Annotated in this window: 48 protein-coding genes (1 of these 48 running past the window's edge); 40 read left to right on the top strand and 8 right to left on the bottom strand. The window is 36.6% G+C overall.

Annotated elements, in window-relative coordinates:
- Window positions 1–117 precede the first annotated feature (117 nt).
- From TE34_RS13810 to spo0A, 5 genes are all read left to right on the top strand, one after another.
- The gene (locus tag TE34_RS13810) at window positions 118–1,335 is read left to right on the top strand and encodes an ISL3 family transposase (RefSeq protein ID WP_047983024.1); all 1,218 of its coding nucleotides are present in this window, start codon (window positions 118–120) and stop codon (window positions 1,333–1,335) included.
- Between the two features lie 67 nt (window positions 1,336–1,402).
- On the top strand, window positions 1,403–1,852 hold the full coding sequence (gene ahrC, locus TE34_RS13805) for a transcriptional regulator AhrC/ArgR (RefSeq protein ID WP_047985398.1): 450 nt from the start codon (window positions 1,403–1,405) through the stop codon (window positions 1,850–1,852).
- 20 nt (window positions 1,853–1,872) lie between these two features.
- Window positions 1,873–3,588 (top strand): DNA repair protein RecN, encoded by a 1,716-nt coding sequence (gene recN, locus TE34_RS13800; protein WP_047985397.1) that lies wholly within the window; start codon window positions 1,873–1,875, stop codon window positions 3,586–3,588.
- Window positions 3,589–3,772: 184 nt separating this feature from the next.
- Entirely contained in the window at window positions 3,773–5,065 is a 1,293-nt protein-coding gene (gene spoIVB / locus TE34_RS13795; RefSeq protein ID WP_047985396.1) for a SpoIVB peptidase, read from the top strand.
- A 260-nt stretch (window positions 5,066–5,325) separates the two neighbouring features.
- Complete coding sequence (spo0A, locus tag TE34_RS13790) at window positions 5,326–6,108, top strand: sporulation transcription factor Spo0A (RefSeq protein ID WP_047985395.1); 783 nt, start codon at window positions 5,326–5,328, stop codon at window positions 6,106–6,108.
- A gap of 49 nt (window positions 6,109–6,157) precedes the next feature.
- On the opposite strand, the gene TE34_RS13785 is transcribed toward spo0A, so the two are convergent.
- Window positions 6,158–7,513: an aspartate kinase gene (locus tag TE34_RS13785; protein WP_047985394.1), complete on the bottom strand. Its 1,356-nt coding sequence runs from the start codon at window positions 7,511–7,513 to the stop codon at window positions 6,158–6,160.
- 30 nt (window positions 7,514–7,543) lie between these two features.
- Complete coding sequence (locus TE34_RS13780; protein WP_047985393.1) at window positions 7,544–7,786, bottom strand: DUF2627 domain-containing protein; 243 nt, start codon at window positions 7,784–7,786, stop codon at window positions 7,544–7,546.
- A gap of 372 nt (window positions 7,787–8,158) precedes the next feature.
- Between TE34_RS13780 and bcd the strand changes: the two genes are divergently transcribed.
- The 7 genes from bcd (at window position 8,159) to TE34_RS13745 (ending at window position 15,638) form a co-directional block, all read left to right on the top strand.
- Window positions 8,159–9,256: a branched-chain amino acid dehydrogenase gene (gene bcd / locus TE34_RS13775; protein WP_047985392.1), complete on the top strand. Its 1,098-nt coding sequence runs from the start codon at window positions 8,159–8,161 to the stop codon at window positions 9,254–9,256.
- A gap of 14 nt (window positions 9,257–9,270) precedes the next feature.
- Entirely contained in the window at window positions 9,271–10,692 is a 1,422-nt protein-coding gene (lpdA, locus tag TE34_RS13770) for a dihydrolipoyl dehydrogenase (RefSeq protein WP_047985391.1), read from the top strand.
- Window positions 10,693–10,726: 34 nt separating this feature from the next.
- Window positions 10,727–11,722 carry a thiamine pyrophosphate-dependent dehydrogenase E1 component subunit alpha gene (locus TE34_RS13765; protein WP_047985390.1) on the top strand — a complete coding sequence of 332 codons (996 nt, stop codon included), beginning with the start codon at window positions 10,727–10,729 and terminating at the stop codon, window positions 11,720–11,722.
- Between the two features lie 13 nt (window positions 11,723–11,735).
- Window positions 11,736–12,719 (top strand): alpha-ketoacid dehydrogenase subunit beta, encoded by a 984-nt coding sequence (locus TE34_RS13760; RefSeq protein ID WP_047985389.1) that lies wholly within the window; start codon window positions 11,736–11,738, stop codon window positions 12,717–12,719.
- Window positions 12,720–12,737: 18 nt separating this feature from the next.
- Window positions 12,738–14,000: a dihydrolipoamide acetyltransferase family protein gene (locus tag TE34_RS13755; protein ID WP_047985388.1), complete on the top strand. Its 1,263-nt coding sequence runs from the start codon at window positions 12,738–12,740 to the stop codon at window positions 13,998–14,000.
- An 87-nt stretch (window positions 14,001–14,087) separates the two neighbouring features.
- The gene (locus tag TE34_RS13750) at window positions 14,088–14,519 is read left to right on the top strand and encodes a BrxA/BrxB family bacilliredoxin (RefSeq protein WP_047985387.1); all 432 of its coding nucleotides are present in this window, start codon (window positions 14,088–14,090) and stop codon (window positions 14,517–14,519) included.
- 138 nt (window positions 14,520–14,657) lie between these two features.
- Entirely contained in the window at window positions 14,658–15,638 is a 981-nt protein-coding gene (locus TE34_RS13745; protein ID WP_047985386.1) for an aromatic acid exporter family protein, read from the top strand.
- A 43-nt stretch (window positions 15,639–15,681) separates the two neighbouring features.
- On the opposite strand, the gene prli42 is transcribed toward TE34_RS13745, so the two are convergent.
- Window positions 15,682–15,825: a stressosome-associated protein Prli42 gene (gene prli42 / locus TE34_RS21060; RefSeq protein WP_157037633.1), complete on the bottom strand. Its 144-nt coding sequence runs from the start codon at window positions 15,823–15,825 to the stop codon at window positions 15,682–15,684.
- A gap of 167 nt (window positions 15,826–15,992) precedes the next feature.
- On the opposite strand from prli42, the gene TE34_RS13740 reads away from it, so the two are divergent.
- The 5 genes from TE34_RS13740 to TE34_RS13720 all read left to right on the top strand — a co-directional run bounded on the left by TE34_RS13740 (window position 15,993) and on the right by TE34_RS13720 (window position 22,628).
- Window positions 15,993–17,642 carry an acyl-CoA mutase large subunit family protein gene (locus tag TE34_RS13740; protein WP_047985385.1) on the top strand — a complete coding sequence of 550 codons (1,650 nt, stop codon included), beginning with the start codon at window positions 15,993–15,995 and terminating at the stop codon, window positions 17,640–17,642.
- A gap of 23 nt (window positions 17,643–17,665) precedes the next feature.
- Entirely contained in the window at window positions 17,666–18,484 is an 819-nt protein-coding gene (gene mce / locus TE34_RS13735; RefSeq protein WP_047985384.1) for a methylmalonyl-CoA epimerase, read from the top strand.
- Window positions 18,484–20,037, top strand: a complete 1,554-nt coding sequence (locus TE34_RS13730; RefSeq protein ID WP_201777700.1) for an acyl-CoA carboxylase subunit beta — start codon at window positions 18,484–18,486, stop codon at window positions 20,035–20,037. The genes mce and TE34_RS13730 overlap by 1 nt, the downstream gene beginning before the upstream one ends.
- A 20-nt stretch (window positions 20,038–20,057) precedes the next feature.
- Entirely contained in the window at window positions 20,058–21,176 is a 1,119-nt protein-coding gene (locus TE34_RS13725) for a M20/M25/M40 family metallo-hydrolase (RefSeq protein WP_047985382.1), read from the top strand.
- A 216-nt stretch (window positions 21,177–21,392) separates the two neighbouring features.
- Window positions 21,393–22,628 (top strand): DNA polymerase IV, encoded by a 1,236-nt coding sequence (locus TE34_RS13720; RefSeq protein ID WP_047985381.1) that lies wholly within the window; start codon window positions 21,393–21,395, stop codon window positions 22,626–22,628.
- Between the two features lie 61 nt (window positions 22,629–22,689).
- Here TE34_RS13720 and TE34_RS13715 read toward each other — a convergent pair whose 3' ends face one another.
- Genes TE34_RS13715 through TE34_RS13700 form a run of 4 tightly spaced genes read right to left on the bottom strand, consistent with a single transcriptional unit; the run spans window position 22,690 to window position 26,794 of the window.
- Window positions 22,690–24,051, bottom strand: coding sequence for an aldehyde dehydrogenase (locus TE34_RS13715; RefSeq protein ID WP_157037636.1), 1,362 nt, complete (start codon window positions 24,049–24,051; stop codon window positions 22,690–22,692).
- Between the two features lie 21 nt (window positions 24,052–24,072).
- Entirely contained in the window at window positions 24,073–24,996 is a 924-nt protein-coding gene (rnz, locus tag TE34_RS13710) for a ribonuclease Z (RefSeq protein ID WP_047985379.1), read from the bottom strand.
- Between the two features lie 10 nt (window positions 24,997–25,006).
- Window positions 25,007–26,023, bottom strand: coding sequence for an NADPH dehydrogenase NamA (gene namA / locus TE34_RS13705; RefSeq protein WP_047985378.1), 1,017 nt, complete (start codon window positions 26,021–26,023; stop codon window positions 25,007–25,009).
- Window positions 26,024–26,038: 15 nt separating this feature from the next.
- The gene (locus tag TE34_RS13700; protein ID WP_330218316.1) at window positions 26,039–26,794 is read right to left on the bottom strand and encodes a glycerophosphodiester phosphodiesterase; all 756 of its coding nucleotides are present in this window, start codon (window positions 26,792–26,794) and stop codon (window positions 26,039–26,041) included.
- A gap of 194 nt (window positions 26,795–26,988) precedes the next feature.
- Here TE34_RS13700 and TE34_RS13695 point away from each other — a divergent pair, with 194 nt between their 5' ends.
- The 6 genes from TE34_RS13695 to TE34_RS13670 all read left to right on the top strand — a co-directional run bounded on the left by TE34_RS13695 (window position 26,989) and on the right by TE34_RS13670 (window position 30,719).
- Window positions 26,989–27,948: an MBL fold metallo-hydrolase gene (locus TE34_RS13695; protein WP_047985376.1), complete on the top strand. Its 960-nt coding sequence runs from the start codon at window positions 26,989–26,991 to the stop codon at window positions 27,946–27,948.
- Window positions 27,938–28,732 (top strand): SDR family NAD(P)-dependent oxidoreductase, encoded by a 795-nt coding sequence (locus TE34_RS13690; RefSeq protein WP_064971734.1) that lies wholly within the window; start codon window positions 27,938–27,940, stop codon window positions 28,730–28,732. The genes TE34_RS13695 and TE34_RS13690 overlap by 11 nt, the downstream gene beginning before the upstream one ends.
- A 19-nt stretch (window positions 28,733–28,751) precedes the next feature.
- Window positions 28,752–29,072: an iron-sulfur cluster biosynthesis family protein gene (locus TE34_RS13685; protein ID WP_047985375.1), complete on the top strand. Its 321-nt coding sequence runs from the start codon at window positions 28,752–28,754 to the stop codon at window positions 29,070–29,072.
- A 92-nt stretch (window positions 29,073–29,164) separates the two neighbouring features.
- Window positions 29,165–29,722 carry a hypothetical protein gene (locus tag TE34_RS13680; RefSeq protein ID WP_047985374.1) on the top strand — a complete coding sequence of 186 codons (558 nt, stop codon included), beginning with the start codon at window positions 29,165–29,167 and terminating at the stop codon, window positions 29,720–29,722.
- A gap of 24 nt (window positions 29,723–29,746) precedes the next feature.
- Window positions 29,747–30,130 carry a hypothetical protein gene (locus TE34_RS13675; RefSeq protein WP_047985373.1) on the top strand — a complete coding sequence of 128 codons (384 nt, stop codon included), beginning with the start codon at window positions 29,747–29,749 and terminating at the stop codon, window positions 30,128–30,130.
- A gap of 46 nt (window positions 30,131–30,176) precedes the next feature.
- Window positions 30,177–30,719: a GNAT family N-acetyltransferase gene (locus TE34_RS13670; RefSeq protein WP_047985372.1), complete on the top strand. Its 543-nt coding sequence runs from the start codon at window positions 30,177–30,179 to the stop codon at window positions 30,717–30,719.
- Window positions 30,720–30,782: 63 nt separating this feature from the next.
- On the opposite strand, the gene TE34_RS13665 is transcribed toward TE34_RS13670, so the two are convergent.
- A complete protein-coding gene (locus tag TE34_RS13665) occupies window positions 30,783–31,694 on the bottom strand; it encodes an aldo/keto reductase (RefSeq protein ID WP_047985371.1) in 912 nt (303 codons plus the stop codon).
- Window positions 31,695–31,813: 119 nt separating this feature from the next.
- Here TE34_RS13665 and TE34_RS13660 point away from each other — a divergent pair, with 119 nt between their 5' ends.
- From TE34_RS13660 to lysA, 17 genes are all read left to right on the top strand, one after another.
- A complete protein-coding gene (locus TE34_RS13660; protein ID WP_047985370.1) occupies window positions 31,814–32,359 on the top strand; it encodes an NUDIX domain-containing protein in 546 nt (181 codons plus the stop codon).
- A complete protein-coding gene (locus TE34_RS13655) occupies window positions 32,360–33,529 on the top strand; it encodes an endonuclease Q family protein (RefSeq protein WP_047985369.1) in 1,170 nt (389 codons plus the stop codon). It begins immediately after the preceding gene.
- Window positions 33,530–33,630: 101 nt separating this feature from the next.
- Window positions 33,631–34,278 carry a stage II sporulation protein M gene (gene spoIIM / locus TE34_RS13650; RefSeq protein ID WP_047985368.1) on the top strand — a complete coding sequence of 216 codons (648 nt, stop codon included), beginning with the start codon at window positions 33,631–33,633 and terminating at the stop codon, window positions 34,276–34,278.
- 88 nt (window positions 34,279–34,366) lie between these two features.
- Window positions 34,367–34,825, top strand: a complete 459-nt coding sequence (gene fur / locus TE34_RS13645; protein WP_047985367.1) for a ferric iron uptake transcriptional regulator — start codon at window positions 34,367–34,369, stop codon at window positions 34,823–34,825.
- A 174-nt stretch (window positions 34,826–34,999) separates the two neighbouring features.
- Window positions 35,000–35,206, top strand: coding sequence for a YqzK family protein (locus TE34_RS13640; RefSeq protein ID WP_047985366.1), 207 nt, complete (start codon window positions 35,000–35,002; stop codon window positions 35,204–35,206).
- A 3-nt stretch (window positions 35,207–35,209) separates the two neighbouring features.
- Window positions 35,210–36,100 (top strand): site-specific tyrosine recombinase XerD, encoded by an 891-nt coding sequence (xerD, locus tag TE34_RS13635; RefSeq protein WP_047985365.1) that lies wholly within the window; start codon window positions 35,210–35,212, stop codon window positions 36,098–36,100.
- 97 nt (window positions 36,101–36,197) lie between these two features.
- Window positions 36,198–37,373, top strand: coding sequence for a phosphopentomutase (gene deoB, locus TE34_RS13630; protein WP_047985364.1), 1,176 nt, complete (start codon window positions 36,198–36,200; stop codon window positions 37,371–37,373).
- A 15-nt stretch (window positions 37,374–37,388) separates the two neighbouring features.
- Window positions 37,389–38,210 carry a purine-nucleoside phosphorylase gene (locus TE34_RS13625; protein ID WP_047985363.1) on the top strand — a complete coding sequence of 274 codons (822 nt, stop codon included), beginning with the start codon at window positions 37,389–37,391 and terminating at the stop codon, window positions 38,208–38,210.
- Window positions 38,211–38,227: 17 nt separating this feature from the next.
- Entirely contained in the window at window positions 38,228–39,532 is a 1,305-nt protein-coding gene (locus tag TE34_RS13620; protein WP_047985362.1) for a pyrimidine-nucleoside phosphorylase, read from the top strand.
- A gap of 131 nt (window positions 39,533–39,663) precedes the next feature.
- On the top strand, window positions 39,664–40,845 hold the full coding sequence (locus tag TE34_RS13615; protein WP_047985361.1) for a D-alanyl-D-alanine carboxypeptidase family protein: 1,182 nt from the start codon (window positions 39,664–39,666) through the stop codon (window positions 40,843–40,845).
- 103 nt (window positions 40,846–40,948) lie between these two features.
- Window positions 40,949–41,302: an anti-sigma F factor antagonist gene (spoIIAA, locus tag TE34_RS13610; RefSeq protein WP_047985360.1), complete on the top strand. Its 354-nt coding sequence runs from the start codon at window positions 40,949–40,951 to the stop codon at window positions 41,300–41,302.
- Window positions 41,299–41,742: an anti-sigma F factor gene (gene spoIIAB / locus TE34_RS13605; RefSeq protein WP_047985359.1), complete on the top strand. Its 444-nt coding sequence runs from the start codon at window positions 41,299–41,301 to the stop codon at window positions 41,740–41,742. The genes spoIIAA and spoIIAB overlap by 4 nt, the downstream gene beginning before the upstream one ends.
- 11 nt (window positions 41,743–41,753) lie before the next feature.
- The gene (gene sigF / locus TE34_RS13600) at window positions 41,754–42,506 is read left to right on the top strand and encodes an RNA polymerase sporulation sigma factor SigF (protein WP_047985358.1); all 753 of its coding nucleotides are present in this window, start codon (window positions 41,754–41,756) and stop codon (window positions 42,504–42,506) included.
- Between the two features lie 199 nt (window positions 42,507–42,705).
- A complete protein-coding gene (locus TE34_RS13595) occupies window positions 42,706–43,326 on the top strand; it encodes a stage V sporulation protein AA (protein WP_047985357.1) in 621 nt (206 codons plus the stop codon).
- Entirely contained in the window at window positions 43,304–43,732 is a 429-nt protein-coding gene (locus TE34_RS13590; protein WP_047985356.1) for a stage V sporulation protein AB, read from the top strand. Before TE34_RS13595 ends, TE34_RS13590 begins: the two co-directional genes overlap by 23 nt.
- Window positions 43,733–43,748: 16 nt before the next feature.
- Window positions 43,749–45,215 (top strand): spore germination protein, encoded by a 1,467-nt coding sequence (locus tag TE34_RS13585; protein WP_157037632.1) that lies wholly within the window; start codon window positions 43,749–43,751, stop codon window positions 45,213–45,215.
- Between the two features lie 131 nt (window positions 45,216–45,346).
- Window positions 45,347–46,465 carry the 5' portion of a diaminopimelate decarboxylase gene (lysA, locus tag TE34_RS13580; protein WP_047985354.1) on the top strand. Its footprint extends 189 nt past the window's final position, so only the first 1,119 of its 1,308 coding nucleotides appear in the window; the start codon lies at window positions 45,347–45,349; its stop codon lies off the right edge, out of view.

Below are 46,465 nucleotides of genomic sequence, written 5' to 3'. Positions count from 1 at the left end.
GGCTCTATAATATTTGTTGGGGTTTCAATAAAATTCAGAAAAAAAGTACACGCACCCCAAACATTCTTTTATACTTGAATTGACGAGAAACAAGATAAAGAATGGGGATGCGTGTAAATGGATTTTATCATGAATATGCCAGGATTAAAAGACTGTAACGTAACAAATTTAGTAGAGCGAGATGGGAAGGTAGAAGTTTATGTGGAAATGGAGCGTAAGCCACATAGTTGTCCGCGATGTGGAGAGGAAACCGAACGCATACATGACTATCGATACCAAAAAGTAAAACATCTGAAATGGTTCGAAAGAATGACTCAACTATGGTATAAGCGCAGACGTTATAGTTGCCCTTCCTGTGGAAAACGATTTTCTGAAGAAAACGGCTTCGTAGAACGATATCAACGCACTTCCGTGGAATGGAATCAAGCGGTCTCTATCCGATCCATCAAAGCAAAAACTTTTAAAGAGGTAGGAGAAACATATGGCTCCTCGGCAACAACCATTGTTAGACGTTTTGACCAATTAGCGGAAACGGAGATTAAAGAGGTAAACTCACTTCCTTCCGTCATAGCGATTGACGAATATAAAGGTGATACAAAAGAGGGTAAATATCAGTTAATTATTGCGGATGGTATCACGAAACAACCATTAGATATTCTCCCAAATCGCTATAAAAAAACCATTAAACAGTATCTCCAAAAACATGGGGCAAAAGTAGAAGTTGTCATTATGGACATGAGTCCAGCTTTCAAGGCAGCTGTTCAGAACGCATTAGGTAAACCTATTATTGTAGCTGACCGTTTTCACTTTTGTCGCTATATCTACTGGGGATTAGACCGCGTGAGAAGACGAGTTCAAAAAGACTTTCATGACTATGATCGTAAGAAATGTAAGCGAATGAAGTATGTATTTCATAAAGCAAAGGGCCGTTTAAAAGATGATGAGCAGTGGCACTTAGAAAGATACTTAAGTATGTCAGATGAACTGAAAGTAGCGTATGAATTAAAGGAAGCTTATCGAGAATGGTTTGAGGAAGCGAAGCTTATGGGGAAAGAACACATCTCCCTAGTGAAAGAAAACCTACAGTCTTTCTATAAAAAGGTAATCGACGCGGAGATACCTGAAATGATAAGTGCCATTAAAACCTTTCAAAACTGGCAGATAGAAATACTGAATAGCTTTGCATACGACTATTCTAACGGTTTTTTGGAAGGTATAAATAATACTACTAAAGTGATAAAGAGAAATGCATATGGATTTAGAAGTTTTAAGCGATTTAGAGCGAAAATCTTATTGGCAAGACAGTATAAAGATGTTGGTGTGCATATAGGATGAGGTGGCGACTAATGTCACCACCCCAACATTTGACGTAGAACCTTTTTATTAAATATGGGGGTGCAAGATGAGTAAGATTCAAAGACACATAAAGATTAGAGAATTAATTACAGAGAATGATATTGACACACAGGATGAACTGGTTGATCGTTTAAAATCTTTAGGTTATAACGTGACACAAGCAACAGTTTCAAGAGATATTAAAGAATTACATCTCGTTAAAGTTCCATCAAGAGGCGGCAAATATAAGTATAGTTTACCTGCTGATCAACGGTTTAATCCTCACGATAAATTAAAACGATTAATTATGGATGCATTTGTTAAGATTGACCATACAAGCCACTTTATCGTATTAAAAACATTACCAGGTAATGCTCATGCAGTAGGTGTGCTAATTGATAATCTTGATTGGAACGAAATAATGGGTACAATTTGCGGGGATGATACCTGTCTAATTATTTGTCGTTCAGAGGAAGATACCATTGCTATCAAGGATCGTTTTATTAATATGCTCTAGTTCGAGAATGGGGTGATTATATGTTAACTGAATTATCTATCCGTAATTTTGCGATAATAGACCAAATTACTTTAACGTTTAAAGAGGGATTAACAGTCTTGTCTGGGGAAACAGGTGCCGGTAAATCTATTATTATTGATGCTATTCAATTACTTGCTGGCGGACGAGCTTCTGTTGATTTCGTTAGACATGGAGAGGATAAGGCTGAGATTGAAGGTTTGTTCTCCATTGATTCAAAATCGCATGCAATCTATACGGTTGGTAAACAATTTGGTGTAGATATTCAAGATAATGATGTCGTTCTGCAACGTGTTATTACGTCATCTGGTAAAAGTATCTGCAGAGTTAACGGTAAATTAGTAACACTTGCAATATTAAAAGAATTCGGAAGAACGTTAATAGATATCCATAGTCAGCATGAAACCCAGTCGTTAATGGTCCCAGAAAACCATATAGAGCTGCTGGACTTATATAATCCTGATCATATTGTGCAAGTTAAAGAAGAGTATTTATCATTATACAACAAACTTGAGGCGTTAAAGAAACGTTACAAAGAACTTAGTGAAAATGAACAAGAAATGGCCCAAAGACTTGATCTACTCGAATTCCAACTAAGAGAACTTGAAAAAGCAAATCTCCAACCAGATGAAGATATTGAATTAGAAAAAGAACGAAACCAATTAGTAAATTATGAAAAGATCTACAAGGGTGTTATAGAGGCATACAATGCCTTATATGGAGAACAAAGAGGTCTTGAATGGCTGAGTTTAGCCCAAAGATCATTAGATGAAATTAATCATTATGATGATTTCATTGCTAAAAAGTCGGAGTCCCTATCTAACCATTATTACATGATGGAAGACTTAACTTACGAATTGAGTAACTTTATGGAGTCATTGGAGTATGACCCTGATCGTCTGAACGAAATAGAAGGCAGACTTTCTGAAATAAGTCGTCTGAAGAAAAAGTATGGGTCCACAGTTAGTGAGATTATTGAATACATGGGTTCAATTGAAGAAGAAATTGAACAAATTAAAAATAAAGATTCTCATTTGCAGAAATTAACAACTGAAATGGAAGAAATAGAGAAGGATGCTTTTATTGAAGCGAAACAACTTCATGAGCTTCGCAAAAGAGCAGCCAATCATATAGTTTTGGAAGTTCAAGAAGAATTAAAGGATCTGTATTTAGAAAAAGCTGCATTTAATGTGCAATTTACACCTGATAATGTAATCGACAGTGCATTGTTACATAAAAATGGTTTTGACCAGGTGCGCTTTCTAATTTCAACTAATGCTGGTGAGCCATTAAAGGAAATAAATAAAGTAGCTTCAGGTGGAGAGCTTTCAAGAATCATGTTAGTTTTAAAGAAACTATTTGCTAAGCATCAAGGTGTAACGAGTGTGATCTTTGATGAAGTTGATACAGGAGTAAGTGGACGAGTTGCTCAAGCGATCGCAGAGAAAATCTTTCAAATTTCTAATGATTCACAGGTCTTATGTATTTCACATTTACCCCAAGTTGCAGCGATGGCAGATACGCATTTGTTTATAGAGAAAAATGAAATGCAAAATCGGACCGTTACGAATGTAAAAGAGTTGAGTAAAATGGAGAAAATTAATGAACTAACTAGAATGATGACTGGTACTAAAGTTACTGACACTGCAAGAGAACATGCAAAAGAATTACATGAATTAGCACATAACTATAAAAAATCAATACTTGTGAAAAGCTAATATTGAATCGTGTTACTGTCCTGTTGAGTATAATCAATGGGCAGTTTTTTTTACATAAATTGTAAAGGAAAAGATAAGCAGGTTTTCTTAACTTTTCCCAGTTTAAAAAACGCCATTAAAGGTCAAATTAGAAGTACAGATATAAAATATGGTATGGGTTTAGGAACAAGGAGAGTGGACATACGTGAAGCATAAAGACAAAATTCGTATCATTTCAGGAGTATTACTACTACTCGCATTGCTAATTGTTCCTTTTACGCCCCCTATACAAAATTATTTTGCCATTCCCAATAAAATAATAACGTTTCAAAATCAGTTCCCCTTAGAAGTTCCTAGCCTAGGTAAAGCCGTTCAAGTTCATGCATCAGTTGATGATTATCCAGAAGGAGAAGCAATTAATGCATCTACTATGCCATTCAATGAACCTGGTGACAGTCAATTATTTTACTCTGTTGCTGGTTTACCAATTAAGAAAGTCGATGTCTCGGTCTTAAAAGATGTCAAGGTTATCCCAGGTGGCCAGTCGATAGGAGTGCAGCTTCAAACACTTGGAGTTTTGGTTGTCGGTCATCATTTAGTAAATGGAGATAATGCAACAAAGTCTCCCGGTGAAGAAGCTGAAATTAAAGTTGGCGATGTTATTATGGAAATAAATGGGCAAAAGATTGAAGAAATGAGAGATGTAAAACCGCTTGTAGAAGAGTCTGGTAAGAAATCTAAGCCCCTAAACGTAAAGGTGAAAAGAGGAAAAGAAACCTTTACTACTGAATTAACACCAGTCTTAGATAAAAAAGAAAATGAGTATAGGATCGGCTTGTATATCCGTGACTCTGCAGCGGGTATTGGGACCATGACATTCTTTGAGCCCAAATCTAAAAAATATGGTGCATTAGGACACGTAATATCGGACATGGACACAAAAAAACCAATTGAAATCCACGAAGGTACTATTGTAAAATCCACGGTTACTTCCATTCAAAAAGGTAACAATGGAACTCCTGGTGAAAAGCAAGCAAAATTTTCTATCAAAGAAAATAAAATAGGAACAATCACTAAAAATAGTCCCTTTGGTATATTTGGTGAACTTGATAACTCCATTAGTAATGGAAAATATGATAAGCCAATGCCGATTGCGTTATCTCATGAAGTAAAAGAAGGTCCTGCAAAGATCTTAACGGTTATTGATGGTGAGAAAGTAGAGGAATTTGATGTTGAGGTTGTAAGTAGCGTTCCACAGAAGTCTCCTGCCACTAAAGGAATGGTTATTCAAATTACAGATTCGAAATTATTAGAAGCAACAGGTGGCATCGTACAGGGGATGAGTGGAAGCCCAATTATACAGAATGGGAAAGTTATTGGGGCAGTAACACATGTATTCGTTAATGACCCTACAAGTGGATATGGAGTTCATATCGAATGGATGCTTCAAGATGCTGGAGTAGATATTTACAAAAAGGAAGAGAAAAAAGCAAGTTAATAATGAATGGTAATGGGTCTGTGTGAATGCACGGGCTCTTTTCCATTTCAACTAATTATGAATAGATTAAAGATTTTTCGACAAACGACCTATTCTGATGTCGTATCTAATCGAATCATATCGAAAACTAAAGAAAAACAAAGCAAATCAAAGAAAATATAAAAAAACACAAAGTTTTTTTGAAAAATAAAAGGATATTTTGAACTTTTGTCGAATACATAGAGTGGACATATACGAAATACCTTAAAGGAGGAACATTTGTGGACAAGATTTCAGTTTGCTTAGTTGATGACAACAGAGATTTAATTAACTTAATGGAAGATTTTTTTGAGGAACAACCTGATATAGAGGTTGTTGGAACTGCTTACAACGGTAAAGATTGCCTGACACTAGTAGAAGAAAAGAAGCCTGATGTTTTAGTGTTAGATATTATTATGCCTCATGTTGATGGGCTAGCCGTTTTAAATATGCTCAGAGAAAAGGGAAGAGCTAGTAATGATCCGCATGTTATCATGTTAACAGCGTTTGGACAAGAAGAAGTTATGAAAAAAGCAGTTGACTTAGGGGCATCATATTTCATATTAAAACCATTTGATTTAGAAAATCTTGCAGATCAAATACGCCAAGTGAATGGGCGTGCAGTTCATTCCAATCGAACAAATATTGGTATGAAAAAAGAAAGAAAGAAGAAAGATTTGGAAGCGAGTATTACTAATATTATTCATGAGATAGGAGTACCAGCTCATATCAAGGGGTATATGTATTTAAGAGAAGCGATTACAATGGTTTACAATGATATTGAATTACTTGGTTCGATTACTAAAGTGTTGTACCCAGATATAGCAAAGAAATTCAACACTACTTCCTCACGTGTAGAACGTGCAATTCGTCATGCAATTGAAGTAGCTTGGAGTCGAGGGAATATTGATTCTATATCAGCCTTGTTCGGCTATACAGTGAGTATTTCAAAAGCTAAACCAACAAATTCAGAGTTTATTGCGATGGTGGCAGACCGTCTTCGATTAGAACATAAAGCTAGCTAAAAATAAAAAAATTACTGTATGCCAAATATACAGTAATTTTTTTTGTTTTTTATTCCTCATCTTCAAAAAACACACGATAAAGTGATTGTATCGCTCTGTCTAGGTCGTTAGCTTCGATTCCGAACATCATCGATACATCGGAAGACCCTTGATTAATCATTTTAATATTAACATTGGCTGAAGTGAGAGCTGATGTTGCTTTTTGAGCAATTCCGACTGTATTCATGATACCCTCTCCTACAATCATGATGAGAGCTAAACCATGTTTTAAAGTGACTGTATCAGGGTCTAATTCATTCTTAATCCTTTCCAATACTCTACTTTCATTCTCAGGAGTAAATTGTCTTTCCCGTATGATAACAGATAAATCATCGATTCCTGATGGAGTATGTTCAAATGAGATGGACTCATCTTCAAGAATTTCAAAGAGCCTACGTCCAAAACCTAATTCACGGTTCATTAAATACTTGCTAATGTATAAGGTACTGAATCCAGTGTCACTTGCAATCCCAACAACACATTTATTTTTGTGTTCCTTTTTAGAGACTACGTAAGTACCAGGTAGTTCTGGGTTGTTTGTGTTTTTAATACAAACAGGAATCTCCCGCTTAACAGCAGGGATCAGTGCTTCATCATGAAAAACAGAAAATCCAGCATAGGATAATTCTCGCATTTCTTTATAAGTAAGTGTTGTTATTTCTTTAGGATTCGGTACAATATTAGGGTTAACGGTGTATACAGAATCTACATCTGTAAAGTTTTCGTACAGTTCTGCTTGAACGCCTGCGGCAATAATAGACCCCGTTATATCTGAACCACCTCGGGAAAATGTTACCAATTTCCCCTCCAATGTAAAACCGAAAAAGCCTGGGATTACTAATATTCCTTCACGTTCCCTAAGGGTATAAATTAAATCGAAACTTTCCGGTAGAATTTGTGCTTTACCTGGTTCATCCGAGACAAAGATACTTGCTTCCTTGGGATTAACATAATAGGCCTCTAATCCAAGACTGGTTAAATAAGCACTTATAATCTTTGCAGAGCTATCTTCACCAATCGATTTTAGTGAATCAATTTTCATAGTTGTAGATTGTTCACTATATAGGATAGATAATATTGTTCTTCGAATATCTTCAATTAATGCATCTGGTAAATGTAATTGAATAATGATTTCATTAAAACGATCTAATATTTGTTCAAGAACTTCTTCATAATTATTGTGATATCGATATGCTTCTTCTAATGATATAAGCATGTCGGTTATTTTGATATCGTTTTTATGTCGTTTACCGGGTGCAGATACGATGATAAATTTACGTTTCGTATCTCTTTGAATAATTTCCCCGACTTTCATTATTTGTTTTGCATTAGCAACAGAACTTCCCCCAAACTTTGCTACTTTCATGAACAACACTCTCCACCCAGTTGTAAGTTATTAGTTCTTCTTTTGTTTCTTTTCATTTTTTTCTAATTGTTTCTTGCGATCCCGATATATGATAAAACCACCTAAAAATGCTAGTCCAGCTATAAATAGAATTAATCCAACAGAAAATTGGATTCCAGCATGGAAGAATATTGGATGGAACTCATCAAATAATGTATCCCTCATTAGTTTTATACCAAATGCTGCAATAACGCCGGGAATAAATATAATTAATACTGCTACTAGTCTAATCATTTTAACTCCTTTAATAACATTTCATGGTTAGTATTAATATAGGTCAATAGTATAACAAATAATGAAAAATAGATAAAAAATTTTGATTTGCCATATTTAAAAATCTACCGTATGATAGAAAAGTAGACTACTTTGTGACGAAAATAATATCAAGAAATGCCTAACTTTTTTAAATATTCCAAAAAAATATTTTTATGGATAAAAATTAAAGCGCTTACATTTATGGGGTTTGATGATTTTATATTATAATGGGTAAGTAAGACAGAAAAGATATTATTTTTGCTCAGCCATTTAGCGTCAAGAAATACATAGTAGTTGTTAATAGCTCGTACTAATAGTAGACTATAATTAGAATTATGAGGAGGATATGATATGGAAATTTTTAAAGACATGGAAGTATACGATTATGAGCAACTTGTTTTTTGCCAAGATAAGAATTCAGGATTAAAAGCAATTATTGCCATTCATGATACTACTTTAGGTCCAGCTTTAGGTGGTACTAGAATGTGGACATATGATTCAGAAGAAGAAGCTATTATTGACGCTATGCGATTAGCTAGGGGAATGACATATAAAAATGCTGCTGCAGGTCTAAATCTTGGTGGTGGGAAAACGGTTATAATTGGTGATCCAAGAAAAGATAAGAATCCTGAAATGTTCCGTGCATTTGGAAGATATATTCAAGGATTAAATGGCAGATACATAACTGCAGAAGATGTAGGAACAACAGTTGAAGATATGGACTTAATTCATATGGAAACGGATTTTGTTACAGGGATTTCCCCAGAATTTGGATCTTCAGGCGATCCATCACCAGTCACAGCTTATGGTGTATACAAAGGAATGAAAGCTGCAGCTTTAGAAGCCTTTGGTGATGACTCGTTAGAGGGTAAAACTGTAGCAGTCCAAGGTGTAGGAAGTGTTGCTTTTACTTTATGTGAATACTTACATAAAGAAGGCGCGAATTTGATTGTGACTGATATTAATCAAGCTGCTGTAAACCGTGCAGTAGAAGCTTTTGGAGCGACAGCCGTTGATCCAAACGATATCTATGATGTTGATTGTGATATTTATGCTCCATGTGCACTAGGTGCAACAATTAACGACGACACACTTTCGCGATTAAAAGCAAAGGTTATTGCTGGTTCTGCAAATAACCAATTAAAAAATACAGAACACGGTGACATTTTATTCGAAAAAGGAATGGTTTACGCACCAGATTATGTTATAAACGCAGGTGGAGTAATTAATGTTGCAGACGAATTAAATGGTTATAATCAATCAAGAGCAATGAAAAAAGTAGAAGGAATTTATGATAGTTTAGTGAAGGTATTTGAAATTTCTAGAAGAGACAACATACCAACTTATTTAGCTGCAGATAGAATGGCGGAGGAACGAATCGAGTCTGCAAGAAAATCAAGAGGTCAATTCTTATTAAATGGTCTTCACACATTAAGTAGAAGAAAATAAAGGGGGAGGCTATTATGGCTGAGGAGTATGATTTAGTAGTACTTGGAGGCGGAACAGGTGGATATGTGGCTGCAATTCGTGCCTCTCAACTTGGTATGAAGGTTGCCGTTGTTGAAAAAGGCGAGCTAGGTGGTACTTGTTTACATCGGGGTTGTATTCCATCGAAGGCGTTATTACGTAGTGCTGAAGTGTATAGACAAACAAATGGTGCAGAAGATTATGGTATTACTACAGGAAAAGTTGAGCTGCATTTTGATCGTGTTCAAGAAAGGAAAGGGGACATTATAAATACGCTTCATAAAGGTGTTCAAGCTTTAATGAAGAAGGGAAAAATTGATGTTTTCGAAGGGTTTGGAAGGATTTTAGGACCGAGTATTTTTTCTCCACTACCTGGTACTATTTCGATAGAATATGCAAATGGTGAAGAAAATACAATGATTGTTCCGAAATATGTCTTAATAGCAACTGGGTCTTCACCGAGAACTTTACCTGGATTAGAAATTGATGGTACGTATGTTATGAGCTCTGATGAGGCGCTACAAATGGAAAGTTTACCTGAATCAATTTTAATCGTAGGTGGAGGAGTTATTGGAATTGAATGGGCTTCGATGTTAGCGGACTTTGGGGTTAAAGTAACTGTGATTGAATATTTAGACCAAATCTTGCCAACGGAAGATGCTGATATAGCTAATGAAGTCGAAAAACAATTGAAACGTAAGGGTGTAACTTTTGTAAAAGGTGCGAAAGTATTACCCGAGACACTCCATAAGGAGAATAAAGTAACAATAGAAGTTGAAATTAATGAAACTAAGGAAACATATCAAGCAGATAAACTCTTAGTCTCAGTAGGACGTCAAGCTAATACTACGAATATAGGTCTAGAAAATACAGATATCGTTGTAGATAAAGGATCTATCCAAACATCTAAATTCTATCAAACAAAAGAATCACATATTTATGCTATTGGGGATGTTATCGGAGGCATGCAGTTGGCCCATGTTGCATCACATGAAGGCATTATAGCGGTAGAACATATGGCAGGGAAAGATCCGGAAAGCATAAATTATGATAACATTCCCGCATGTATCTATTCGAATCCTGAAGCTGCTAGTGTAGGTTTGACAGAAAAACAAGCTAAAGAACAAGGTTTTGACATTAAGGTAGGAAAATTCCCGTTCAAGGCAATAGGAAAAGCTTTAGTTTATGGAGAGTCAGAAGGATTTGTCAAAATTATTATGAACAAAGAAAATGAAGATCTTCTTGGTGTACATATGGTTGGACCACATGTGACAGATATGATCTCAGAGGCAGGTCTTGCGAAAGTGCTAGATGCTACTCCGTGGGAGATATCCCAGACTGTTCACCCACATCCAACACTTTCAGAGATAATGGGTGAAGCAGCACTCGCAGTAGAAGGTTTACAAATTCATGGATAAATTAAGGTTAATTAGTTAAAGGGAGGGACTCTATATGACTGGAAATCGTCACGAGGAGCTTGGCTTATCGAATAATCAAGTACTAGAAATGTACAAAACAATGCTATTAGCTAGAAAGCTAGATGAAAGAATGTGGTTACTAAATCGAGCAGGGAAGATACCTTTTGTTATTTCTTGTCAAGGACAGGAAGCTGCTCAGGTAGGTGCTGCATTTGCTCTAGATCGTAATGAAGATTATGTGGCACCGTATTATCGCGATATGGGTGTTGTACTAGCATTTGGTATGACTGCTAAAGAGCTAATGTTATCAGCATTTGCTAAAGCAGAGGATCCTAATTCAGGTGGGAGACAAATGCCTAGTCACTTTGGACAAAAGAAAAATCGAATTCTTACTGGATCATCACCTGTTACCACACAAGTACCACATGCTGTTGGTGTTGCACTTGCTGCAAAAATGGAAAACAAAAACTTGGTTTCTTTTGTCACACTAGGTGAAGGTTCTTCTAACCAAGGTGACTTTCATGAAGGGTTAAACTTTGCTGGTGTCCATAAATTACCTGTTATTACAATGGTTGAAAATAATAAATACGCTATTTCTGTACCTGCAGAAAAACAATTAGGTAACCAAAAAGTTTCAGATAGGGCACTCGGTTACGGTATGCCAGGCTTCACTGTAGATGGTAATGACCCATTAGAAATTTACAGGGTAGTAAAAGAAGCCCGTGATCGTGCACTGAACGGAGAAGGTCCAACACTTATTGAGGCGGTATCTTACCGATTGACCGCTCACTCGAGTGATGATGATGATCGTTCATATCGCGATCGTGAAGAAGTAGAAGAAGCGAAGAAACTTGATTCTATTTTCACATTTGCTGAGTACTTAAAGAATGCAAACATCCTCACGGAAGACTTGGAAACGGAAATTACAAATGAAATTAATATTCTTGTTAATGAAGCAACTGACTACGCAGAAAATGCACCTTACGCTGAACCTGAAGATGCATTAAAGTATGTTTATGAAGAAAAGTAGGGAGGGATAATCTATGCCAGTTATGTCTTATATACAAGCTGTCACGTCTGCTCTACGTGAAGAAATGCAACGTGATGAGAAAGTATTTGTATTAGGGGAAGACGTTGGAAGAAAAGGTGGCGTTTTTAAAGCAACCGAAGGGTTATATAATGAATTTGGGGAATATCGTGTACTTGATACACCACTAGCCGAATCGGCAATTGCTGGAGTGGGAATTGGTGCTGCGATGTATGGAATGCGTCCGGTTGCAGAAATGCAGTTTGCGGATTTCATTATGCCTGCTGTAAACCAAATTATTTCTGAAGCGGCTAGAATTAGATATCGTTCAAACAACGACTGGGATTGTCCAATTGTTATCCGGGCACCTTATGGTGGAGGTGTACACGGCGCACTATACCATTCACAGTCAGTAGAGGCTATTTTTGCTAACCAGCCAGGATTGAAGATAGTTATGCCTTCTACACCTTACGATGTAAAAGGATTATTGAAAGCAGCTATTAGGGATAATGATCCGGTTCTATTCTTTGAACATAAGCGTGCTTATCGCTTACTTAAAGGTGAAGTACCTGAAGAAGATTATGTACTACCAATTGGCAAAGCAGATGTAAAGCGAGAAGGTTCAGATATAACGGTAATTACGTATGGATTATGTGTTCACTTTGCTCTACAAGCTGCAGAAAAGCTTGCTGAAGAGGGTATTGATGCTCATATTCTCGACTTACGTACGATTTACCCATTAGATAAAGAAGCTATTATTGAGGCAGCCAAAAAGACGGGTAAAGTTCTATTAGTAACAGAAGATAATAAAGAAGGTAGTATTATTGGTGAAGTTGCAGCTATTATAGCAGAAAACTGTCTATTTGATTTAGATGCACCAGTACAGCGATTAGCTGGTCCAGATGTGCCGTCAATGCCATACGCACCAACAATGGAAAAATTCTTTATGATGAATCCTGATAAAATCGAAAAAGCAATGCGCGAATTAGCGGAATTTTAATAGATAGGAGGGAGAGCTATGGCGACAGAGAAAATCACAATGCCCCAATTAGGGGAAAGTGTGACAGAAGGAACGATTAGTACTTGGCTTGTGAAAGTTGGGGATCATGTAAATAAATACGACCCGTTAGCTGAAGTAATGACGGATAAAGTAAATGCTGAAGTACCTTCTTCTTTTACTGGTACAATTAAGGAAATTGTAACTGCAGAAGGAGAAACGGTGGCAGTAGGTGAACTTATCTGCTATATCGAAACAGAAGCTGGTGGAACAGTTGAAGCTTCGGCTGCCAAGGGTGAAGAGAAAAAAGAGACTGTAACTGCACAAAATGAAACAACAGATCAGTCTATGAAAAACCGTTACTCACCTGCTGTATTTAAACTTGCTCAGGAGAATAATATTAACTTAAATCAAGTAAACGGAACTGGGCGTGGAGGAAGAATTACTAGAAAAGATATTGAAAAAATCATCTCCACTGGTCAAACTCCAACATTGAGTGAGTCTGCTACTCCAGCAATTACTGTGGAAAAAGAGTCTAGCAACAATACACCTGGACCATCTACACCTCAGCCAACGAGTCAAGTAGGTGATATTGAAATTCCTGTAACTGGTGTTAGAAAGATTATTGCACAAAATATGGTACGTTCCAAAACGGAAATACCTCATGCATGGATGATGGTTGAGGTCGATGTGACTAATCTAGTTAATTACAGAAATAAAATTAAGAATGATTTCAAGCAAAATGAAGGCTATAACCTGACTTACTTTTCATTTTTTGTTAAAGCTGTTGCTCAGGCACTAAAGAAATTCCCACAGTTGAATAGCACTTGGGCTGGGGATAAGATCATTCAACGTAAGGATATTAATTTATCGATAGCAGTTGCTAAGGATCAAGAATTATTTGTCCCAGTCATTAAGAATGCGGATGAAAAGAGTATAAAAGGGATAGCTAGAGAGATAAATGATCTTGCTCAAAAAGCACGAAATAATAAGTTAACAACAAATGATATGCAAGGTGGTACTTTTACGGTAAACAACACTGGATCCTTTGGTTCAGTTCAGTCGATGGGGGTAATTAATCACCCACAAGCGGCCATACTACAAATTGAATCTATCGTTAAAAAACCGGTTATTATTGATAATATGTTTGCTGCTCGAGATATGGTAAATCTATGTTTATCACTCGACCACCGTATATTAGATGGTCTAATCTGTGGCCAATTCTTAGCATATGTAAAAGAAACATTGGAAACTATGAATGAAAATACTGTTCAAGTGTACTAATCCCAAGCGTTATAGTTTGAATTCTACCTGTAATATTGATAACCTATATGTTAGGTAAGACTAAACTTAACACAAGGGGTGGCAAATATGGATTTTAACCTATTTATGAATGATATCGTTGATGCTGCACGTAAAGATATAACGGAAGCTGGATTTGAAGAAGCTCGCACTCCAGAAGAAGTAGATGCAGCTTTATCTAAAGAAGGTACAACACTAGTTATGATCAACTCAACTTGTGGTTGTGCTGGTGGGGTAGCACGTCCAGCCGCAGCGAATGCCATACATTATGACAAGCGTCCTGATCATTTAGTTACAGTGTTTGCTGGTCAAGATCGTGAAGCAACGGAGAAAGCACGTACATATTTCGAAGGATATCCTCCTTCATCTCCATCTTTTGCATTTTTAAAGGATGGTAAAATTGTTACGATGTTAGAGCGTCATGACATTGAAGGTCATAGTGCAATGGAAGTGATGACGAAGCTTCAGGAAGTTTTTGAAAAACATTGTGAAGAAGTGTAAGCTATAACCAAATAAGGCTGTCTCTATTTGAGGTCAGCCTTATTTCTTATACATTAAAGGCTACTAATAAAACGATAGTATCAAACGACGTACTGTTTTTTGGAATATGTAAAAGGGCAACTTGAAGGAGAAGACAAGGTGAAAATTGGGTATCGAACTGTAAAAACTGCAATAGGTACACCTATTGCAATCATAATAGCCCAGTACTTAGGTCTATCCAATTTTACATCAGCAGGGATTTTAACCATACTGACTATTAAACCGTCACGAAAGCAATCGGTCATAAGCGCATGGCACCGTTTACTAGCTTGTATTGTTGCAAGTGTTTTTGCGTTTGTTTTTTTTGAATTTGTAGGATACCATCCGGTTGTTTTAGCCATCATGCTTATCTTTTTTATTCCGGTAACGGTATTACTAAAAGTTACGCCTGGCATAGCAACTAGTTCGGTTATCATTCTTAATCTTTATAGTGCGGGAGATATACCTATACAATTCCTGCTAGAACAATTTGTCTTAATCTTTGTGGGGATTGGTACAGGTCTATTAGTTAATTTATATATGCCGGGATATGACCGTAAGTTAAAGCAAATTCAAAAGAAACTTGAGGATAATTTCCAACTCATATTGACGGAAATAGCTCTGTATATTCGTGATAAAAATACCGTTTGGAATGGTAAGGAATTACGGGAATCGGATGAATTATTACACATAGCTACAGATCTAGTAGAGATTGATAAGGAAAATCATTTGTTAAGGTCAGAACACACGTATTACGACTATTTTTATATGCGTCAAAAGCAATTGGATTTACTTAGAAAAATGCTTCCTCTTGTTACAAAACTTCCAAATCAAGATGAGATATCACTAAAAATTGCAAATTTCTTTGATGGATTAGCCGAATCTGTTCATCCAGGTAATACGGCAATTGTATTTTTGGAACAATTGAAAGAATTACGGGAAGATTTTAATAAGGAGGATTTACCGACAACGCGAGAGGAATTTGAAACACGTGCGAATTTATTTCGTTTATTACATGAGATAGAGAATTATTTAATCATTAAAAAGCGTTATAAAGAAAGTGATGTTAGTCTATTAAAGAGAGCAAAAGCGGTAAAATAAAAAGACTAGATTACTACTCGTAATCCAGTCTTCTCAGTTCTCTTTAAAAACCTACAAAAAGTGCTAGGCCATAAGTTATTGTAGAGACTACCATTGCAAAAATCATGATATAGATTGCTATTTTCATGCGACGGTCGCGCTTAGATTTTCTTTTTGGAGCTGGTTTCGTTGTTTGCTTTGCAGACATTTATTCGTCCTCCCTTAAATCCCAAGTGTGCTTATTTAATTTTAACGTTAAAATAGAATTAGGACAAGTAATAAATTTCTTACACCTATTTTAATATAAATTTTCCTAATATTTACCGTATTACGAGTGGTTAAACTTTTCAACTTTTACAGAACGGGGGAACATATATGGGTATCAATCAGAAAGAGATTGAAAAGAAATGGAAGGATTCCGTTGAGGAAAATTTAAAGCGCTTTCCTGAGCGCAAAGAAACATTTCAAACTAGTTCAGAGATTGAAGTACAAGGACTCTACTACCCAGAAAATGATAGTAATTATTTAGAAAAATTAGGATATCCAGGCGAATATCCGTATACTCGTGGAATACAATCTACCATGTATCGGAGTAAGTATTGGACAATGCGACAATATGCAGGGTTTGGTTCTGCTAAGGAAACAAATAAGCGCTTTCGTTATTTATTAGAGCAGGGGCAAACGGGACTTTCTGTTGCATTCGATTTACCGACACAAATCGGCTATGACTCAGATGACTCCATGTCTGAAGGAGAAGTAGGTAGAGTTGGTGTCGCAATAGACACACTTCATGATATGGAAGAGCTTTTAGAACAAATTCCATTGGATCGAGTTAGTACATCAATGACGATTAACGCACCTGCATCAGTCCTATTATGTATGTATATTGCGGTAGGAGAGAAACAAGGGGTTTCAACAGATAAATTAACCGGTACGATTCAGAATGATATTCTAAAAGAATATATCGCTCGCGGTACGTATATTTTTCCGCCTAAACCATCTATGCGATTAATAACGAATATCTTTGAATACTGCCAGCAATATGTACCTAAATTTAATACAATTAGTATCTCTGGTTACCACATTCGTGAGGCGGGTTCAACTGCTGTTCAAGAAGCAGCATTTACGATTGCAAATGGTATGGCATATGTAGATGCCGCTATTGAATCTGGACTAGAAGTGGATTCTTTTGCCCCTAGACTAGCATTTTTCTTTAACGCACATAATAACTTCTTTGAAGAGATTGCTAAGTTCCGTGCTGCGAGAAGAGTTTGGGCACGAATAATGAAGGAACATTATCAAGCTAAGAATCCGAAAAGCTGGAAATTGAGATTCCATACCCAAACTGGAGGCTCCACGTTAACTGCTCAACAGCCTGATAATAATATTGTACGCGTGACTTTACAAGCACTTGCTGCAGTTCTAGGAGGAACGCAAAGTCTACACACGAATTCTCGCGATGAAGCATTAGCACTACCAACTGAGGAATCTGCAAGGATCGCATTAAGGACACAACAAATCATCGCCCATGAAAGTGGAGTAGCAGACACGGTCGACCCTCTTGGTGGTTCTTATTATGTTGAAGAACTGACAGATAAGATAGAATCTGAAATAGAGGGATACTTGAATCAGATTCGAGACATCGGTGGAGCAGTAGCGGCAATTGAAGAGGGCTACATGCAACGTGAGATTCACCGTACAGCATACGAAACACAAAAACGAATTGAAAAAGAAGAAGAGATAATTGTTGGTTTAAATAAATTTAAAATTGAAGAAGAGGTAAATCCTGAGTTGTTAAAAGTTGATGAGGAACTTGAACGTCAACAAAAGTCTAAATTACGAAAGATCAAGAATGAGCGTGACAATGATTTAGTAGACAGTACATTGAAGCAATTGAAATGGGCAGCTAGCCAAAACGGGGAGAATTTAATGCCGTATATTTTGAATGCAGTAAAGGCATATGCTTCAGTTGGAGAAATCTGTAATGTCCTCCGTAAAGAATTCGGGGAATACAGAAGCAACTAATTGTTATAGGGGGAGAATAAAATATGCAAAAAATACGAGTATTAGTTGCCAAACCAGGTCTAGATGGGCATGACCGTGGCGCACTAGTTATTGCGCAAGGCTTGCGTGATCATGGTATGGAGGTTATTTATACTGGGCTAAGACAATCACCTGCTCAAATAGCAAAAGCGGCAATACAGGAAGATGTTGATGTAGTTGGTTTGTCATCTTTATCAGGAGCACATCGTACCCTCTTTCCAAAAGTAATTGAGGAACTTCAATCAATGAATGCAGGGGATATTCCTGTTATTGGTGGGGGGGTTATCCCTTCAGAAGATATTCCTTTTCTAATAGAGAAAGGTATTAATAGAGTCTTTACGAGCGGTTCTACGATTGAAGAATTGGCAAATTACATTAATCAATTAGTTGTACCAGCAAACAGTCAAGTTGCTAAGAAAATTTCTCATATAGGTATTGCAGTTCGTTCTATTAAAAATACGCTTCCTTTTTATACGGAGACGTTAGGTTTGTCATTAGAGGGGTTGGAAGAAGTAGAGTCAGAGAGTGTTAATGTTGCTTTTTTAAAGATTGGAGACAGCAGGTTTGAATTGTTAGAACCAACGTCCGAAACCTCACCTATTCATACCTTTTTAGAAAAAAGAGGGGAAGGTATCCATCATATCGCACTTGATGTGGAAGATATTGAAACAAGGATAAGACATTTATCCAAGAATGGTATTCAATTTATTAACACAGAACCAAAACTTGGTGCTCATCAGACGAGTATTGCTTTTATGCATCCTAAATCAGCACATGGTGTCTTGTTTGAACTATGTGAAGAAGGTGGAGGTGAAGAAGCATGATGGATATGTTTGATAAGATTAACGAACTCTATGATAAAAGAAGAAAAGCTGAACTAGGTGGTGGTGACGAAAGAATTGAAAAGCAACACGCTAAGGGCAAATGGACGGCTAGAGAAAGAATCGATTATTTGCTCGATGATGGTACCTTTGTAGAATTAAATACGTTTATTGAAAATCGTGGAACGGATTTTGATATGAATGGTTCTGAAGGGGTAGGAGATGGTGTTGTTACAGGATTCGGTAAAATAAATGGACGCCCAGTTTATTTATTTGCACAAGATTTTACCCTTTTCGGGGGTGCTCTAGGTGAGATGCATGGAAAGAAAATTGCTGCTGTAATGGATCTTGCAGCCAAAAATGGCGTTCCATTTATCGGATTAAATGATTCAGGTGGTGCTAGAATCCAAGAAGGAGTTTCTTCATTAGATGGGTACGGTCATGTGTTTTATCGAAACGCTATCTACTCGGGAGTAATACCACAGATTTCCGTTATAATGGGGCCAAGCGCAGGAGGTGCTGTATATTCTCCGGCGATTACCGATTTTGTAATTATGGTTGAGAAAACGTCACAAATGTTTATTACAGGACCAAAGGTAATTGAAACTGTAACGGGAGAACGAATTTCCTCTGAAGATTTAGGTGGAGCGCATGTTCATAATAGTAAAAGTGGAAATGCTCACTTTAAAGCCAAGAATGAAGAAGAAGCCCTTGAACATGTAAAGAAATTACTTTCTTATCTTCCGAATAATAATACAGAGACTCCTCAAAAGAAAGCATGTCTGGAAGATGAATTCGGAGACTATCGCCCTGAGTTAGTTGATATAGTGCCATTTGATTCTACTCGTCCTTATGACATGAGACAAGTAATTAAACAAGTAGTCGATGAGGGTAGTTTTTATGAGATTCACGCTGAATTTGCCAAAAATGTCGTAGTAGGCTTTGCTAGAATAAAAGGACAAACCGTGGGACTTGTTTGTAATCAACCAAAGCATCTTGCTGGTGGACTTGATATTGATTCAAGTGATAAAGCAGCAAGGTTTATCCGATTATGTGATTGCTTTAATATTCCTATCATCACGTTTGAAGATGTTACAGGCTTCTTTCCTGGCATAAAACAAGAGCATGGTGGTATCATACGTCATGGAGCAAAAATTCTATATGCTTATTCTGAGGCTACTGTACCGAAACTAACCGTAATCGTTCGAAAGGCTTATGGTGGGGCATATGTCGCATTAAATAGTAAATCAATCGGTGCGGATTTAGTATTTGCTTGGCCTAATGCGGAAATTGCAGTAATGGGTCCGGAAGGTGCAGCCAATATTATTTTCGCTAAAGAAATTGCAGCAAGTGACGAACCCGAAATAACACGCCAAGAAAAAATAGATACATATCGAGAGAAGTTTGCAAACCCTTATGTTGCTGCAAGTCTCGGAATGGTTGATGATGTTATTGATCCAAGGGAAACTCGTATGAAGCTTATTCAAGGCTTAGAAATGCTACAATATAAAAAAGAGGACCGTCCATCAAAAAAACACGGAAATATTCCTCTTTAAATATTAGGAGGGTAAACATCTTGGTAAATAAAGACAGATTAGTAACTGAATTTATGGAACTTGTCCAAGTGGATTCAGAAACAGGTTTTGAAGCGGAAATAGCAGATGTTCTAAAAAAGAAATTTCAAGCGCTAGGTTTACAAGTTATCGAAGACCAAGCGAAAGAAAAAACTGGTCACGGTGCTAATAATCTTATTTGTACATTGAAAGGTTCAAAAGATGGTGTAGACCCAATCTATTTTACATCTCATATGGATACTGTTGTTCCAGGTAAAGGAATTAAACCATCGATTCAGGACGGTTATATTGTATCGGATGGTACAACCATTTTAGGATCTGATGATAAAGCAGGACTTGCAGCTATGTTGGAAGCAATCCGCACATTACAAGAGAAAAACGTGCAACACGGTGATGTTCAGTTTGTAATTACAGTAGGTGAAGAATCTGGATTAGTTGGTGCTAAAGCTCTTGATTCATCATTAATCAATGCCAAGTTTGGGTATGCATTAGACAGTAACGGTGATGTTGGTGATATTATTGTTGCTGCTCCAACACAAGCAAAAATTAACACCATTATTAAAGGGAAAACGGCACATGCCGGTGTTGCCCCTGAGAAAGGTGTTTCAGCTATTACGATTGCGGCTAAGGCAATTGCTAAGATGCCCTTAGGTCGTATTGATGAAGAGACTACTGCCAACATCGGTCGATTTGAAGGTGGAAAGCAAACCAATATCGTAGTGGATCATGTTGAAATCCTAGCTGAAGCCCGCTCACTAGTTCCAGAAAAAATGGAAGCGCAAGTGGCGAAAATGAAAGAAGCTTATGAATCAACCGCTAAAGAAATGGGCGGGGAAGCAATTGTTGACATTAAAGTTATGTATCCTGGATTCAAACAAGAAGCTGGCGATGAGGTTGTCGAAGTAGCAAGAAAAGCAGCTGCAACCATTGGAAGAGAAAGCAAACTTCTAAAAAGCGGTGGTGGAAGTGACGCCAACGTCATTGCTGGATTTGGAATTCCTACCGTAAATTTAGCAGTAGGATATGAAGAGATTCACACGACAAATGAGCGTATACCGGTAGAAGAGCTAGTTAAAGTAACAGAGCTTGTGGCAGCTATTATTGAGGAAGTAGCAAAGTAAATAAAGTTAGAAGATGATTTGGGATGCAAAACTCTGTCTGTTTTGTATCCCATTTTTGTTTTTATATATAATCGTGATGTTTTAGAAATTTCCTTTAATAGAGATAAAAACTAAAATTCAGCCTAGTATTAGACAGGGATCTAACTTTTAAAAAAGGCTTTTTGCTTTGTGATATAATAGGCTAGAAACAACCGTTCGGAAAGGTGCTAAAGAGATATGAAAGGTAATAAAGCACGTATTATATTTCACTTAGACATGAATAGCTTTTATGCATCAGTAGAAATGACCTATAATCAGGCGTTTAAAGGTAAGCCATTAGCTGTAGCGGGGAATCCCGAGGAACGCAGAGGGATTATTATTACGAGTAATTACGAGGCTAGAGCAAAAGGTGTTAAAACAACGATGCCGATTTGGCAAGCGAGAAAATTATGTCCTGAACTAATCGTTGTCCGACCTACCTTTGAACGATATCGATTTGCCTCAAGAGAGATTTTTAAGATTCTGTATTCTATTACACCTTATGTAGAACCTGTTTCCATAGATGAGGGCTACATGGATGTAACTGATGCAACAGAGCCTAAGGACACGCTACAATTAGCCGAAAAGCTTCAACTAAAAATTAAAAAAGAACTAGATTTACCCTGTAGTATAGGTATCGCACCTAATAAATTCTTAGCCAAAATGGCATCTGATATGAAGAAGCCAATGGGGATTACTGTTTTACGTAAAAGGGATGTTCCAGAAAAACTCTGGCCATTGGCTGTAGGAGAGATGTATGGCGTCGGTAAGAAGACAGCGGAGAAACTAAACACGATTGAGATTGAAACAATCGGCGATCTTGCTTTAGCGGATGTTTACCAACTAAAACAATTATTAGGTATAAACGGAGAACGGTTAAAGAATCGGGCCAATGGAATAGATTTAAGACCAGTAGACCCTGATGCAGTAAATGAGTTCAAGAGTATAGGTAGCTCTGAAACATTACCGATGGATACAACTGATGAATCGGAAATACGTGGTCTACTATCTTCGCTAGCAGAGAATGTTGAAATAAGAATGAAGCGGAAGCAAGCTGCCGGAAGGTCCATTCAACTAACGATACGCTACCATGATAGAAAAACAATTACTAGGAGTAAAAAACTACCTAACTTTATAGAAAAGAAGGAAGATATACTCCAAGTCGTATTTGAGTTATTTGAAACCCATTGGAATCAAGAACCTATTCGGTTATTAGGGGTTACTGTACAAGATATTGAGGAAAAACAAAATATTGTCCAGCAACTAGACTTATTTACGTACAAAAAAGATGCAGAGAAAGAGAAACTTTATTCTGCAATTGATAAACTGACACAGAAATTTGGTAAAAGCCCGTTTGTTGAAATCAAAGAGGATATTAATCAACAACCTCGAACAAGTTTCCAAAAAGATTTTCTAGATGACTTTAAAAAGTAGACTTGAAGTTTTCCGATACGGGAATTCAAGTCTACTTTTGTTTATGAAAAATTTCTACGAACTATTTCATCAGCCTCTTGATAAGGGATAATGTAAGTTTTCCACCAGGATAGCGGAAAGGCAGATCGAACTTGGTAGTTTGTTGTAATATGCTTTTATGATGAGAAAATGTGTCAAAGCTATGTTTACCATGATAACTTCCCATGCCACTACTTCCTACTCCGCCAAAAGGTAAGTTAGGATTAGCTAGATGATATAGTGTATCATTAATACATCCGCCTCCAAATGAAAGACTATTCATTACTTTTTCTTGGTCTTTTTCTTTTTCACCAAAATAATAGAGAGCCAGTGGTTTTTCACGAGGTTTTAAATCTGAAATCACTTCTTCCAAATGTTCAAATGTTAGAATAGGTAGTATTGGTCCGAAGATTTCATCCTGCATTACTGGTTCTTCCCATGAAACGTCATCTAGCAGAGTGGGCTCGATTTTCAATTGATTGCGATCGACTTTTCCACCGTATGCAACTGTTCCATTCGATAAGTAGGCAACTAGACGATTGAAATGGTTTTCATTAATTATTCTCACAAAGTCCTCATTATCCAATGCATTAGTGCTAAAAATACTCTTTATTTGTTTCTTCATTTCTTTTAAAAGTTTATCTTTAATTTTATGATGTACATAGAGATAATCCGGGGCAACACATGTTTGTCCAGCGTTGGTATATTTCCCCCAGATGATACGCTTTGCTGTAATCGAAAGGTTAGCATCTTTATTTATAATTGCAGGACTTTTTCCACCCAGTTCAAGTGTTACAGGAGTTAAATGCTCGCTTGCTTTTCTCATAATGATCTTACCTACCGCTGTACTTCCAGTAAAGAAGATATAATCAAATCGTTGATTTAAAAGAGCTTCACTAACTTCCTTAGAACCTTGTACTACTGTGATAAAATTACTATCAAATGTTTCTCCAATCATCTTTGCCAAAAGGGAGGAGGTAGACGGGCTGTACTCAGACGGTTTAATAACTACTGTATTTCCGGCTGCAATAGCTCCAATAGCTGGTGCAAGTGCAAGCTGCAATGGATAATTCCATGGTGAAATGACTAATGTTACGCCATAAGGCTCTTTGCGAATATAGTTTTTAGTCCCTTTATGGGTAATTGGTGCATCTACTAAATCATCTTGCATCCACTCTTTTAAATGTTTTTCAGTATGTTTAATCTCGTTATAGAGAAATCCAAGCTCGGTGGTAAAGGAATCAAAGGTTGATTTGTTTAGATCTTGTTTTAGTGCTTGATAAATTTTTTTCTCATACTTTTCAAGCATGTTCCGTAATAAGCGCAACTGATCAATACGAAAACGATAATCAAATGTACGTTCACTAAAGAAAAATTCACGTTGCTTTTCTACTAATTCACTTATTTGCACGTAACAACCACTCCTTTATTTGGAAGGAACACTTATTTGATAAAAGTCGCTAGCAATCTCTGTATTCGGAAAAATTGCTTGTGCCTCCTGTAATAGCATTTTTATTTCTTCTTTCTGATATCTGGAAGAAATATGATTAAGAACTAACTGCTTCACGTTAGCTGACTTGGCAAGTGTAGCTGCTTGTGCTGTAGTCGAGTGATAGTAATTTCTTGCAAGTTCCACACTTTCTTTATTAAAAGTTGCCTCATGTACAAGAAGGTCAGCGGCCTGGACAAAATTTACATTTTGTTCTGTTGATCTCGTATCGCCAAGAATAACGATATGTCTACCGGCTTTATCAGGTCCTACATAGTCCTGACGCCGGATTTGACGCCCGTCCTCTAATATGGTTACTTCATTTTCTTTTATATTGGCATAAATCGGTCCCGGACTAACATGATCTGCCTTCAACTTTTCTACTAATAGTTCCCCAGGCTTGTTCTTTTCTTCGATACGAAAACCGTAACTAGGCAAACCATGCTCAAGTTTTTTACACTTGACGATAAAATTGTCATCCTCTAGTATTACTCCTTCTGAAATTTCAACGAAGGAGAGAGGGTAGGTTACATGCGTGCCACTAAGCCTTAAACTCGTATCCACATACTCCTTGATTCCTTTGGGACCATAAATAATTAATTCATCTTCGCCACCCTGGAAAGATCTAGAACTGAGAAGTCCTGGTAAGCCAAAAATGTGATCACCATGCAAATGTGTAATAAAAATCTTCGAAATCTTTCTTGGCTTAATAGAAGTATGTAAGATTTGGTGTTGTGTCGCTTCACCACAATCAAATAACCATACACTATTCGCCTCTTGTAATAACATAAGTGCTAATGCTGAAACATTTCTTTCTTTTGAAGGGACACCAGAGCCTGTACCTAGGAAAAACAACTCCATATGATGCCTCCTATCTCCAACCTCTAGAATATTGAATTGGGGATTCTAGTGAATATCCTAGTTCTTCAGCGGCATTTAGTGCCCAATAAGGGTTCCTCAACAAGGCTCTACCAATAAATATTAGGTCTGCACGATCATTTTGGAGGATTTCCTCTGCTTGGATACCAGTAGAAATTAAACCTACGGCACCTGTAGCAATGCCCACTGCTTGTTTGATTGTTTCGCAACGTTTTATTTGATAGCCTGGATACGTATTAATTTGAACTGGAGCTACTCCACCAGAACTACAATCAATTAATTCTATGCCTAAGTCTTTTAAGCTATTAGAAAAGAAGATAAAATCTTCTAATGTATTTCCATCTTTATGATATTCATCGGAAGATATGCGAACAAATATTGGGTTAGAGAATTCTTTTTTGGTTGCTTCTATAATTTCTTTCAGGAATCGGAAACGATTTTCTCTACTTCCACCATATTCGTCTGTTCGTTTGTTCGATAAAGGAGATAAAAACTGGTTGATTAAGTAACCGTGAGCGGCATGGATCTCTATCATATCAAATCCAGCTTTTTTCGCACGTTTCGCAGCATTTGCAAAACCGTCAATAACTCTATTTATCCCTTCCGAGTCTAATTCTGATGGAACTCTAAGCTTATCATTGAATGCAAGTGGGGAAGGGCCGTATATAACTTCTTCATCCATCGCTTTTCGACCTGCATGGGCTAATTGTATTCCAGCCTTTGTACCGAATGTATGCAATTCCTCCACCAATTCGGAAAGACCATCAATATGCTTGTCGTCCCATATACCTAAGTCTTTCGCAGTAATACGACCTGCAGGCTCTACTGCAGTTGCCTCCAACATCACTAAGCCAACCTGACCAACAGCTCTTGATATGTAATGAGTCATGTGAAATGGAGTTATCATGCCATCTTTCTCTTCGCATGAATACATACACATGGGAGACATTACAATTCTATTTTTTAATGTCATATTCTTAAAGGAAATTGGTGTAAATAATTTTGCCATTTAAAAGACCTCCATTTATAATTGCTTCTTAAACTGAAAAACTTTTCGAAAGGTTAATGCTTTATAAGGAACATCAGTAAAAATTCCATCACATCCATGTTCATAACAGTTCATCATATGCTTATATTTATTCACGGTATATACACGAACTGGCATGTTTGCATCATGTGATTGTCGGATTAACTGTTCACTAACTAACCGATATTTGATATGAAGTGCACTTGCTCCGAGCCTTCTGGCGTGCTCTACTAGGTTTGGGTTCCGTTTGGAAGTTAGGTAGGCAATTTCAATATCATCTTTGTATTTTACTAGTCTTTCAACACTATTCGGATTAAAGGTCGATAATGTTGTCCGTTCTAATAAACGATGACTCTTTAACATGTCATAGACCATTGATTCTAAATTATTGTAGTCAATTTTATTATTCTTTAATTCAATATTAAGGTATAAATCTTTAGGTTTTACCCAAGTTAAAAAGTCTTCTAATGAAATAATTTTAGCATCACGAAATTCTGGAGCAAACCAAGAGCCTGCATCTAAACGTTGTAATTGCTCATACGTAAAATCTTTTACATACCCACTACCACTTGTTGTACGTTTTAATGTTTCATCATGGATTAAGACAGGTATGTGATCCTTTGTTAATTGAACATCTGTTTCCAGACCTTCTGCACCTAAATTATAGGCAAGTTCAAAGGCATACATTGTATTTTCTGGAGCAAGCTTACTTGCGCCACGATGGGCAATGATTTTAGTTGTCAAGAGCTTCACCTCTAGTTTGATTTTGTTTTAAATTTATGGGAAAGTCAACCAATATACAGTAGGGAGACCTAGCAATAGATTGTTCCTTGAGAATTGATAAGTGACTTCTTTTTATTTTAGCGTTAAAATAATACATAGGTGAATGAATGACTATTCAGTCGTCAGAAAGAATCTAGTGTGTTTTAGAATTGAGGGGAAACTGTATGACAGTATTAAATAAAACTATTCATCAACTAACAGTACCAACTCCTTTTGCGGTTGGGGATACGCATGTTTACCTATTAAAAGGGGATACGTTATCTTTAATTGATGCAGGGGTAAGAACAGAAGATGCTTGGACAGCTTTGGTAGAACAGTTAAAAGAAATAGGATATAAACCAAGTGATATCGAACAAATCATTTTAACACATCATCATCCTGACCACACAGGATTAATAAATAGATTTGAAAGAGTGAATCATATCGTTGGACATAGAAACGTCGAGCCTTGGCTAACAAGAGATGAAGACTACTTTAACCATTTCGAAGCATTTTATATTAATTATTTCGAAGAGAATGGAGTACCAAAACGTTTTCGCTCTCATTTATTTAAGTTACGGGAACAACTCAAATGGGCAGGGGAAGGTGAGCTAACGAATACGATTGGTGAAGGAAATGTCTTGCCTGGTCACCCAGAATTCCAGGTAATCGAAACGAAAGGGCATGCTCAGAGCCATGTTTCCTTCCTAGGTAACGATGGAACCTTTATTGGAGGGGATCATTTACTTCATCATATAAGTCCAAATCCAATTATGGAGCCTCCTGCAGTTGGAGGAAAAGAGCGACCAAAACCGTTATTGCAATATCGAGCGAATTTAGAGAAGTGCTTAACATTAGATATTGGAGTAGTTTTACCTGGACATGGTAAGATTTTCACTGATGTTGAAGCAGTTGTTTCTCGAGTGCTTTCAAAACAAGAAAGTCGAGCAAATAAAGTACTAGGGCTATTAAAGGAATATGCTCAAACTCCTTTCCAATTGTGTGAACAGATTTTTCCAAGGCAGTTTGAATCACAAATAGATTTAACGATGTCAGAAACCATTGGGCAACTAGACTATTTAGAAGACCAAGGATTAGTTACAAATACAATTGAGAACGGGGAATTCTATTATCATGCAAATTAATTTGGAAGGAAAAAAGATTGTCATCACTGGTGCATCAAGTGGTATTGGTGAAAAATTAGCAAGGACTATTGCAGCAAATGGTGGAACACCAATTATGCTAGCTAGGTCACTAGATAAATTGAGGCAATTACAAGAACAAATTAAAGAGGAAACAGACATAATTGCTTATTATTATAAAGTAGATCTAACCAATGACTCAGAAATGGATGAAGTAATCGAGAAGGTTTTTAGAGATCATGAGATAATTGATGCATTAGTTAATAATGCTGGTTCAGGCGTGTTTCAGTACGTAGGCGAAACACGTTGGGAAGATATTGAGGTTATGTTTCGGCTGAATGTACTTGCACTGATAAGAATGACAAAGTTATTTTTACCACACTTTTTGGAGAGAAAAGAAGGGCATATCGTTAATATTGCTTCACAGGCAGGTAAGATTTCGACACCAAAGTCTGCTGTTTATGCGTCAACCAAGCATGCTGTCTTAGGTTTTACAAATGCTTTAAGGCAGGAAGTTACGAGCGAAAACATTTTTGTTACAGCAGTCAATCTTGGTCCTGTTCGAACTAATTTTTTCTCCCTGGCCGATCCGGAAGGTAACTATCAAAAAAGCGTGGATCGATATATGTTAGATCCAGATAAGGTTGCAAGTAAAATTACTAAAAACTTATTCACTAGCAGGCGGGAAATTAATTTGCCTATGTGGATGGATTTAGGTAGTAGATTCTATCAGCTTTTTCCAAGTCTTATGGAGAGAGCGTTAAAAAAACAGTTTACTAAGAAATAGAATGAAAGTGGAGAGTTTAATGAAACTAACAATTACATCGGTTGCTTTTACTAAAATAAATGAACTAAAACGTCAGGAAGATAAATATCTTTTGTTACGATATGATACGAAGGGGTTAGGTTGCGGTGTCAATGGTATGCCAACTTTTTGCCTAGTATCTCAAAAGGATAAGCAATTTATAGAAGTTGAAAATAATGCAATGCCAACCATTGTCAATGAGATGCAATCTATATTTTTTGCGGAACTGATGAAACTGGATTATTCCAACGGCACTTTCCGACTATCCAGTCCTGAAGGAATATTAAACCCATTTATTCCAACGAATAGTATTTTATCTTAAACTAGTAATCAAACAAATATTACTATGAACAACATCGTGCTATCATTCACAAATGAATTTTATGCGCGATTTTTTTATATGGGGGATAAGTAATGAAGAAAAAAATAGTCGTTTCCGTCATTATAATTATTGTTATTTTTATAGGTTGGTATCTTTTTCCTAAACATTATAGCGAGACGTTACAAGGTGTATATTACCAATTAGGTGATACGGAGATTTCAGAAAGCATAACCATTCATCTAGATGGAAAATTGCAGAACTACATCACTGGTAAAAAGTCTTTTGAGGGAACTATTGATTTTGAAACGGACGGAATCCAAATCGTTCCTGAGGATCGAACAAATTTACAGTTAATAATAAATATTGGAGAGCAAGGGACTATCTTTTCTAATCATCGCAATGGAAAAGAAACTATTCTAGACCTTTATGTGGTTGGAGCAGTCCATGCAAGTGAAGATTTCAGCAAAATTACGATAATGGTTAATTCTGTCGACTCTGGGGGGAATAGTGGTTCTTGGAGTGGCTCAGAAGGTTACATGATTTCGGTTCCAGCAGACACGAGAGAGGAAGCCCTGAACATATCAGAAGAACTAATACCTCATGTAAAAAGACAAGGTAATAGTTTTATCTATCATAATGATGCAGAGTAAAGTAGGTTGGGAGGGGATGAACCTATGCTACAATCGAACAAGTCCATTATTATTTTTACTGTGATATCAACGCTTTCTATCTTAATGTTAATTTTTATTATCCTATTAATGCCAAATTTTATCGGAATAAAATCTTTTGAAGGTACGGTTTATCACGTAGGAAAAGATTTTTTTGAGGTTGATTGTTCAAGCGTGATAAATAATGGATTCTTTGGTGAGGAAGGACCAGCGTATGAATGTGTCGTTCAATTATCAAACTTAACAACGTTAAAGGATGTGAAAGGAAGGAAGCTGAATCTCAATGATTTTAATAGTTATCATAACGTTGAAGTAATATTAGAAGAGCGAATAAAAATTAATCAGGAAAGTCGATACGTAAAGGCTAAAGAAATAATTTTGAAAGAATAGCTATAAGAACCGTCTTAAATAACTAATATTGATGGAGGTGCACCAAATGAAATATGATGAAAAAAATAAGACAATTACTTCAGGTAGACTATTACTTAGATTGTTTCAAAAAACAGATGCAGATACCGTAGCTAATCTATGCAACAATTATAATATTTACAAAAGTACCTTGTACTTGCCATATCCATACAATAAAGACCATGCCCTTGCTTGGATGGAAAGACATCTAGAGAATTTTAATGCAAATAAAGCCTATGAATTTGCAATTACAGATAAGGAATCAGGTGATTTATTTGGTGCGATAGCTTTATCAAATAATCGAAGCAATCAACATGGAGAAATTGCTTATTGGATTGGCGAGGAATATTGGGGGAATGGCTATGCTACAGAGGCGGCTGAGGCAGTGATACGATTTGCATTCGAGGAAAAAGGATACCACAAAGTATTTGCTCGTTATTTCGGCTCAAATCCTGCTTCTGGTAGAGTCATGGAAAAGCTAGGCATGGTGAAGGAAGGCCATTTTGAGGATCATATAAAAAAAGATAACAGGTTTGAGAGTCTCATATATTATGGGTTAATCAATCGCTAGAGAAGAGAAATCATAGAGAAAGCTTGGCTGTAAATAGAACTACCAAGCTTTCTAGTCAATGATTCATCTATGCTGTAGGTATCTAATGTTTTTTGTAATAGACTTTAATTTCTCATACAATTTGTCACTCAACGGATCGTTCACATTAGAACTAGTGCTCTCTTCAACTTGCTTAGTAGAGCTTGCTCCAAATACTGCGCTTGCTACAGCGGGATGCTTTAAAACGTATTTAAGCGACAGTTCATTAATATTAGGGGAAATAGTGGTAAGTTCCTCATGGACGGCTTTCAACTCTTCAAAAGAGTATTCTAGATATCCATTCGCCCCTTTTACAACTATCTGTTTTTGTGCTTGGTTACTAAGCATTCCCTTCGCCAGCGGTCCGCGTGCCAAAACACTAATTTTATTGTTGTGTAATAAATCCAGTATTTCTTCCTCTGGTCTTCGGTCCAATAAACTATATTGTGTCATTACGCCATCAATAGAGGATTTATTAATATATTCTTTAATAACATTGGGTCTTATCGAGGATATACCATAAGCTCGAATGATGCCCTCTTTCTTTAATTCTTCAAATGCTTCAATTGTTTCATCAATTGGGTCTTCTAATGTTCCACCATGTAGCATGTAAAAGTCAATATAATCTGTTTTAAGTCTGCGTAGGCTTTCTTTTACTTCGGTTACTATGTATGCCTTTGAAGGATCCCAGAACCAATCTTTGGACTCTTTATTGAAATGGTTACCAACTTTTGTTGTAAGAATTACTTCGTTCCGTTTGTTTCTTATTGCATCCCCAACGAATTCTTCGTTCAATCCGAAATCATATAGGTCAGCGGTATCAAGGTGATTAATCCCGGCGTCTAATGCAAAGTCAATTATATTTTTAGCTTTTTCTTTATCTGTACCAAGTGACATGCAACCAAGTGTTAATACCGATACCTCTATATCCGATTTACCAAGTTTACGTCTCTTCATGTAATCAACCTCCTACATTTATCTTATTGTAAATTAAACGAGAATGCCAAGTAGTATGTCATTAACACGAAAGAATGCTTATGCTAAAATGAAACCATTATGATAAGAGGATGAAGGTAATGAGTAAATTTGAGGAAAAGACGATCAATACAGTAAAGATTTTTGACGGGAAAGTAGTTAAACTACAAGTAGATGAGGTCACCCTACCGAATGGAAAACAATCTACAAGAGAAATAATTAAACATCCTGGTGCTGTCGCAGTTATACCGATGACAAAAGAAGGGAAAATTGTTCTTGTTGAACAGTTCCGAAAGCCTTTGGAGAAATCAATAGTAGAGATACCAGCAGGAAAATTGGAGCCAGGGGAGGACCCACAGGAAACTGCTGTTCGTGAGTTAGAGGAAGAGACTGGATATACAACAAAGAGCCTTACGAAACTAACGTCGTTCTATTCTTCTCCCGGTTTTGCAGATGAAATAATGCATATCTACGTAGCAAAAGAGTTAGAAAAGCTTGTTGAAGCACCATCAATGGATGAGGATGAGTTTGTGGAGATTTTAGAGGTGACTTTGGAAGAAGCAAAACAGATGGTAGAAGAACTACGGATACATGATGCAAAAACAAACTATGCTGTCCTTTACTTAGAAATGCAGGAGCTGTTATAAATGTTAACATCATATTTTGCTGATATGCACATCCATATAGGAAGAGACATCTTTAATCAACCAGTAAAGATTACAGCATCCAAGAGCTTAACAATAACGAATATACTAAAAGAGTCGGGCCGAAATAAAGGGATCAATCTAATAGGAGTTATCGATTGCCAATCACCTAATGTTCAACTGGAATTAAAGCAGCTTATTGAACAGGGCCTGGCGTATGAATTGGAAGATGGAGGTATCCGGTTTGAGGAAGTTACGTTAATATTGGGCTCAGAAATAGAAGTCTATGACGAAAACTGTAAGGGACCTATTCACGTGCTTTGTTTTCTTCCAACTTTAAGCCATATGGCAAAGCTCTCCGAGTGGCTTGTTACTAGAATGAAAAATATAACACTTAGTTCACAACGTTATTATGGATCAGCGAAGGACTTACAATATAAAGTAAAAGAACTAGAAGGAATTTTTATTCCGGCGCATGTTTTTACACCATATAAGAGTCTCTTTGGTAAGGGAGTAAAACAATCATTAGAAGAAGTTTTAGATCCAGATTTGATAGATGGGATTGAACTAGGACTGAGTTCAGATACTTTTATGGCAGATCAAATCAAAGAACTGCATTCTTATACGTATGTTACAAATTCTGATGCCCATTCATTAGCTAAAATTGGTAGAGAGTATCAGGAGATTCTCATGGAGGAACCCTCGTTTAAAGAGTTCAATTATGCGTTACATCAGGTTGAAGGAAGAAAAATAATCCGTAACTTTGGAATGAACCCACAGTTAGGTAAATATCATCGAACAGTTTGCGACAAATGCCTGCACTATTTGGCCCCCGATGCGTCTATTTGTGATAATTGTAGGTCAAAGAAAATTGTAAAAGGTGTAGCAGATCGAATTAAAGAGCTTGCAGATTCTGAAGGTGAATCAAAGGGGCGACCACCATACTTATATCAAGTACCTTTAGAGTATTTACCGAAGCTTGGACCAAAAACATATACGAAATTATTAGAGAAGTTTCAAACAGAAATGAACATCATCCATCATGTGCCTTATGATCTATTAGTAGAAGTCGTACCGGAACATCTCGCAAATTTAATCATACAAATGAGAGAAGGAAAGCTGGCAATTACAGCCGGTGGTGGTGGAAAGTATGGAAGTGTATCAGAGAGTTAAATCAATTAAAATGATTTAAAAAGATAGATTCGATAGGAATGTTTAACAGGAATTCTTCATACCTTCTAATATAGACATAATAGAGTGAATGGAGGATTCCAATGAACAACCGAACACTAGTAATGGACCACTTAAAAACTCACGCAACTATCTATGTATTTATGATAATATTATTCCTAACAGGCATTATTTTTGGAGCAATTGTAGTAAATAGCATGGGAGTCGGCCAGAGAACAGACTTATTCTTTTATCTAGAACGATTTTTTGGTTATTTGACAAATGAAAATACAATAAATAGTAACGAAATCGTAAAAGAAAGTTTCTTCTATCACGCGAAATATTTGTTGTTATTATTTATATTAGGACTATCGGTTATCGGTTTACCGGTTGTTTGGGTTTTAATTTTTCTAAAAGGTTTAGTAGTGGGGTTCTCTGTTGGCTTTATTGTTAACCAACTTGGTTTTAATGGGTTTATACTTGCAACATTTTCAATAGCTCCTCAAAACATATTAGTTATACCAATTTATGTCGTAGCAGGAAGTTTATCGATGATATTTACACTTAGTTTGTTGAATAAATTATTTTCAAGAAAAGGCTCATTTTCACGACCTGTATTAAATCCGTTAATTAAATATGTATCCGTTTTTGCTGCCTTACTTCTTATTTCTATTGTTCCAGCACTAATAGAGGCTTATATTGCAAATGAAGCGATGGTTTCCTATATAAAATCATTATATGTCACGAAATAGTAACGAAAAAGATTTTACAACATTTAAGCTTTGACACGCATTATTCGTGTGCATATAATAAAGATGGGATATGAGGGAGGAGATCGCCATGGAACATCGAATTGATCGTATTAAGAAACAACTTCATGCACAAAGCTATAAGCTGACTCCACAACGTGAAGCCACTGTACGAGTATTGCTGGAACGTGAAGCAGACCATTTGAGTGCTGAGGATATCTATTTATTAGTAAAAGAAAAAGCTCCTGAAATTGGTTTAGCTACGGTTTATCGTAAGTTGGAATTATTATCAGAACTAAAAATAATTGATAAAATTAACTTTGGCGATGGCGTCTCCAGATACGATCTACGCAAAGAAGGAGCCGAACACTTTCACCATCATCTTGTTTGCATTGAATGTGGTTCGGTTGAAGAAATCATGGATGACTTACTTGGGGATGTAGAGAAAATAGTAGAATCTGAATGGGGATTTCAAGTACAAGATCACCGATTGACTTTCCACGGTCTATGTAAAATATGTCAAAAAGCAGCTGTTGAAACTGCACCTTAATGTAAATGCCTTTTCAAAAAAGAGAAGGCATTATTTATTTTTCATCGCATGCTAATTAGTGTAAAATAGAGGTAGTCCACCAGAAAAATATGGGACTAGCTTTCTAGTAGGTATAAAGTGAATCTTTTTTGGCATATCTTTTAATATGAATCATTATTAAAGGAGAATTGCCATATGAAAAAGATGGTATGGGATACAGTGAAGGTATTTGTATTATTTGTTGCATGTACATGCCTATTTTACTTTGGGTTACAGGTCATGCATTCCGAATATGAACAGTTTCATCGATATGACACACCAGAAGGTCCATCTGTTAAAGTATTCAATAATGAACAAAGTTTTGTCGATCGTTTAAATATCTTTTTTCGATTAGGGGAGTAGAGAATGCTAAATCATGCGTATAATGATTTTTTTCATTATCTGCAAGTCGAACGGGGTTTATCCGATAATACATTGAAATCATACAAGAGAGATTTACAAAGATACACAGAAAGCATCCAATCAGAGGAACACACCTCATGGAATGAGGTTAATCGAACTGACATCATTCATTTCTTGTACAAGTTAAGAGATGAAGGGAAATCAGCAGCTACTATTGCAAGATCAATATCTTCCATTCGTCAGTTTCACCATTTTTTACTACGTGAAGAAGTAGTAAAACATGATGCAACCTTACATATTGAAACACCAAAAAAAGAGAGAAAATTACCTGATGTTTTATCTATTGCTGATGTAGACAAGCTACTAGAAATTAAAGGGAACTCTCCTTTGAGTATCCGAAACAAAGCAATGCTCGAACTAATTTACGCTACCGGACTCAGAGTGAGTGAACTTATTTCGTTAAAAACAGAAGATTTACACTTAACGATGGGATTTGTACGATGCTTTGGTAAAGGATCTAAGGAAAGGATAGTACCTCTAGGGGATGTAGCACAAAAAGCGATAGAAGATTATTTGAAATATGCTAGACGTAATCTATTAAAAAAGAATAGAGATGAGAATATACTATTCTTAAATCAACACGGTAGACCAATGACAAGACAAGGGTTTTGGAAAATACTTAAAAAATTAGCAACTGAAGCAAATATCACAAAAGAGATAACACCACATACACTTAGACATTCATTCGCAACACATTTACTAGAAAATGGTGCGGATTTACGTGCCGTACAAGAAATGTTAGGGCATTCAGATATTTCAACGACTCAAATCTATACACATGTTACGAAAACAAGATTAAAAGATATGTATAAATCATATCATCCACGTGCATAGATTTCTTTTTTCGAAAAAGTTGTCTGACATCCTATTTTTCGGTTTATGTCTATATTTCTCTGGAAAATAGACAACATAAGATTGGGAGGTTTTAAATATGAGTAAATTTAATCGCGTTTTTTTAATAGTCATGGATTCAGTTGGTATTGGCGAAGCGCCAGATGCTGATAAATTTAATGACATAGGTGCTGATACGTTAGGACATATTGCTGAACATATGAATGGCTTACATATGCCAAATATGGGTGAACTAGGACTAAGTAATATAAGAGAAATTAAAGGAATTGAAAAAAAGGTAACCCCTAAGGCACATTATACAAAGATGCAAGAAGCATCGAATGGAAAAGATACGATGACAGGTCATTGGGAGATTATGGGACTTCACATCGATACTCCTTTTCAAACTTTTCCTGACGGTTTTCCTGATGAATTAATTCAGGAATTAGAAAGTAAGACGGGCCGTAAAGTTATTGGTAATAAGCCGGCTTCAGGGACTGCGATTTTAGATGAACTTGGCCCAGAACATTTGCAAACAGGAGCACTTATAGTCTATACATCAGCTGATTCTGTGTTACAAATTGCCGCGCATGAGGAAGTTATTCCAATTGAAGAACAATATCGAATTTGTGAGATTGCCCGAGAACTTACTTTAGATGAAAAGTATATGGTAGGGAGAGTTATTGCTCGACCTTTTTTAGGTAAACCAGGTGCTTTTGAACGTACTTCTAACCGTCATGATTATGCACTTAAGCCTTTTGGTAAGACAGTGATGAATACATTAAAGGATGAAAAGTTCGATGTTATTGCAATTGGAAAAATCTCAGATATTTATGACGGTGAAGGTGTTACCAAATCTATTCGTACAGTAGATAATGATGACGGCATGACGAAATTAGTGGACTCAATGGATTTGGACTTTAATGGAATCAGCTTCTTAAATCTTGTTGATTTTGATGCCAAATATGGCCACCGCCGAGACCCTCAAGGATACGGGGAAGCTTTAGAGGCATATGATGCTAGACTTCCGGAAGTACTAAACAAACTAAAAGACGATGATTTATTAATTATTACTGCTGATCATGGTAATGACCCGGTACATCATGGCACAGACCATACTCGTGAATATGTACCACTACTTGTACATTATAAAGGTATTAATACAGGTAAGGAATTACCAATAAGAAAAACATTTGCAGACATCGGCGCAACGATTGCCGATAATTTCAATGTTGCCTTACCCGCACATGGAATAAGTTTTTTAAATGAGATTTAATTAGGAGAGATTCAGATGGAATATTCAATGATTAAAGAAGCTAGTCAATATATTGAAGAAAAGTTAAAAAATAAACCTGTGATTGGTTTAGTTCTTGGTTCTGGATTAGGCGTGTTAGCAGACGAGATACAGAATCCTGTCGTTATTCCATATAACGAGATACCTCATTTTCCAGAATCTACTGTTTCTGGCCATAAAGGTCAGTTAGTCGTAGGTGAACTAGAAGGTAAACAAGTTCTTGCCATGCAAGGTCGTTTTCACTTTTATGAAGGCTATACAATGCAACAAGTAACGTTTCCAATTCGAGTGATGAAAGAACTTGGGATAACATCTCTTATTGTTACTAACGCTGCTGGCGGTATTAATGAGAGTTTCAATCCAGGGGATTTAATGATAATTACAGACCAAATCAACAATATGGGAACTAGCCCTCTAATCGGTCCAAACGATGAACAGATGGGAGCACGTTTTCCAGATATGTCATCTGCTTTTGATAAAGCTTATATCGAAAATGCATTAATGGCTGCAAATGACTTGGGCCTACAAGTACAAAAAGGGGTATATGTAGGGAACACTGGTCCTGCCTATGAAACTCCAGCAGAGATTCGCATGTTAAGAACTTGGGGTGGTGATGCTGTAGGGATGTCCACGGTTCCAGAGGTAATGGTTGCAAATCATGCAAATATGAGGGTTCTTGGAATTTCATGTATCTCTAATATGGCTGCTGGTATACTTGACCAACCCCTTACACACGATGAAGTAATTGATACTACGAACAAAGTAAAGCAAGATTTTCTTCAATTTGTTAAAAAAATTGTACAGACGTTGTCATTTTAACCTAAGGAGGTGTAGTCATGAGAATGTATGACATCATTGAGAAGAAACGGGACGGAAAGGAATTAACTGAAGAAGAAATATACTTCTTCATTACTGGCTATACAAAAGGAGATATTCCTGATTATCAAGTGAGTGCTCTAATGATGGCTATTTACTTTCAAGATATGAATGAGAAAGAAAGAGCAACCCTAACAAAGGCAATGGTTGAATCTGGAGATCAAATTGATCTTTCTCCAATATCTGGTATTAAGGTTGATAAGCACTCAACAGGTGGTGTTGGAGATACAACTACTCTAGTACTTGCTCCGCTTGTGGCATCAGTCGGTGCTCCAGTTGCTAAAATGAGTGGTCGAGGACTTGGACATACTGGTGGTACAATAGATAAATTAGAATCAGTACCTGGCTTTCACACCGAGATAAGTAATGAAGAATTCATTGATTTGGTTAATAAGAATAAAGTATCTGTAATTGGCCAAACAGGGAACCTAACACCCGCAGACAAAAAGCTATACAGTCTTCGTGATGTTACTGCTACTGTGAACTCTATACCATTAATTGCTAGTTCCATAATGAGTAAGAAAATTGCTTCAGGAGCGGATGCGATTGTTTTAGATGTAAAGACTGGTGCGGGAGCATTCATGAAAGAAATAGATGATGCAAAGGAATTGGCAAAAGCTATGGTTTCTATAGGAAATCAAGTTGGAAGAAATACAATGGCAGTTATATCAGACATGAGTCAACCATTAGGATTCGCAATCGGAAATTCCTTGGAAGTAAAAGAGGCAATTGACACGTTACAAGGAAAAGGACCGAAAGATTTAACCGAATTATGTTTAGTCTTAGGTAGTCAAATGGTCGTGTTAGCGGAAAAAGCCTCTAGTATTGAGGAAGCAAGAAGCATGTTAGAAGAAAATATTGCTAATGGGAAAGCTTACGAACATTTTAAAACCTTCCTTGCGTCACAAGGTGGCGACCCATCTGTAATAGATAATACAGACTTGCTACCTAAAGCCAACAAGCAAATCGACATTACTGCTGAGCAATCGGGAGCAGTTCAAACTATTATTGCTGATCAAATTGGAACAGCAGCAATGATGTTAGGTGCAGGAAGAGCTACAAAAGAATCAGAAATTGATCTTTCAGCAGGTATTTTACTACATAAAAAAGTTGGAGATTCAGTGCAGGTTGGAGAGTTGCTCCTTACACTTCACACCAATATTGAACACGTAGAGCCTGTAATTGACCTAATTAAATCCAGTATTATTATTTCCAAGGATATGGTGGAAGCACCAAAACTTATCTATGGGACGATAACAGAATAGTAATAAAAAGGGAGTGTTTCTATAAGAAATACTTCCTTTTTTAATTGTTAATAAATTATCTATTATTAACTTATAAAACTGTTTAATTTTGGTAATCCTAAAGTTATATTGATTGCTGGAGGTTATACAAGATGAAAAAATATGTTCTGATGATTAGTTTACTATTTTTCGTATGTTCCTTATTTACGATAACGGTAGTGGCTGAAGAGAATAATCAGTCACCAAAAGAAGAGACATTTGATCTAGCTCCCGATGCTAAATCCGGCATTTTAATCGAAAGAGATACAGGTAAGATACTGTTTGAAAAGCAAGCGCACGAGAAGTTGCCACCCGCTAGTATGACAAAGGTGATGACGCTTCTATTAATCATGGAAGAATTAGAGAAAGGTTCCTTAAAAAAGGATGAAATGATACGTATTAGTGAGAATGCTGCATCAATGGGTGGTTCTCAAATCTTCTTAGAAGCCGGCGAAGAAATGAAAGTAGAGGATTTGTTGAAAGGGATTGCTGTCGCTTCCGCGAACGATGCGAGTGTGGCCCTGGCAGAGAGAATTGCTGGAAGTGAAGAGGGCTTTGTCAAAAAGATGAATGATAAGGCCAAGGAATTAGGGTTGAAAAATACTCAGTTCCAAAATGCATCTGGTTTACCGGCAGATAATCATTTTAGTACTGCTTATGATATGGCCATGATGGCAAAAGAATTATTAAGCTATGAATCCATAACAAACTATACATCTATTTATGAAGATTACTTACGTAAAGGGACAGAAGACGAATTCTGGTTAGTAAATACCAATAAACTAGTTCGATTTTATCCTGGTGTTGATGGCTTGAAAACAGGATTCACTAATGAAGCAAAGTATTGCTTGACAGCTACAGCCAAAAAAGGCGATATGCGAGTTGTGGCTGTTGTAATGGGCGTAGAAACTCCGAAAGAAAGAAATGCAACCGTATCAAATATGTTAGATTATGCGTTTAACACATATGAAACGAAAAAGCTTTTTGATAAGGATCAACCAATAACCGAACTAAATTTATTGAAAGCTGAGAAACGTCATGTAGATGTTGTTGCTTCACAATCCATTAGTACAGTGTTTAAAAAAGGGGAAGCAATTGATAAATTAACGACCTCTGTGAAGTTAAATACGATCGAGTTACCTTTGAAAAGAGGGGATGAGGTAGGAATACTTCAAGTGAAGAATGGTGATCAATTAATTTCAGAAACACCTTTAGTTATAAAAGAAGACCTGGACAAAGCGTCTGTCTTTGCCTTATTTAAACGATCCATACAAAAGTTGTCGAAGAATGACTAATTTTTTCTAGTTTGGTAAGAATTTAGCCTCTTTTGTCTACTAGGAAGGATTTTACCCATTTCATCACGAATTGTACTTACATAAGGATGTAAGGAGGATTAAAATGGGTCTAGAATTTTCATTTGAAGTAAAAGAAGACATACTTATTGTTCGTTTAGCTGGAGAATTAGATCATCATGAAGCGGAAGCACTGCGTGATGAGTGGAAAAACATGCTTTATCATAATCCAGTGAAACATGTAATATTGAACTTGGAGCAGGTTAGTTTTATGGATAGTTCAGGGCTAGGTGTAGTCTTAGGTCGATATAAGGAAGTATTGCAGTTGGGAGGACAAATGGTTGTTTGTTCTATACCACATTCAATCAAACGTTTGTTTGAAATGTCAGGCATGTTTAAGATTATACGACTAGAGGAGAATGAAACGTTTGCGTTAGAAACATTGGGGGTGGCTTCATGAGAAATGAGATGCATGTAGAGTTTTCAAGTGTCAGCCAAAATGAATCATTTGCTCGGGTAACGGTTGCCGCTTTTGTAGCACAACTTGATCCGACAATGGAAGAATTGACTGAAATTAAAACGGTAGTTTCCGAGGCGGTTACTAACGCCATTATTCATGGCTATAATAATGAACCGGATCATAAGGTTTCAATTACCTGCCATTTGCATGAGGATGGAGAAGTGGAATTAACAATTAGGGACTATGGTATCGGTATTGAGGATGTTGATGAAGCAAGGCAACCATTATACACCTCAAAGCCTGAGTTAGAACGTTCTGGAATGGGCTTTACTATTATAGAAAATTTTATGGATTCCGTTGAAGTATTTTCGAAGCATGGCGAAGGAACCTCTGTTCATATGAAAAAGCAGCTTACTAAAAGTAAAACGGTTTATAATTAGGATGCATGCCTATGGTTAATGTAAAGCAAGATAAGCGGAATGAAGCATTAACGGATGAACAGGTTAAAGCCTATATTCTGAAAAGTCAACAAGGAGACAAAGAGGCACGTGACTTCTTAGTTGAGAAAAATATTCGATTGGTTTGGTCGGTTGTTCAACGGTTCATGAATAGAGGTTATGACCCAGACGATCTTTTCCAAATAGGAAGTATTGGGTTAATCAAATCGATTGATAAATTTGATTTATCCTATGATGTGCGTTTTTCAACGTATGCGGTTCCTATGATTATTGGAGAAATCCAGCGATTTCTTCGTGATGATGGAAGTGTGAAGGTTAGTCGTTCACTAAAGGAAATTGGAAATAAGATTCGTAAGAAAAAAGATGAACTAACGAAACAATATGGACGATCTCCTACCATTAATGAAATAGCTGACGCATTAGAGATTAGTCCAGAAGAAGTTGTTCATGCACAAGAGGCATCAAAGGCTCCTCATTCCATACATGAAACAGTTTTTGAAAATGATGGAGACCCTATTACATTACTAGATCAAATAGCAGATCAAGATTCGAATTGGTTTGATAAATTATCCTTAGAAGAAGCAATTCGAGGTCTAAGTGAACGGGAACGACTAATTTTATTTTTACGTTATTATAAGGACAAAACTCAGTCGGAGGTCGCGGAAAGACTCGGTATATCTCAAGTTCAAGTATCCCGACTAGAAAAGAAGATATTGTTTGATATGAAAAACAAAATGGATCCATAAAGCTGAAGTAGGGAGAAACCCTACTTCAGCTTTTTTCTTGGAGTAACTTTAGTGATTCCTCTGTTTGGTTCGGTATTAGGTGAGGATGACGCAAATATGTTTAGTGAAAAAACAATAGATTTAACTTCTAAGTTAATAATATTTCATTTTAAACAAATACTAACAAGTATCGATAATGATTCCCCTGAGGTGAAAATGAATGGATGGAATTGTTTATTTACGAATGAAAAAGAATTTAGAAATAAGAAATCCAATGGAGGTACGACTGAAGGATGTAGCATTTATATCATGTAATTCACGTTCTGTCATAAATGAATTAGAGAAAATAAGAATTTATCGTATTACAGAAGAGGATAAGGAAATCGTAATTATTGATAGCTTCTTAATCATAAAGCATTTAACTGAGAACTATCCAAACTTAGAGATCCAACTAATAGGGCCAGAACAGACAATTATACGTATAAACAAATACAGAAAGTCACCAAATATATTTATTGTGGCTCTAGTTTGGCTACTGTTGTTCATCGGTACAGCGATGACTATTATTAACTTTCACTATGATGTTAGTATGCAAGCAGTTCAACAAAAACTACACTTCTTGTTGACAGGTGAGGAAAATGAATATCCTTTATGGATACAAGTCCCTTATTCACTTGGGCTTGGAGTAGGCATGATTCTATTTTTTAACCATTGGTTTAAGAAGAGGTTTAATGAGGAACCCAGCCCCTTAGAAGTAGAAATCTACAAATATCAGAAATCTCTTGACGATTATGTTAACTTTCACGAGAATAAGCTAAATGATCCTAACCTTCCTAATTAATGCCGTACAAATAGTCGTAGGCTTTTCTGGGGGGCTTGCTGTTGGTTGTGGTTTTGTTGCATTTCTTACTGTACTTGGAATCATTCCAAGGTTAATACAATTAACTAAAACATTACATTTAGTAAAGGTTTACACTGGGTGTGTTGTTTTAGGAACACTTATGGGTACTTATCTTTCATTCGCAAATGTAAGTTGGAACCATCCTATTATTTTACTAATTATCTGGGGTGCGTTTCACGGGATCTTTAATGGAATGCTTGCAGCTGCTTTGACAGAAGTTCTGAATGTATTCCCATTATTATCAAAACGTATAAGACTTGAGAACAAATTAATTACCCTTATGATGGCGATAGTTCTAGGGAAAATAGTTGGATCGTTATTTCAGTGGATTATTTTAGTACGTTAAGAATGGAGGACTAATATTGACTCAACACCCCGTTTCAGCAATTATCAAAGAAAATGCTCGATACTTAAAAGAAAGAGTTGGTGTCGGTACTTCTTTTGATGTAGGATTCCGAACAATCACGATTCTTAAAACAGAGGTTCAATTGTATTATGTAACAGGTTTAATCGACAGTGTAATTATCCAGGATATAATTGAAGAACTAGTTAATTTAAATGAAAAGGAAAAAGAACGTAAAAAAGTTGCTGAGATTATAAAAAATCGATTACTTCACCAACAAGTCACTGATATTAAGACGTTAGATGAGTCTGTCGATCAAATTCTATCTGGGTTAATTGTGTTATTTATTGATGGAGAGCGATTTGCTTATGCGGTTGATGTGCGAAGTTATCCGGGACGTTCTCCGCAAGAGCCTGACACAGAGAGGGTAATTCGTGGTTCAAGAGATGGATTTACTGAGAATATTATTGAAAATACAGCTTTAACAAGACGAAGAATTCGTGATGAACGTCTTCGGAATGAAATGTTAAAGGTTGGAGAACGTTCTAAGACGGATGTTTGTCTATCTTATATAAAGGACATTGCCGATGATGGGTTAGTAGAATTAATTAGAAAAAAGATTGAAAAAATCGATATTGATGGTATTACTATGGCAGAGAAATCCTTAGAAGAATATCTTGTTGAACGTAAATGGAATCCGTATCCATTAGTTCGGTTTACAGAGAGGCCTGATGTTGCAGCCAATCATCTACTAGAAGGGCATGTACTCCTAACAGTTGATACTTCACCTAGTGTTATCATTGTTCCAACTACTTTCTTTCACCACTCACAACATGCTGAAGAGCATCGCCAAGCACCGTTAATTGGAACCTTTATCCGGTGGATTCGTTTCTTGGCAATATTCTTATCGATATTTTTATTGCCGACTTGGCTAATGTTTGTTATGGACCCCACACTATTACCGAAAGAATTCTCATTTATCGGTCCAAATGAAGAAGGCAATATTCCAATTGTTATTCAACTCATATTGGGTGTGATTGGAATTGAGTTTCTAAGGATGGCCGCGATTCATACACCGACAGCATTATCTACAGCAATGGGGTTAATAGCTGCAGTGCTAATTGGACAAATCGCTATTGACGTTGGGTTACTAAGTCCGGAAGTAATACTCTATATATCTGTAAGTGCAATTGGATCATATGTAACTCCAAGTTATGAACTCAGTGTTGCAAATAAGGTTGCTACGGTTGTTTTATTACTGGCTACAGCATTCTTTGGAATATACGGTTACGTAATAAGTTCTACCTTATTTATCTTATTCTTAGTCAGTCTGAGATCGATGCGCACACCTTACATGTGGCCGTTAATTCCATTTAATCCAAAAGCTATGTTAACTACTTTAATCAGGGTGCCTACACCATTTGCAAACACCAGGCCAAGCATTGTACACCCGAAAAATATTTATCGTCAACCAGTTGAAAAATAGACTTTTAAAGGAATAGGACTTCTCCATAATAGGAGGGGGTTTTATTCCTTTTGTTTTTTTAAGGATTATGATAAATTTTTTATATGATTAGTGGCTTTTACTTAAATATAACTTATGAATAGGTGAGAATTATGAATTTGGATCATTATCCATATCAAATAAATCAATTAGGTCATTTAGAAATAGGTGGGTTAGACACCGTAGAACTAGCTGAAAAATACGGAACACCACTGTATGTTTATGACGTTTCAATAATCCGAGAGCGATGTAGGGCTTTTGTTGAAACCTTTAACAAGTTAGGGGTACAAGCTCAAGTTGCTTACGCTAGTAAAGCCTTTTCTTCCATTGCAATATTACAGGTTATTAAACAAGAGGGACTGTCTGTTGACGTTGTTTCAGAAGGTGAACTCTACACAGCATTACAAGCAGGTATTGCACCGGCTAAAATCCATCTGCACGGTAATAACAAAAGTCCTCGTGAACTTGAAATGGCTATCGAGCATAATATTGGTTGTATTGTAGTAGACAATTTCTATGAGATCGAGTTATTAACTCGTATTCTTCAGGAGCATAAAAAGACTATCGACGTAATTATCCGTGTAACACCTGGAATAAAATCAAATACACATCAGTATATAATGACAGGAAATGAAGACTCGAAGTTTGGTTTTGATCTACATAACGGACAAGCAGATGAAGCATTTAATTTACTGAATGAGAGTCCTTTCGTTAACTTTAGAGGATTACATTGCCATATTGGGTCACAAATATTTGATACAGACAGATTTGTAAGTGCAACAAATATTTTATTTAATAAGCTAGCGGATTGGAAAAATGATTTTGGCTACATACCAGAAGTGTTAAATTTAGGTGGTGGATTTGGTATTCGATATACCAAGGATGACCAACCTATTCCGCTACATGAATATGTAGAAAGACTGGTTGAAACTGTACAAGAGCACAGTTCTAATTTAAACATCCCGATTCCAGAGATTTGGATAGAACCTGGAAGGTCTATTGTTGGTGATGCAGGAGTGACATTGTATACTGTAGGGTCGAAAAAACATATTCCGGGTGTCCGTGACTACATTTCTGTGGACGGGGGAATGACGGATAATATTCGCCCTGCATTATATCAAGCCAAATATCATGGAGTGCTAGCAAATAGAGCTAATGAGCCGAAAGAAACGGTTGCTTCAGTAGCGGGGAAGTGTTGTGAATCTGGTGATATGTTGATATGGGATTTACCT

It is taken from the genome of Ornithinibacillus californiensis (assembly GCF_001038485.1).
In the GTDB taxonomy this organism is placed as follows: Bacteria; Bacillota; Bacilli; order Bacillales; family Amphibacillaceae; genus Ornithinibacillus; species Ornithinibacillus californiensis.
Note: the sequence above shows the minus strand (reverse complement) of the source record. Positions and strands in the feature narration are given on the sequence as shown.

Excerpts from the sequence above, each read along its gene's own strand:
- TE34_RS13810 (WP_047983024.1), top strand. The coding sequence starts at position 118 with ATGGATTTTATCATGAATATGCCAGGATTAAAAGACTGTAACGTAACA.
- ahrC (WP_047985398.1), top strand. The coding sequence starts at position 1,403 with ATGAGTAAGATTCAAAGACACATAAAGATTAGAGAATTAATTACAGAG.
- recN (WP_047985397.1), top strand. The coding sequence starts at position 1,873 with ATGTTAACTGAATTATCTATCCGTAATTTTGCGATAATAGACCAAATT.
- TE34_RS13785 (WP_047985394.1), bottom strand. The coding sequence starts at position 7,513 with ATGAAAGTAGCAAAGTTTGGGGGAAGTTCTGTTGCTAATGCAAAACAA.
- TE34_RS13780 (WP_047985393.1), bottom strand. The coding sequence starts at position 7,786 with ATGATTAGACTAGTAGCAGTATTAATTATATTTATTCCCGGCGTTATT.
- bcd (WP_047985392.1), top strand. The coding sequence starts at position 8,159 with ATGGAAATTTTTAAAGACATGGAAGTATACGATTATGAGCAACTTGTT.
- lpdA (WP_047985391.1), top strand. The coding sequence starts at position 9,271 with ATGGCTGAGGAGTATGATTTAGTAGTACTTGGAGGCGGAACAGGTGGA.
- TE34_RS13765 (WP_047985390.1), top strand. The coding sequence starts at position 10,727 with ATGACTGGAAATCGTCACGAGGAGCTTGGCTTATCGAATAATCAAGTA.
- TE34_RS13760 (WP_047985389.1), top strand. The coding sequence starts at position 11,736 with ATGCCAGTTATGTCTTATATACAAGCTGTCACGTCTGCTCTACGTGAA.
- TE34_RS13755 (WP_047985388.1), top strand. The coding sequence starts at position 12,738 with ATGGCGACAGAGAAAATCACAATGCCCCAATTAGGGGAAAGTGTGACA.
- TE34_RS13750 (WP_047985387.1), top strand. The coding sequence starts at position 14,088 with ATGGATTTTAACCTATTTATGAATGATATCGTTGATGCTGCACGTAAA.
- prli42 (WP_157037633.1), bottom strand. The coding sequence starts at position 15,825 with ATGTCTGCAAAGCAAACAACGAAACCAGCTCCAAAAAGAAAATCTAAG.
- TE34_RS13740 (WP_047985385.1), top strand. The coding sequence starts at position 15,993 with ATGGGTATCAATCAGAAAGAGATTGAAAAGAAATGGAAGGATTCCGTT.
- mce (WP_047985384.1), top strand. The coding sequence starts at position 17,666 with ATGCAAAAAATACGAGTATTAGTTGCCAAACCAGGTCTAGATGGGCAT.
- TE34_RS13730 (WP_201777700.1), top strand. The coding sequence starts at position 18,484 with ATGGATATGTTTGATAAGATTAACGAACTCTATGATAAAAGAAGAAAA.
- TE34_RS13720 (WP_047985381.1), top strand. The coding sequence starts at position 21,393 with ATGAAAGGTAATAAAGCACGTATTATATTTCACTTAGACATGAATAGC.
- rnz (WP_047985379.1), bottom strand. The coding sequence starts at position 24,996 with ATGGAGTTGTTTTTCCTAGGTACAGGCTCTGGTGTCCCTTCAAAAGAA.
- namA (WP_047985378.1), bottom strand. The coding sequence starts at position 26,023 with ATGGCAAAATTATTTACACCAATTTCCTTTAAGAATATGACATTAAAA.
- TE34_RS13695 (WP_047985376.1), top strand. The coding sequence starts at position 26,989 with ATGACAGTATTAAATAAAACTATTCATCAACTAACAGTACCAACTCCT.
- TE34_RS13690 (WP_064971734.1), top strand. The coding sequence starts at position 27,938 with ATGCAAATTAATTTGGAAGGAAAAAAGATTGTCATCACTGGTGCATCA.
- TE34_RS13685 (WP_047985375.1), top strand. The coding sequence starts at position 28,752 with ATGAAACTAACAATTACATCGGTTGCTTTTACTAAAATAAATGAACTA.
- TE34_RS13680 (WP_047985374.1), top strand. The coding sequence starts at position 29,165 with ATGAAGAAAAAAATAGTCGTTTCCGTCATTATAATTATTGTTATTTTT.
- TE34_RS13675 (WP_047985373.1), top strand. The coding sequence starts at position 29,747 with ATGCTACAATCGAACAAGTCCATTATTATTTTTACTGTGATATCAACG.
- TE34_RS13670 (WP_047985372.1), top strand. The coding sequence starts at position 30,177 with ATGAAATATGATGAAAAAAATAAGACAATTACTTCAGGTAGACTATTA.
- TE34_RS13665 (WP_047985371.1), bottom strand. The coding sequence starts at position 31,694 with ATGAAGAGACGTAAACTTGGTAAATCGGATATAGAGGTATCGGTATTA.
- TE34_RS13660 (WP_047985370.1), top strand. The coding sequence starts at position 31,814 with ATGAGTAAATTTGAGGAAAAGACGATCAATACAGTAAAGATTTTTGAC.
- TE34_RS13655 (WP_047985369.1), top strand. The coding sequence starts at position 32,360 with ATGTTAACATCATATTTTGCTGATATGCACATCCATATAGGAAGAGAC.
- spoIIM (WP_047985368.1), top strand. The coding sequence starts at position 33,631 with ATGAACAACCGAACACTAGTAATGGACCACTTAAAAACTCACGCAACT.
- fur (WP_047985367.1), top strand. The coding sequence starts at position 34,367 with ATGGAACATCGAATTGATCGTATTAAGAAACAACTTCATGCACAAAGC.
- TE34_RS13640 (WP_047985366.1), top strand. The coding sequence starts at position 35,000 with ATGAAAAAGATGGTATGGGATACAGTGAAGGTATTTGTATTATTTGTT.
- xerD (WP_047985365.1), top strand. The coding sequence starts at position 35,210 with ATGCTAAATCATGCGTATAATGATTTTTTTCATTATCTGCAAGTCGAA.
- deoB (WP_047985364.1), top strand. The coding sequence starts at position 36,198 with ATGAGTAAATTTAATCGCGTTTTTTTAATAGTCATGGATTCAGTTGGT.
- TE34_RS13625 (WP_047985363.1), top strand. The coding sequence starts at position 37,389 with ATGGAATATTCAATGATTAAAGAAGCTAGTCAATATATTGAAGAAAAG.
- TE34_RS13620 (WP_047985362.1), top strand. The coding sequence starts at position 38,228 with ATGAGAATGTATGACATCATTGAGAAGAAACGGGACGGAAAGGAATTA.
- TE34_RS13615 (WP_047985361.1), top strand. The coding sequence starts at position 39,664 with ATGAAAAAATATGTTCTGATGATTAGTTTACTATTTTTCGTATGTTCC.
- spoIIAA (WP_047985360.1), top strand. The coding sequence starts at position 40,949 with ATGGGTCTAGAATTTTCATTTGAAGTAAAAGAAGACATACTTATTGTT.
- spoIIAB (WP_047985359.1), top strand. The coding sequence starts at position 41,299 with ATGAGAAATGAGATGCATGTAGAGTTTTCAAGTGTCAGCCAAAATGAA.
- sigF (WP_047985358.1), top strand. The coding sequence starts at position 41,754 with ATGGTTAATGTAAAGCAAGATAAGCGGAATGAAGCATTAACGGATGAA.
- TE34_RS13595 (WP_047985357.1), top strand. The coding sequence starts at position 42,706 with ATGGATGGAATTGTTTATTTACGAATGAAAAAGAATTTAGAAATAAGA.
- TE34_RS13590 (WP_047985356.1), top strand. The coding sequence starts at position 43,304 with ATGATCCTAACCTTCCTAATTAATGCCGTACAAATAGTCGTAGGCTTT.